The sequence below is a fragment of the Acinetobacter sp. ANC 4779 genome (assembly GCF_004331055.1).
Lineage (GTDB): Bacteria > Pseudomonadota > Gammaproteobacteria > Pseudomonadales > Moraxellaceae > Acinetobacter.
In genome coordinates this window covers 173,015-230,685 of the sequence record NZ_SJNU01000003.1, presented here as the reverse complement: position 1 = coordinate 230,685, position 57,671 = coordinate 173,015, and the positions used below count along the sequence as shown (strand labels likewise).

Annotated in this window: 55 protein-coding genes and 2 pseudogenes (1 of these 57 cut by a window edge); 19 read left to right on the top strand and 38 right to left on the bottom strand. The window is 39.9% G+C overall.

Annotated features, from left to right (window positions below; all coding sequences use genetic code 11):
• Together E0H80_RS05790 and E0H80_RS05785 are read left to right on the top strand one after the other, a co-directional pair.
• Nucleotides 1–315, top strand: the final stretch of a protein-coding gene (locus E0H80_RS05790; protein WP_131363967.1) for an ATP-binding protein. The gene continues 558 nt to the left of window position 1, outside the view; only the last 315 of its 873 coding nucleotides appear in the window; the start codon falls outside the window, past its left edge; its stop codon occupies nucleotides 313–315.
• A 314-nt stretch (nucleotides 316–629) separates the two neighbouring features.
• Nucleotides 630–1,196, top strand: a complete 567-nt coding sequence (locus E0H80_RS05785; RefSeq protein WP_131363965.1) for a DUF4385 domain-containing protein — start codon at nucleotides 630–632, stop codon at nucleotides 1,194–1,196.
• A gap of 476 nt (nucleotides 1,197–1,672) precedes the next feature.
• Here E0H80_RS05785 and E0H80_RS05780 read toward each other — a convergent pair whose 3' ends face one another.
• Both E0H80_RS05780 and tsaD read right to left on the bottom strand, forming a co-directional pair.
• Nucleotides 1,673–2,614: a sensor domain-containing diguanylate cyclase gene (locus tag E0H80_RS05780; protein ID WP_131363963.1), complete on the bottom strand. Its 942-nt coding sequence runs from the start codon at nucleotides 2,612–2,614 to the stop codon at nucleotides 1,673–1,675.
• Nucleotides 2,615–2,818: 204 nt separating this feature from the next.
• On the bottom strand, nucleotides 2,819–3,835 hold the full coding sequence (gene tsaD, locus E0H80_RS05775) for a tRNA (adenosine(37)-N6)-threonylcarbamoyltransferase complex transferase subunit TsaD (protein WP_131363961.1): 1,017 nt from the start codon (nucleotides 3,833–3,835) through the stop codon (nucleotides 2,819–2,821).
• Between the two features lie 144 nt (nucleotides 3,836–3,979).
• Here tsaD and rpsU point away from each other — a divergent pair, with 144 nt between their 5' ends.
• Nucleotides 3,980–4,195 carry a 30S ribosomal protein S21 gene (rpsU, locus tag E0H80_RS05770; protein WP_004652785.1) on the top strand — a complete coding sequence of 72 codons (216 nt, stop codon included), beginning with the start codon at nucleotides 3,980–3,982 and terminating at the stop codon, nucleotides 4,193–4,195.
• A gap of 32 nt (nucleotides 4,196–4,227) precedes the next feature.
• Nucleotides 4,228–4,674: a GatB/YqeY domain-containing protein gene (locus E0H80_RS05765; RefSeq protein WP_067864208.1), complete on the top strand. Its 447-nt coding sequence runs from the start codon at nucleotides 4,228–4,230 to the stop codon at nucleotides 4,672–4,674.
• A gap of 76 nt (nucleotides 4,675–4,750) precedes the next feature.
• Here E0H80_RS05765 and E0H80_RS05760 read toward each other — a convergent pair whose 3' ends face one another.
• From E0H80_RS05760 to E0H80_RS05695, 14 genes are all read right to left on the bottom strand, one after another.
• Nucleotides 4,751–5,110, bottom strand: a complete 360-nt coding sequence (locus E0H80_RS05760; RefSeq protein WP_131363959.1) for a hypothetical protein — start codon at nucleotides 5,108–5,110, stop codon at nucleotides 4,751–4,753.
• Between the two features lie 81 nt (nucleotides 5,111–5,191).
• Nucleotides 5,192–5,560 carry a GFA family protein gene (locus E0H80_RS05755; RefSeq protein WP_131363957.1) on the bottom strand — a complete coding sequence of 123 codons (369 nt, stop codon included), beginning with the start codon at nucleotides 5,558–5,560 and terminating at the stop codon, nucleotides 5,192–5,194.
• 49 nt (nucleotides 5,561–5,609) lie between these two features.
• Nucleotides 5,610–7,049 carry a M48 family metalloprotease gene (locus E0H80_RS05750; protein ID WP_131363955.1) on the bottom strand — a complete coding sequence of 480 codons (1,440 nt, stop codon included), beginning with the start codon at nucleotides 7,047–7,049 and terminating at the stop codon, nucleotides 5,610–5,612.
• An 86-nt stretch (nucleotides 7,050–7,135) separates the two neighbouring features.
• A complete protein-coding gene (locus tag E0H80_RS05745) occupies nucleotides 7,136–8,104 on the bottom strand; it encodes a 2-hydroxyacid dehydrogenase (protein ID WP_131363953.1) in 969 nt (322 codons plus the stop codon).
• On the bottom strand, nucleotides 8,101–8,769 hold the full coding sequence (locus tag E0H80_RS05740; protein WP_131364053.1) for a hypothetical protein: 669 nt from the start codon (nucleotides 8,767–8,769) through the stop codon (nucleotides 8,101–8,103). Before E0H80_RS05740 ends, E0H80_RS05745 begins: the two co-directional genes overlap by 4 nt.
• A gap of 114 nt (nucleotides 8,770–8,883) precedes the next feature.
• On the bottom strand, nucleotides 8,884–10,734 hold the full coding sequence (locus E0H80_RS05735) for a M48 family metalloprotease (RefSeq protein ID WP_416224574.1): 1,851 nt from the start codon (nucleotides 10,732–10,734) through the stop codon (nucleotides 8,884–8,886).
• 132 nt (nucleotides 10,735–10,866) lie between these two features.
• On the bottom strand, nucleotides 10,867–12,405 hold the full coding sequence (gene purF, locus E0H80_RS05730) for an amidophosphoribosyltransferase (RefSeq protein WP_067864228.1): 1,539 nt from the start codon (nucleotides 12,403–12,405) through the stop codon (nucleotides 10,867–10,869).
• A 24-nt stretch (nucleotides 12,406–12,429) separates the two neighbouring features.
• Nucleotides 12,430–13,017 (bottom strand): CvpA family protein, encoded by a 588-nt coding sequence (locus tag E0H80_RS05725; RefSeq protein ID WP_131363949.1) that lies wholly within the window; start codon nucleotides 13,015–13,017, stop codon nucleotides 12,430–12,432.
• Nucleotides 13,014–14,024: a quinone-dependent dihydroorotate dehydrogenase gene (locus tag E0H80_RS05720; RefSeq protein WP_067864234.1), complete on the bottom strand. Its 1,011-nt coding sequence runs from the start codon at nucleotides 14,022–14,024 to the stop codon at nucleotides 13,014–13,016. Before E0H80_RS05720 ends, E0H80_RS05725 begins: the two co-directional genes overlap by 4 nt.
• A gap of 90 nt (nucleotides 14,025–14,114) precedes the next feature.
• Nucleotides 14,115–14,594: a type II secretion system protein GspM gene (locus tag E0H80_RS05715; protein WP_131363947.1), complete on the bottom strand. Its 480-nt coding sequence runs from the start codon at nucleotides 14,592–14,594 to the stop codon at nucleotides 14,115–14,117.
• Nucleotides 14,594–15,733 carry a type II secretion system protein GspL gene (gene gspL, locus E0H80_RS05710; RefSeq protein ID WP_131363945.1) on the bottom strand — a complete coding sequence of 380 codons (1,140 nt, stop codon included), beginning with the start codon at nucleotides 15,731–15,733 and terminating at the stop codon, nucleotides 14,594–14,596. The genes E0H80_RS05715 and gspL overlap by 1 nt, the downstream gene beginning before the upstream one ends.
• Before the next feature lie 30 nt (nucleotides 15,734–15,763).
• The gene (sixA, locus tag E0H80_RS05705; protein WP_131363943.1) at nucleotides 15,764–16,219 is read right to left on the bottom strand and encodes a phosphohistidine phosphatase SixA; all 456 of its coding nucleotides are present in this window, start codon (nucleotides 16,217–16,219) and stop codon (nucleotides 15,764–15,766) included.
• 77 nt (nucleotides 16,220–16,296) lie between these two features.
• Nucleotides 16,297–17,370 (bottom strand): NAD(P)H-dependent glycerol-3-phosphate dehydrogenase, encoded by a 1,074-nt coding sequence (locus E0H80_RS05700; RefSeq protein ID WP_131363941.1) that lies wholly within the window; start codon nucleotides 17,368–17,370, stop codon nucleotides 16,297–16,299.
• A gap of 63 nt (nucleotides 17,371–17,433) precedes the next feature.
• On the bottom strand, nucleotides 17,434–18,009 hold the full coding sequence (locus tag E0H80_RS05695; RefSeq protein ID WP_131363939.1) for a nitroreductase: 576 nt from the start codon (nucleotides 18,007–18,009) through the stop codon (nucleotides 17,434–17,436).
• A gap of 225 nt (nucleotides 18,010–18,234) precedes the next feature.
• Here E0H80_RS05695 and E0H80_RS05690 point away from each other — a divergent pair, with 225 nt between their 5' ends.
• A complete protein-coding gene (locus E0H80_RS05690) occupies nucleotides 18,235–18,615 on the top strand; it encodes a hypothetical protein (RefSeq protein WP_131363937.1) in 381 nt (126 codons plus the stop codon).
• 117 nt (nucleotides 18,616–18,732) lie between these two features.
• Here E0H80_RS05690 and rhlB read toward each other — a convergent pair whose 3' ends face one another.
• Together rhlB and E0H80_RS05680 are read right to left on the bottom strand one after the other, a co-directional pair.
• On the bottom strand, nucleotides 18,733–19,884 hold the full coding sequence (gene rhlB / locus E0H80_RS05685; RefSeq protein ID WP_131363935.1) for an ATP-dependent RNA helicase RhlB: 1,152 nt from the start codon (nucleotides 19,882–19,884) through the stop codon (nucleotides 18,733–18,735).
• Nucleotides 19,885–19,982: 98 nt separating this feature from the next.
• Nucleotides 19,983–20,195 (bottom strand): cold-shock protein, encoded by a 213-nt coding sequence (locus tag E0H80_RS05680; protein WP_004648643.1) that lies wholly within the window; start codon nucleotides 20,193–20,195, stop codon nucleotides 19,983–19,985.
• Nucleotides 20,196–20,576: 381 nt separating this feature from the next.
• On the opposite strand from E0H80_RS05680, the gene E0H80_RS05675 reads away from it, so the two are divergent.
• From E0H80_RS05675 to E0H80_RS05655, 5 genes are all read left to right on the top strand, one after another.
• A complete protein-coding gene (locus tag E0H80_RS05675) occupies nucleotides 20,577–20,810 on the top strand; it encodes a sulfurtransferase TusA family protein (protein ID WP_131363933.1) in 234 nt (77 codons plus the stop codon).
• Between the two features lie 139 nt (nucleotides 20,811–20,949).
• The gene (gene rpoH, locus E0H80_RS05670) at nucleotides 20,950–21,819 is read left to right on the top strand and encodes an RNA polymerase sigma factor RpoH (protein ID WP_067864260.1); all 870 of its coding nucleotides are present in this window, start codon (nucleotides 20,950–20,952) and stop codon (nucleotides 21,817–21,819) included.
• A 148-nt stretch (nucleotides 21,820–21,967) separates the two neighbouring features.
• Entirely contained in the window at nucleotides 21,968–22,333 is a 366-nt protein-coding gene (locus E0H80_RS05665; protein WP_131363931.1) for a DUF423 domain-containing protein, read from the top strand.
• A gap of 19 nt (nucleotides 22,334–22,352) precedes the next feature.
• Nucleotides 22,353–22,550, top strand: coding sequence for a sulfur carrier protein ThiS (thiS, locus tag E0H80_RS05660; protein ID WP_067864265.1), 198 nt, complete (start codon nucleotides 22,353–22,355; stop codon nucleotides 22,548–22,550).
• Nucleotides 22,551–22,562: 12 nt separating this feature from the next.
• A complete protein-coding gene (locus E0H80_RS05655) occupies nucleotides 22,563–23,348 on the top strand; it encodes a thiazole synthase (protein ID WP_131363929.1) in 786 nt (261 codons plus the stop codon).
• Between the two features lie 55 nt (nucleotides 23,349–23,403).
• On the opposite strand, the pseudogene E0H80_RS16795 reads toward E0H80_RS05655, so the two are convergent.
• From E0H80_RS16795 to E0H80_RS05645, 3 genes and pseudogenes are all read right to left on the bottom strand, one after another.
• Nucleotides 23,404–23,616 (bottom strand): annotated as a pseudogene (locus E0H80_RS16795) (putative quinol monooxygenase); the annotation flags it as partial.
• Nucleotides 23,617–23,749: 133 nt separating this feature from the next.
• Nucleotides 23,750–23,848 (bottom strand): annotated as a pseudogene (locus E0H80_RS16790) (NADPH quinone reductase MdaB); the annotation flags it as partial.
• Between the two features lie 88 nt (nucleotides 23,849–23,936).
• Nucleotides 23,937–24,548, bottom strand: a complete 612-nt coding sequence (locus tag E0H80_RS05645; RefSeq protein ID WP_131363927.1) for a glutathione binding-like protein — start codon at nucleotides 24,546–24,548, stop codon at nucleotides 23,937–23,939.
• Between the two features lie 219 nt (nucleotides 24,549–24,767).
• On the opposite strand from E0H80_RS05645, the gene E0H80_RS05640 reads away from it, so the two are divergent.
• The 3 genes from E0H80_RS05640 to trmB all read left to right on the top strand — a co-directional run bounded on the left by E0H80_RS05640 (nucleotide 24,768) and on the right by trmB (nucleotide 27,696).
• Nucleotides 24,768–26,216 carry a SulP family inorganic anion transporter gene (locus tag E0H80_RS05640; protein WP_131364051.1) on the top strand — a complete coding sequence of 483 codons (1,449 nt, stop codon included), beginning with the start codon at nucleotides 24,768–24,770 and terminating at the stop codon, nucleotides 26,214–26,216.
• 96 nt (nucleotides 26,217–26,312) lie between these two features.
• A complete protein-coding gene (locus E0H80_RS05635; protein ID WP_067864275.1) occupies nucleotides 26,313–26,741 on the top strand; it encodes an EamA family transporter in 429 nt (142 codons plus the stop codon).
• Nucleotides 26,742–26,979: 238 nt separating this feature from the next.
• Entirely contained in the window at nucleotides 26,980–27,696 is a 717-nt protein-coding gene (trmB, locus tag E0H80_RS05630; RefSeq protein WP_067864278.1) for a tRNA (guanosine(46)-N7)-methyltransferase TrmB, read from the top strand.
• Nucleotides 27,697–27,756: 60 nt separating this feature from the next.
• Here the strand turns inward: trmB and E0H80_RS05625 are convergent, their stop codons facing one another.
• The 6 genes from E0H80_RS05625 to E0H80_RS05600 form a co-directional block, all read right to left on the bottom strand.
• Nucleotides 27,757–28,431 carry a class I SAM-dependent methyltransferase gene (locus E0H80_RS05625; protein WP_131363924.1) on the bottom strand — a complete coding sequence of 225 codons (675 nt, stop codon included), beginning with the start codon at nucleotides 28,429–28,431 and terminating at the stop codon, nucleotides 27,757–27,759.
• Between the two features lie 54 nt (nucleotides 28,432–28,485).
• Complete coding sequence (locus E0H80_RS05620; protein ID WP_131363922.1) at nucleotides 28,486–29,265, bottom strand: Rossmann-like and DUF2520 domain-containing protein; 780 nt, start codon at nucleotides 29,263–29,265, stop codon at nucleotides 28,486–28,488.
• An 84-nt stretch (nucleotides 29,266–29,349) separates the two neighbouring features.
• Nucleotides 29,350–30,822: an OmpA family protein gene (locus E0H80_RS05615; RefSeq protein ID WP_131363920.1), complete on the bottom strand. Its 1,473-nt coding sequence runs from the start codon at nucleotides 30,820–30,822 to the stop codon at nucleotides 29,350–29,352.
• Between the two features lie 165 nt (nucleotides 30,823–30,987).
• Complete coding sequence (locus E0H80_RS05610; protein WP_131363918.1) at nucleotides 30,988–32,223, bottom strand: dihydroorotase; 1,236 nt, start codon at nucleotides 32,221–32,223, stop codon at nucleotides 30,988–30,990.
• A 9-nt stretch (nucleotides 32,224–32,232) separates the two neighbouring features.
• A complete protein-coding gene (locus E0H80_RS05605; RefSeq protein WP_131363916.1) occupies nucleotides 32,233–33,249 on the bottom strand; it encodes an aspartate carbamoyltransferase catalytic subunit in 1,017 nt (338 codons plus the stop codon).
• Between the two features lie 232 nt (nucleotides 33,250–33,481).
• Nucleotides 33,482–33,832 (bottom strand): hypothetical protein, encoded by a 351-nt coding sequence (locus E0H80_RS05600; RefSeq protein WP_131363914.1) that lies wholly within the window; start codon nucleotides 33,830–33,832, stop codon nucleotides 33,482–33,484.
• A 232-nt stretch (nucleotides 33,833–34,064) separates the two neighbouring features.
• On the opposite strand from E0H80_RS05600, the gene rlmKL reads away from it, so the two are divergent.
• On the top strand, nucleotides 34,065–36,269 hold the full coding sequence (rlmKL, locus tag E0H80_RS05595) for a bifunctional 23S rRNA (guanine(2069)-N(7))-methyltransferase RlmK/23S rRNA (guanine(2445)-N(2))-methyltransferase RlmL (protein WP_131363912.1): 2,205 nt from the start codon (nucleotides 34,065–34,067) through the stop codon (nucleotides 36,267–36,269).
• Between the two features lie 546 nt (nucleotides 36,270–36,815).
• Here rlmKL and E0H80_RS05590 read toward each other — a convergent pair.
• The 5 genes from E0H80_RS05590 to E0H80_RS05570 form a co-directional block, all read right to left on the bottom strand.
• Nucleotides 36,816–37,985 (bottom strand): GNAT family protein, encoded by a 1,170-nt coding sequence (locus tag E0H80_RS05590; RefSeq protein WP_131363910.1) that lies wholly within the window; start codon nucleotides 37,983–37,985, stop codon nucleotides 36,816–36,818.
• Nucleotides 37,986–38,005: 20 nt separating this feature from the next.
• Nucleotides 38,006–39,550 (bottom strand): GH3 family domain-containing protein, encoded by a 1,545-nt coding sequence (locus E0H80_RS05585; protein ID WP_131363908.1) that lies wholly within the window; start codon nucleotides 39,548–39,550, stop codon nucleotides 38,006–38,008.
• 2 nt (nucleotides 39,551–39,552) lie between these two features.
• A complete protein-coding gene (locus tag E0H80_RS05580; protein ID WP_131363906.1) occupies nucleotides 39,553–40,374 on the bottom strand; it encodes a hypothetical protein in 822 nt (273 codons plus the stop codon).
• Between the two features lie 212 nt (nucleotides 40,375–40,586).
• Nucleotides 40,587–43,169 (bottom strand): ATP-dependent chaperone ClpB, encoded by a 2,583-nt coding sequence (gene clpB, locus E0H80_RS05575; RefSeq protein ID WP_131363904.1) that lies wholly within the window; start codon nucleotides 43,167–43,169, stop codon nucleotides 40,587–40,589.
• Between the two features lie 496 nt (nucleotides 43,170–43,665).
• Nucleotides 43,666–44,088 (bottom strand): OsmC family protein, encoded by a 423-nt coding sequence (locus E0H80_RS05570; RefSeq protein WP_131267411.1) that lies wholly within the window; start codon nucleotides 44,086–44,088, stop codon nucleotides 43,666–43,668.
• Nucleotides 44,089–44,234: 146 nt separating this feature from the next.
• Here E0H80_RS05570 and crp point away from each other — a divergent pair, with 146 nt between their 5' ends.
• Both crp and E0H80_RS05560 read left to right on the top strand, forming a co-directional pair.
• Nucleotides 44,235–44,942, top strand: coding sequence for a cAMP-activated global transcriptional regulator CRP (gene crp, locus E0H80_RS05565; protein ID WP_131363902.1), 708 nt, complete (start codon nucleotides 44,235–44,237; stop codon nucleotides 44,940–44,942).
• 194 nt (nucleotides 44,943–45,136) lie between these two features.
• Nucleotides 45,137–46,186, top strand: coding sequence for an NADP(H)-dependent aldo-keto reductase (locus tag E0H80_RS05560; RefSeq protein WP_131363900.1), 1,050 nt, complete (start codon nucleotides 45,137–45,139; stop codon nucleotides 46,184–46,186).
• 183 nt (nucleotides 46,187–46,369) lie between these two features.
• Here the strand turns inward: E0H80_RS05560 and E0H80_RS05555 are convergent, their stop codons facing one another.
• The 6 genes from E0H80_RS05555 to E0H80_RS05525 all read right to left on the bottom strand — a co-directional run bounded on the left by E0H80_RS05555 (nucleotide 46,370) and on the right by E0H80_RS05525 (nucleotide 52,660).
• Complete coding sequence (locus E0H80_RS05555) at nucleotides 46,370–47,146, bottom strand: M48 family metallopeptidase (protein ID WP_067864324.1); 777 nt, start codon at nucleotides 47,144–47,146, stop codon at nucleotides 46,370–46,372.
• A gap of 113 nt (nucleotides 47,147–47,259) precedes the next feature.
• A complete protein-coding gene (locus tag E0H80_RS05550; RefSeq protein WP_067864327.1) occupies nucleotides 47,260–47,568 on the bottom strand; it encodes a hypothetical protein in 309 nt (102 codons plus the stop codon).
• A gap of 195 nt (nucleotides 47,569–47,763) precedes the next feature.
• Nucleotides 47,764–49,083, bottom strand: a complete 1,320-nt coding sequence (locus E0H80_RS05545) for an adenylosuccinate synthase (RefSeq protein WP_131363898.1) — start codon at nucleotides 49,081–49,083, stop codon at nucleotides 47,764–47,766.
• A 68-nt stretch (nucleotides 49,084–49,151) separates the two neighbouring features.
• On the bottom strand, nucleotides 49,152–50,318 hold the full coding sequence (locus E0H80_RS05540) for an ATP phosphoribosyltransferase regulatory subunit (protein ID WP_131363896.1): 1,167 nt from the start codon (nucleotides 50,316–50,318) through the stop codon (nucleotides 49,152–49,154).
• 464 nt (nucleotides 50,319–50,782) lie between these two features.
• The gene (locus E0H80_RS05530) at nucleotides 50,783–51,100 is read right to left on the bottom strand and encodes a hypothetical protein (protein WP_165494280.1); all 318 of its coding nucleotides are present in this window, start codon (nucleotides 51,098–51,100) and stop codon (nucleotides 50,783–50,785) included.
• Between the two features lie 534 nt (nucleotides 51,101–51,634).
• Nucleotides 51,635–52,660, bottom strand: a complete 1,026-nt coding sequence (locus E0H80_RS05525) for a type I glyceraldehyde-3-phosphate dehydrogenase (protein WP_131363894.1) — start codon at nucleotides 52,658–52,660, stop codon at nucleotides 51,635–51,637.
• 428 nt (nucleotides 52,661–53,088) lie between these two features.
• Here E0H80_RS05525 and alaS point away from each other — a divergent pair, with 428 nt between their 5' ends.
• From alaS to csrA, 3 genes are all read left to right on the top strand, one after another.
• Entirely contained in the window at nucleotides 53,089–55,782 is a 2,694-nt protein-coding gene (gene alaS, locus E0H80_RS05520) for an alanine--tRNA ligase (protein WP_171457813.1), read from the top strand.
• 65 nt (nucleotides 55,783–55,847) lie between these two features.
• Complete coding sequence (locus E0H80_RS05515; protein WP_067864343.1) at nucleotides 55,848–57,128, top strand: aspartate kinase; 1,281 nt, start codon at nucleotides 55,848–55,850, stop codon at nucleotides 57,126–57,128.
• 249 nt (nucleotides 57,129–57,377) lie between these two features.
• A complete protein-coding gene (gene csrA, locus E0H80_RS05510; RefSeq protein WP_067723263.1) occupies nucleotides 57,378–57,641 on the top strand; it encodes a carbon storage regulator CsrA in 264 nt (87 codons plus the stop codon).
• The last annotated feature ends 30 nt before the right edge of the window (nucleotides 57,642–57,671 follow it).

The window sequence follows — 57,671 nt, the reverse complement described above, 5'->3', positions numbered from 1 at the left end:
GAGTTTATGCATGAAAACACCCCAATAACGCGTGTTGATGTGCCGCAATATACTGAGCTCCACCCGCAAGAAGCGATTGAAGAAAAAATTTCACTTTCTGATCGTTTTGGAATGTGGCTGTCATTTTATCCAATGGATCAAAATTTGTATTTAGAAATTGTTGAGCATTATTTATCAAAGGCCAATATGCCAATGGATGAGTTTACCCGTGCTGAAGCATTACGATGGTCTCAAGCTCGTGGACAGCGTTCGGGGCGTGCAGCCTATCAATTTTCAAAACACTGGATTGGTTCGCAAAAATTGGCATCGTTTTAAGTCATCACTATTTAGCCATTTTTAACCCCTTCATAAATACCGAAATAAAGATCTAAACTTCAGATCAAGATAACGTTTAATCTTTATTTCGGTCATTACACTTTGCAAAAAATTCTGGATTATTTATTCTTTTAGATCTTTCCTCAAAAGACTTGAATCAGTTTATTTGGACGATATAAACAACTGTTGCTATATTCATTGCAATTTTGACATATCAAAGTCCATCAAAATGCTTCAAACTCTGCAAAATCTCTTGAGAGTCACGAATACTGTTCATTATTCAGTGGACTCACACATTTTAAGGAATCTCCCCTATGACCAATAACGAACAAGATTCATTAACAGCCAAGCCTGATGGCAAACCATTTTCACGCAGCTTTGACTTTTCACTCGACTTTGAAAAAATTAATTTTAAAAAGCGTCCAGAATTATATCGAATTGGTCGTGGTGAAGACGGTGTTTTATTAGTTGAACCTTATACATCTGAAATTTCACCATTTTGGAAATTTGAAGATGAAGCTCAAGCTATTGAAAGTAGTACAAAGATTTTTGAATTATTTCAAGATTATTTAGAGAAAAATGATTTTGTTGGCGCAGACATGGCAAGAAAGTTTTTGCTGATGGGCTATACCCGTGCACGTCGCTATGCACACCATAAAAAAGGCAGCCAAAAAACTGGCCGAAAAAACAAAGGTGTTACCTCTACAGTTAAAGTAGAACTAAATGAGGCTATTACAGTCGAAAAACAGCCACGTAGCACCGAAGATCAGGTGAAAGCTGCTGTTGCGAAAATCTTTAAAGACAAGAGCGATCAAGCTAAGTTAAATCCGAAATATATCGAACTTAAAGAAAAATTCAATGAAATAATTCGCGAGGATTAATTGAGCGCCGTTATTTAACTATCAATGATGGTTAACAATTAAAGAGCAGTTTAAATTTAGAAACTGCTCTTTTTTCATTGTCTAAAATCATTTTTATCCATGTCACATTGCATGGCTTTGTTCTACAAATTAACGTTAACTGCCTATGTAACTTCTATGATTCAATCAACAAATAATTCTATCTATTTATTAGAATTGGTTATAATTCTATTCTTTTGATAGATTTTTCAAACATAAGTTTACGAAAGCATTCTGCTGTTATATTGAATTAAGCATGATGAATAAGAAGTTTTATGGATCGAAGCTTATAAATTAAAAATACTTGTTTATTGAAAATGTGCAAAGGAAACTAAAGCTGCCCCTGCTTTTTTTGAGCAAGGTACGATAAAGCCGAGATAAATAACGCCTATCTAATATTAAAAGACCAATTCAATCATTTTATGGAAAAAATAGCCAAAATTGATTTGATAAAGATTTTAGGTTTTAAACTTGATTTGATGTTTATGCTCATACATCTTTTTATCGGCCTCAACAGCCGCCTTAAAGAGTCCTTGAGAAGGATGACGCATGGCAACTCCGATCGCTGCGCATATTTTTGCTTGTGCCAAAGCGTCCATAATACGATTTAAAAGTTGGTTTGCACCCATCTCATCATTTTCTACACTTAGAATTACAAACTCATCACCCCCAAAGCGCGCCACAATATCTTTGCGGCGTACAGTGTCAAGCAATACATGGGCAGCCTGCTGAATCAAGTCATCCCCTTTATGATGTCCTAATTTATCGTTCACTTTTTTTAAATCATTCAGGTCGATAAAAAAAACTGCAGCGGGATGGCCATAACGTTTACAACGTTCTTCTTCTGCAGTAACTAACCGCTCCCAAGCTCGACGGTTATAAAGTCCTGTTAATCCATCTCTTAAAGCTTCCGCTTCTAAGCGCTCATGCTGGCGAATTTGTTCATTTTGACGCAATTCAGCTTGCAGAATATTACTTAACAAGTTACCGAATAATTCTATTAATTCGACCTCCTGAATAATGGCTTCGGATTGTATTTCCGGGTCAATGGCACAAAGCGTCCCAAACAGACTTCCATCTTCATTAAACAGAGGCTGACCAATATAGGACTTGATACTGACTTGTTCATTGATGGGCGCAGTTGCATATAAAGGAATATCTTCTGAACGAGGCGCAATTTTAGGCCCCTTGCCAGCAACCATATGAAAGCAAAAAGAATTAGCCCACTCGAATACCTGTCCAGGTTTAACGTTATAGCCGTGATCCTCACTTTGGAGCACAATCCAGTCTTTAGCTTCTACTCGGGTAATCATCCATAAGTTAAATCCAAAGCGTTGGTAGAGATACTGCAACACTGCTTTTCCCGCTTCCTGAAAACTTCCGAGATTTTTATGATCCATTAGAGTAGGCCTATTTTTACGATCGCGAAATAATAAATTTTCATGATGTAATTTGAAAAATTTTTCCAAAATTCAGTAAAACCTATCCTGAATATAATATCTGATATAGGCATGGATCTATGCAATTATTTTTTGCAAAATCAGTTCTCATTAAAATAAAAAAGAGACTTCAGCCTCTTTTTTTAAATCTTGAAATTTCACTCATTAAGCTTCATTTGGATTTGAAAGCTCTGTCATCGGCCAACGTGGGGTGGTCGTAACCGCCAAACCCTCACATTGCCCAGCTTTTAAACGCTGATAACCTGCAAAAGCGATCATTGCACCATTGTCAGTACATAAAGCAGGTTCTGCATAATAGACTTGCGCCTGAATTTTCGCTAAATCTGCTTCCAGGCGTTCACGTAAACGTTTATTCGCGCTAACACCTCCTGCGATTACCAAACGTTTTAACCCTGTCTGTTTCAGTGCTTTAACCGATTTTTTCACCAAGGTATCCACCAAGGCTTCTTGGAATGATGCTGCAATATCCGCTTCACGGTTTTGACCTTCGACTTTTTTCAATTGGATTGAAACCGCAGTTTTTAAACCACTAAAAGAAAAGTTCAGACCTTGATGCAACATTGGACGCGGGAAATCAAAGGCTGTTGCGCTACCTTGCAGTGCCAATTTTGAAATATTGGGTCCGCCCGGATAGGCCAAGCCCATCATTTTCGCGACTTTATCAAAAGCCTCACCCGCTGCATCATCAATCGATTCGCCAAGCAATTCATATTGACCAATACCGTGCGCTGCCATGAGCTGGGTATGACCACCTGAGACCAATAAAGCGACAAACGGAAATTCTGGTGGTGTAGCAGATAATAAAGGCGCAAGCATATGGCCTTCCATATGATGCACACCAATGGCCGGTTTATTTAAGGCAAATGCCAAAGTACGCCCGAATAATGCACCCGTCATTAATGCACCCATCAAGCCTGGACCACGCGTATATGCAATAGCATCAATCTCTGATTTCTCAATATTACTTTGTTCAAGCAATTGATTAATTAAAGGAATTAATTTTCGAACATGGTCACGTGAAGCCAGTTCCGGCACAACCCCACCATATTCTGCATGCAGTTTAATCTGACTATATAACACCTGTCCTATCAAGCCGACTTCACTGTCATAGAGTGCTAACCCAGTTTCATCACAAGAAGTTTCTAAGCCAAGAACGATCATTAAACTGCCTTTTACCCGTATCTAAATATTGCTAAAGCTATTATAGACTTGTGGTATGAGATGTAAATGAGTAAAATACTGTCCTTCACTTGTGATCTAAGGCAATCGTGCCTAGATCTTATCCATAACTTATGAGGATTCTTCATGCCACAAGTTAAATTGAAAGAAGGCGAACCAGTAGACGTAGCTATCCGTCGTTTCAAACGTTCATGCGAAAAAGCTGGTGTTTTAGCGGACGTTCGTAAACGCGAATTCTACGAAAAACCAACTCAAGAACGTAAACGTAAAAAAGCTGCTGCAGTTAAACGCTATCAAAAGAAATTGACGCGTGAATCTGTACGTACTACTCGCCTTTACTAATTAATTTGTGATTGACTGCCTGGACAAGATAAATGACTACTTTAAAAAACCAAATAACCGATGTTTTGAAAGCAACTATGCGTGCCAAAGAAATGTCAAAGTTAACGGTAATACGTGGTCTTCAGGCGGCAATTAAGCAAATCGAAATCGATGAGCGTAAAGAGCTTGACGATGTTCAAGTTCTTGCGGTCATTGAAAAGCAAATTAAACAACGTAAAGATTCGATTAAAGCCTTTGAAGGCGCTAATCGACAAGACTTAGCTAGTAAAGAACAAGCCGAACTTGAGATTTTATCTCAATTTCTACCAGCAGCTATGACTGAGGAAGAGCTTGATTCTATCATTGCGCAGACTATTTCTGCTCAAGAAGCTACTAGCATGAAAGATATGGGTAAGGTGATGAATTCTCTGCGTCCGCTCATAGCCGGGCGCGCCGATCCTGCACAAGTTTCTGCTAAAATTAAAGCTAAACTTGCATAATCCTACTTCTATATAATTCTTGACTTAACGTTGAACTGCCTTCATTTAAAGACAGTTCAAGCGTATCCCCTTCTTATTACAGATCACACTGAATATTATATTTTTTCAAAATCAGCATTTCTTTTGATAACATCACTTGATGAATTACATCCTGCTTGGTTATCTGTCTAAATTTACGATCTAAAGAATCCCGGTTTCGATCTGCCGCTTGATATAACTGTTCCACATAATTACCCACAATTCCGCAGAATTGAACGTGCTGTTGGGGTGTGAAACTGGTTTGCTGAGCATCTAGGCTACTGAAAAAATTTCTGGTGTCCTGCTTATACTGTTCAGAAATTTTTTCTACCGATAATACATATTGCTCAACACCTGCCAAGACAACACTTGATGCCGTGCACCCAATTAGAAAACAAGAAAATAATATTTTTTTCATCATTTAATCAATCTTGTTAATCGTTAGAAATATAAATACGGCTCAATATTATCATATGCTTAGCTTTTATAAGGGTAGATTTTATTCATCAATATGTAGAAAAGATGGCTGATATTGAATATAAGCCTGCTCAATGGGTGCCGGTAATTCACCAGTAGTGACCGTTCCCAAGCGTAAGCGGATAATTTCAGGCAAATCTACCCGATAAGAATAAATTGGACTACCGCATTCCTGGCAAAAAACACGTGCCTTATTCGGGCTATGAAAATATTCTTTTAGAAATTTAATCCCACTACTAATTTCAAATTTTGATTTTTGCAAAGCACTGTTCCAGCCAAAGATTGAACCTTGAGCCATTTGACAGTCTTTACAGTAACATATGATGGTTTTTTCAACTTCACCATGATATCGATACTTCACCATTCCACATAAACATTGACCTTCTATCACGCTTAACTCCTTATTTTTATTATTCAAAATGTAAAATAATGAATTTAATTTAAATTTTTAACTGTCGCTCTTTTTGCATTTCATTAATTCGTATTTTTAATTTTGCCGACAAGACTTCATTATTTTTAACCAAGCGCTGTGCATGCAATAACGACTTAATCGCATTTTCTTCCCAACCCGACCAATATTCTACTTCTGCGCGATAACGCAGGACATTGACCGTTCTAAATGGGGATTGCTGGTCAATATTTGCAGTTTGTTGCATCAAGCGCCAAGCCTGAATATCCCGAGGATTCTTATTGGTAAAACGCTGAACTAAGCTCTGTGCTTGAGCAGCCTGTTTTTGACGAATCAATACTTCCGCCAATTTAAAAGCCAAAGCCCGATTTTCGGGCATAATTCGTGCGGCAGACTGAATCGCTTTATAGGCTTCATCGGTTTTATTTTGCCCCAAATAGATATCAGTTTGAATGAGCACCAGCAAATTATTTAAGCGCTGCTGTGCCTTGGCCTGATCTAAAACTTGCTGGGCTAAAACATAGTCGCCTTGTTTGAGATAAAAAGCGGATAGCGCCAACTGTCCTGCAAAATTTTTACGATTGGCTAAAATTTGTAATTGTTGTTCGGTGGCTTGATTCGAAATTACCCTGCTGTACCATTTCAGTATTTCAAAATCTTCATCATGTAAACTTGATTTTACTTTTGGGAATTGATTGGCTCTTAAACGTGCTTCACTCATCCGTTCTGTACTGAGTGGGTGGGTTAACCAAAAATCCGGCAAAAAACTGACTTTACTGGTTGCCCGATCCATAACCTCAAAAAAATCAGCCATACTTTGCGGATTATATCCGGCGGTATACATGTATTGCATCCCAATACGGTCTGCTTCACGTTCCTGGTTACGACTGTAATTCAACTGCTTGTCCATTAATGCAGCTTGCGAGCCCAACATCACTGCTGTACCTACATCTCCATCCGCTTGTGAAGCCACCAACGCTCCAACCAAAAGCCCAGCAAGTGTCAGAAAACCTTGTCCCTTAAATGCCTCTTGTGAGCGACTGTAATGACGTTGTGATACATGGGCAACCTCATGCGCCATTACTCCCGCCACTTCATCCATATTTCGTGCAGAGGTCACCATCCCTGTATTAATGGCAAATAATCCACCGGGAACAGCAAAAGCGTTAATTTGAGGGTCATTGATAATGACTAAACCAATAGGTTGCCCAAACTGGGTTTGACTTAAAATATGGGAAAATACACTGACCAATTGATCTTCCAACCATGGATTTTGCAGCACAGGCATTTGTTTTTGAACTTCGCGAAATACTTTTTCGCCAATCATTTTTTCTTTTTGTTGATCAATTAAACCGACTCCAGCGCCGATTTCAGGAATATTAAACTGTGGCGTTGAATTCACATTCGCACTGTGCGTCGGCCCCATGATTGAGACTAAACCAATACTGCAAGCCAATAAAAACCGTTTCAATGTTATATTCTCAAACTGCTTTTTCTCAATTTATCCGACTATAACATTGAAAATTGGAGGGATTTGCAATGAAGTGTTATCAATTTTTAAGAAAATGAAGCATTCACCACATAAGGCGGTGTTCGCCCTTCAAGCGCATCGACCAAATTACGATAAGCCAGTTCAGCCATTTTTTTGCGTGTTTCTGCAGTCGCAGAACCGACATGTGGCAAAGTTACCACATTATCTAAATTTAAAAGCTCTGATTCCTGTAAAGGCTCTTTTGCATAAACATCTAACCCAGCAGCAAAAATCTTGCCTGCTTTTAAGGTCTCAATTAATGCCTGTTCATCTACCACAGAACCACGGGCAATATTCACAAACACAGCATGCGGCTGCATTTGATCAAACTCAGGCTGACCGATCAAGGCTTTAGATTCTGGATTTAAATCGACAGCGAGCACTACAAAATCTGATTGTTGTAACAATTCATCTAAACCGCAATATCGTGCGTTTAAAGGCTGTGCCAATTCCAACTTTTCACGGCGATTATGATAAAGAATATTCATATTAAAGCCATAAAAGCCACGACGCGCGACAGCAGCACCAATATTGCCTAAACCAATAATGCCTAAAGTTTTACCAAATATATCGCGTCCAAATTGTGCTTCAGCTGCGGTACGTTTCCATTGTCCTTGCTTGGTCCATTGATCCAAATAAGGCACTTTACGCGCAGCACTCATCAGCAAGGTAAAAGCCAAATCGGCTGTGGTTTCCGTAAGCACATGAGGCGTGTTAGATAACCAGATTTTTCTCTGATTTAAATAAGCAAGATCGTAGTTGTCATAGCCTACACTAACACTGGAAATAATTTTAAGTTGTTGTGCATTGGCCAAATTACTTTCATTCAGCAGGCGCCCTGCACCAATCATGGCATCTGCATCTTTAACCTGTTCGCGGATCTGCTGATTAACATCCCCCAGTTTTGGATTAATGACTTCCACCTGATATTGAGCTTGTAAACGCTGCAGCACATCTGCATCTAACTGACTAAAAACAACAACTTTCTTGTTCATGTAGCATCCGGGTTTTGGTTGGTTTTTTGCATAAATTGCCATAAGCGTTTTTTTAATAATGGCTGGTCCAGCATCTCTTGCAAACCAGCCAGATGAATACTTTTTGAATGATTAAAATAAGGGAATTGCCCTAAAAAAATAATATTCTTATCCGTACTAATGGCATCTATAAAACCTTGTACATAACTTTCTGCACCGCGCCCATCCTGGAAATTTATTAAAGGGAATGGCCACTGTAATTCATAATATTCCGCTTGAACGGCTTGCTGAATATTATTCCACAATTGCTGTTGTTCAGTGCTCAGTTCAGTCGCATCAATCACGATGACACAATGTGGCAAACCAAAAGCCTGCAATTGAAAAGCCGCTATGTGAAGTGCTGGTCGCTCTTCAATCACTTGAGACACAACTTCAGCTTGAACTTCTTTAACAACAAGCGGTGGCGTTGGGAGTTGTTCTGGTCGATCAAGCGTTTTAAGCAGTTCAATCTTTGGAGGTGGAGCTAGGGGGATTTGAGCTTTCGCAACCACAATTTCGGTCAGATATTCAGGTGCAGCCTGATCTCGCCAAATGGATGAGGATGGCATATTTTGGCACACAGCACCCTGAGGAACCCAGATATCGATTCCTAATGTTGCCAGTATGTCACGCTGATGCCCTATCATCTTTTTCATCACCCATTGAATGCTTGGTATTCTAACGAGATTAGTTGCCTTTTGCTGATCTTTTCTCAAAGATTAGTTTAATCATCACCCATCTATAATTTTATCTCATCCAGCTTATACAATTATTAAACTATTTTTTTTCTGCATTTGCTCAACCATTTCATTCGTTTCGAAACCCAAACGCCAATACAGCAATTGCAAAACATCCAGTTCATCTTGGGTGATAATACGATCATTCCACAAACATAATTCAGCAATGCCTAAAATACTTAAACGGTCACGCAGTAGTAAGCCTGCAATATCATTTAAGATTTCTGCCAGATCAATCGGCTCATCAGAAATCTCGGTATACATTTCTAGTTCTTTTGCGGTTAATACACGCTTGAGAATCTTTTCACGTACATCCAGCTGATTCAGGCTATTGATTTGCTGCACATGCAATAAGGCATCAATCAAACGCACAATATGCGGTTTCACTTCTTCTAATGACGTTGGTGTATGTAATGGCAGAAGATTGAGTTCAAATTTCACATATTCAAGTAGCAAGGCATCTAGCAGACCAATTTCACCATCTTCTTGAATAATACGTGCCAATTTCATTAAAAACTGCCGCGCAATGGTGGCAGGCATTGCTCCAATATTTTTACAGGCGTCATAGAAAATAGAGATATGGACTCGACCATCTAAATTCAACAATGAATCCACAATCGCCCGACTGACTTCAGCATCTGCAGGGATAAATTCACGATATTGTCGAATCATTAAAATCGACACCATCACTTCTCGCGAACCTGTCGCCGTCTGTAAGGCACGCTGGATTAACTCAGGGCGTCGTATATTATTTCGGAGTGCCGGATTTAAAGGCTTAATCGCGTCATTGATTGCAAAACTAATCGGTGATAAACGCAACAGTGGAAGCGGTTGTGGGGAACTCCACGGTGAATATATTTCACTATTCATTTCATCCAGTGACCGGAACAAACTAAACAGCGGCTGATTACGTAGTTTTTTTAAATTTTCGAGCTGTAAATCCTGCACCAATCCTGGGTTCATTTCATAAATACGCTGCTCAATGCTCGGATGGATATTCATCCAGTTTTGCGGACTTAAAGAATTAGCAAAACACATATGAGAAATGGATTCCGCATATTCACTGTGAATTTGCGAGCCGGAATGATGGACATAAATTCTTAATAAGGTTTGTACATTGGCATCGTTTTGAATCAGACGTTTGGTTTTTTGATCATTTTTATATGTTCGCCCACCCAATGAAATATATTTAATAAATCGTGCAATCAAAACACCGAGACTTCCAATCAGCCAAATTACCCCACCCATCGCAACAAAAAAAGTTGCGAATTTATGCGTATGTGCTTGACCATGCTTGGTAAAACCCAGCTTGGCAATTTTACTGCCCCACTGGCTAAAAGTGGTCAGACTACTGTAGAGAATCTTTAGACGGGTATTTTCGGCCGTTTCACCGGATAAAATTTTATTAAACTCATGACTTAACAAGCCATAAAGTTCCAGTTCATCTAAATTTTGCAATGCCCCCCAAGTCAAAATAATGACAATATCACTTGGATAAAAACCTGCCGTAAGTGCATTCACCCCCACTTCATCGGGCAGTACATAGACTGCGGGAGTATCAATTAAAAAGGTTTCGGCAAGTTGCTGGGTTATTCTTAAGGCAACACTTTCTTCAGGAATACTTTCGATTAAGCTTAATCGACGCGCACCCAACTGCTTTGTCAGCGAATGCCCCCCAGAACGAAAGACATAGAATTCATACAACACAGAAATCGTCATCAGGCTCAGCAAGAGCGCAATGAGATAAGGGCTTAATACATGCCAAAAAACAGACTGGGTAGGATCAAGATAAAATACCCACAAGCCCGTGATCGTATTTAAAATGAATAGTGTGAGCAATACCGCAAGTACACAAACACTTGCAGACCAAACCATATTTTTGTTTTGAATAAAAGAATAACCTGCACTCTTCAATGTGAAGATCCTTTATTACAGTGTATTTTGTTTAAACATCATAAATTAAAAAAGCGGGAAATTCCCGCTTTTCATAGAATTAAGAAGAATTTTTTATTCTTCTTTCACTCCAGTAAGGTCCACCGATGCAGCATCAATATTGACATCAATATAACCACTGACAGCTTTTTTTGCAGAATCATTGCGTTTACGCTCAAGCTCATCGAGATAAGCTGCATCAATTCCGCCTGCCACATACACACCATCAAAAACTGAACAATCAAATTCTTGTAATGCAGGTACTTTACTGGTGCGAACAGCACCTTTTAAATCTTCCAAATCCTGGAAAATCAAACGGTCAGCACCAATAATTTCACGAATTTCTTCAACACTACGACCGGATGCAATCAGCTCATCTTTCGCAGGCATATCAATACCGTACACGTTTGGATATTTCACCATCGGTGCAGCGGAAGCAAAGAACACTTTCTTCGCACCGGCATCGCGTGCCATTTGAATAATTTCGTTACAGGTTGTACCGCGAACAATCGAGTCATCCACCAGTAAAACATTTTTGCCTTTAAACTCAAGCTCAACCGGGTTCAATTTTTGACGAACTGATTTTTCACGTTGTTGCTGACCCGGCATAATGAAGGTACGTCCGATATAACGGTTCTTCATAAAGCCTTCACGGAATTTAACGCCCAAGATATTGGCAAGCTCTAAAGCTGAAGTACGTGATGTATCTGGAATTGGTATCACCACATCAATATCGTGTTCTTCGCCCCACTCACGTGAAATTTTATAGGCAAGTTTTTCACCCATTTTTAAACGTGCTTTATAGACTGAAATGCCATCTATGATTGCGTCTGGACGTGCAAAATACACATATTCAAAGATACAAGGACGATATTCAGGATTTTCTGCACATTGCTTGGTAAACATTTCGCCTTCTGAAGTAATGAAAATTGCTTCACCCGGCTCAATATCACGTTCAACTTTAAAGCCCAAAGCAGTAATGGCGACTGATTCAGAAGCAATAATATATTCCATGCCTTTTTCAGTTTCACGCGAACCATAAATCAGTGGACGAATACCGTTTGGATCACGGAAGCCCACCAAACCATGTCCGGTGATCATTGCCACAACGCCATAAGCACCTTTACAGCGCTCATGTACCCGTGTAACCACCTGAAAAATATCTTCTGCAGCAGGATTCAACTTGCCATTTTTTTGCATTTCATGCGCAAAAACGTTTAGAAGCACTTCAGAATCTGAATCAGTATTCATATGACGAAGATCTGTTTTAAACAAATCATCGTGAATTTCTTCAGCGTTGGTCAAGTTACCGTTATGCGCCAAGGTAATCCCATAAGGCGAATTCACATAAAACGGCTGTGCTTCTGCACTGCTTGATGAACCTGCTGTTGGATAACGCACATGACCAATACCGTAATTACCTAGCAGTGCACGCATGTGACGCGTATGAAAGACATCTCGTACCATACCGTTGTCTTTACGCAGGAACAAACGCCCTTCATGACAAGTTACTATTCCGGCTGCATCCTGACCACGATGCTGTAACATCGTTAATGCATCAAACAACATTTGGTTAACAGGTGATTTACCAGCTATACCAACTACTCCACACATAGCAACCTCGCAAACAAGCTAGGATTAATAAAAAGGATTATTCGTTGATTCATCTGTACGCGCTGCATGTTTCTGCGTTTTATCAGACGATGAGTCGGAAGATGTCGGCGCACCTTCATCGGACTTGATATGATTGAGCGCTCCATGCGCGGCTTCTTTGGAAAGCTCGGCGGCCCATGGTGCATAAGGGATAAGAAGTTGTACAAATTTAGACTGTTTCCAGTGTGGAGAACTTTCCACCCAAGGACCAATGCCCTGCATGGTAACAAGTACAATCATTAAACCCTTTAAAGAGCCAAAAGCGCCACCTGCCAGTCTGTTGAGCGGGCCCAGTTTTAGACTCTTTAATATCTTGTTGAGGAATGCAGTAATAATCCAGGTTAATACCACCATGACCAATACAATAAATGCAAAAGCTGCAATTTTTTGTACCACAGGATCTGCACTGAGTGAGACCATCGAAGGTGCCAGGATGGTTGCATATTTTGCACCGATGATGAGTGCAAAAATCCATCCTACCAAGTTCGCAAAGGCTGAAATCAATCCTTTTCGCAAACCGTTAAGCCCTCCAATGAGCAAAATAATCAGTATGAAGATATCCAGTGTATTCATGGAGTATTTAGCACATCAACACACTCTTTAACCAGTGTTGGACCTGTATATATGAGGCCGCTATAGATTTGTACAAGGCTTGCACCTGCAGCTTGTTTTGCAACTGCCTGCTCACCTGACAAAATACCGCCAACCCCAATCAATGGAATTTGACCTTTTAATGCTTTTGAAAATGCTGCAAGACAAGCGGTACTTTTTTCAAACACCGGTGCGCCCGACAAGCCACCCGCTTCATTACCGTGCTTGAGATTTTCCACGCCTTCACGTGACAAAGTCGTATTCGTCACAATCAAACCATCAATTTTAAACTGGATCAATTGCTTTGCAATAAATTCGATATCTTCGACAGTTAAATCTGGCGCAACTTTAAGCACCAAAGGAACATAATGCTGATGTTCTTCGGCCAGTTCAAGCTGACGCTTTCTTAATGTTTCCAGCAATTCTGTCAGCGCATCACCGCTTTGCAAGCTGCGTAAATTTTTGGTATTCGGCGATGAAATATTGACCGTCACATAAGAGGCATAGTTATAAACTTTTTCCAGACAAATCAGATAATCATCGACTGCATTTTCAACAGGAGTATCGGCGTTTTTACCAATATTAATCCCCAAAATGCCTTTGAATTTTGCCGCTTTGACATTTTCAATCAGTTTGTCTACGCCATCATTATTAAAACCCATTCGGTTAATAATGGCTTTGGCTTCAGGCAAACGGAATAAACGGGGATGAGGATTACCCGCCTGTGGTCGCGGGGTAATGGTTCCAATTTCAATAAAACCAAAGCCCAGTCCAGCCAGGGCATCAATATAAGCGCCATTTTTGTCTAAACCAGCAGCCAAACCTACCGGATTGGGAAATTGAATCCCCATACAAGTCACTGGTTTAGAGGCAATGCTTTGACGCATCATGCCCATGCGATGAGCTGATTTCAATAACGATAGTGTCAGCTCATGTGCACGCTCTGGTGCTAAAGAAAACAACAAAGGGCGGGCAAGAGAATACAACATATCTGTAAAAGTCTACTGCTTTTTAAGTCGCCATATTATAGGCATAGCCCATGGAAAACGCCATGCTTAGCGGATCTTTATTTTTACCTATTATTGCACTGTCGCTGTTAATTTAATCTGACCTGCCTCGGAAATGAATTCTATTTTTTCAAGACTTAGTCCCATTTGCGCGAGTTGGGTTAAAAAATTTGCCAAAATGGCATAATTTTCATGGGCTGCCACAATTTGAATTTGTTCACCCACTTGCTGTGATGCAACCGATAACCCTTGCTGCTGGGCAACACGTTGCACTTTATCTGCTGCGGTTAACTGCAAATCATCTGCAGGTTTCATGGTCACTGCATTACTTTGCATCCACACCATCATGTCTTTTAAATCATTAACTCGGTTTTGCTGCTTGTTTGCTGCTGCATGCATAAACCAAAGTGCTGAACCCATCGCTATAACAACAACAAAAATAGTGGTAAAAATTACCATATAGCGTTCACGTACAGACAGCCGGTCTAAATAATCGGTAATTCTCTCGATGGATTGATCAATCGAGCTTTGCAGTTTTTCTGATGTATTCATTATTGTATTTTCACCAATCCAATTGCACCCGTGCCATTCGGCTGAATATTGCCTAATTCAACTTTAAACCCTTGCTGATTCAGTTGTTGCGTTAAAGTTTGCAATGCCGTAGCAGAATTGGCTTTCAGTTCCATATTTAAAACTGAAGCATCGTAGTTGATACGCTTCGCCACAATTTGATTCTGCATTAAAACCGGCCCCACCCGACTGAGTAATTGCAAAGCTTGAGTATTGGCACTTTTATTCAAACGCACATGACTTTCAAACTGGCTTTTTAAATTCTGCTCGGTGACACGACTACTCTGTCCAAACCAGTATTTATATTGATCGATCGCTTGTAGCGCGGTCTGATCTGCCACTTTTCTATACTTATACCAGCGTGTTGCATCATAGCTAAACTGCACTATCAAAGCAGCGACCAACACGGCAGCACAGGCTTTCCAATACCCTGCAACACCAGTGCTGTTTTTCGCTTTCGGCAAGATATTAAAAGGATGAGCTTTGGCTTTTTTTAAGACGGGCAATACATAATGAAAAGATTCTGTCTGCTCATGCGTGACCATCGCTTCAAGGCTTTGCATTTGCTCAGCACTAAAATTACTAATTTTATAACGTTGTCCTGGCGGCTGATAATCTAAAAATAAGGCTAAGTCATCAACCGAATTTCCCAGAAATTCATTTTCACGTACTAGCAAGCGCCCAGATATATTAGCTATAACAGTTTGACCTGCTTCAGGAATAGGTAAAATCAGAAAATCAGGCAACAAGCAAATGACTTTAACCGGAATCAAGCTTAAAGCATGATTTAGCATTTCTACTGTGCTATTGGCTACACCCAAAATGAACAACTGATCTGGATTTTGAAAATGATGTAAAACTTTCATTGCATCAATGGGTAAAACCACAAACTCTTCTAAAAGATACTTGACCCCATCCACACCCAATTTTTTATATTGTGATTTGGCTAAAGTCTGATGCAGCATTTGCGTATCACGGCTTGGAAAAAACACGACGGCTTCTTCCCCATGATAAGCTTGAGTTTCTTGAATCAAATGTTCAAGACTAGAGACTGGATACCAGTTCTCTCCAGTCGACCATTGCCAAACCCCATTGGCTTCAGGCATCCATAAATACAACATTAATGTTTTTCTGCCGTTTTAATTAATATTTTATGTGTTTGGAATAAAGCTTTTTAATTGTGTTGATAAGCCAGCCGCAATCACTGCTTGCTCATATATCCGCGCCTCAGCCAGAGCATAAGGATTGAACGGCTCGGATGTCAATAGTGAGGAAATATGCGCCACCACATTCATATGACACACCACCACAATTGATTCATAAGGTAACTGGGACAACCACTCAACTGCAGATTTTGCATCATCTTCAGGTTTAATCTTATTACACACCAACACAGGCACATCATTAAAATAATGTTGCAGATAGGCTAAAGTTTCTTGAGCACGTAATAAAGGACTCACCACCAATACATCGGGTTTAATCATGTCCTTTAAATATTCTGCAGCTTGTTGTGCCTGCTTATGCCCTCGTTTAGTTAATGGACGTTTGTCATCATTTCCATTGACCGCAGCAGAAGCTTCACCATGACGGACTAAAGTGAGTTGCATAAAATTTCCTTATTCTCAATCTGCAGCAATTATAACCCAGCTTTATGACAGCGCTTATTCATTCAAATATTTTAAAATTATACTTCATGATGGGGCAAAACGAATTCCACATCACTGCGATGTCCATTTTTCATCAGTGAAAGTGCAATGCTTAAAGGTGGTGCGCCTTCAAAAATTACATCATATAAAGCACTGGTAATAGGCATGTAAACATCCAGTTCTTCTGAACGGCTGCGTACCTGAATAATAGTATTAATCCCTTCCGCCGTTTGACCCAATTCCTTGATTGCCTGATCCAAGCTCTTACCAGAACCCAATGCAAACCCGACTTGGTAGTTCCGGCTGAGTGGACTACTGCAGGTTGCAAATAAATCACCCACTCCAGACAGACCCAGAAAAGTCAGCGGATTTGCACCCAGTTTCACTGCAAAACGGCTCATTTCTGCCAATGCACGGGTCAAAATCATACTCTTGGTATTTTCACCCACGTTATAAGCGGCTGCCATCCCCATTGCGACGGCATAAATATTTTTTAAAGCACCACCAAGTTCCACACCATGCACATCGTCACTGGCAAAGACACGGAATAAAGCACTATGTAAGGCTTGCTGTACTGCATAACGCACCAGTTCAGACTCACTGGCGATCACTGTCCCTGCAGGCTGTCCTGCCATAATTTCTTTGGCCAGATTCGGCCCAGAAAGCACTCCATAAGGCACTTCAGGCAATTCTTCACGAATAATATCGCTCATAAAACTAAAGGTTTTAGCTTCAATACCTTTGGTTAAAGAGATAATGGCCTGTGAAGTAATAAAGGGTTTAATTTGTTTGAGCACATCACGAAAAGAATGGCTTGGAATCGCCACTAGAATAATGTCACGATTACAAATAGCCGTTTCTAAATCAGATACCGCTTTCAAACCGGGTTCCAAAGTAAAATCGGGTAAATATCGTTTATTGATATGGGTTTGATTAAGTTCTGCTGCAGCAACTTCATCACGAATCCAGATCATGGTCTCGCAACCATTACGTACTGCAGTATTTGCCATTGCAGTACCAAAGCTTCCCCCACCTAACACTGTTACGCGTAACGCCGTTTTTTGATTTAAGCATACAGGTTCAACTAGATCTGAAAATTTCAACTCTGACATTCTTTTTATATCTCGACTCAGTATTTAATGACTCAGTATTTAATGACTCAGTATTCTATAAAGTTATTTATTCCAATAACTCACATAATTTTGTGTATTTATTTCTGCACGTGCAGGAATTACTTTTGCTGCCGTTCCAATATAAATAATTCCAGAAATTAAATCATCTTCTGCAAGCCCTAAAGCCTGTTTAAATAAATTCGATTCAATCACGGCACCACTGCGCCACATACTTGAAAAACCCTGAACTTGTAATGACAACAAGAAATTTTGTATTGCCGCCCCGGTACTTAAGGTTTGTTCAAAATTGGGAACTTTTGGATGAGGCTGAAACTGGGTTAAGGCCAGAACCAAAAGTGGCGCACGAAATGGATGGTTTTTGACACGTTCCAACTGAACCGGATCAGTTTCACCCAAATCTGCCAAAGCTTTAGACAGCAACTCACCAAAAGCTTCACGTTGATCACCAGAAATAATCACAAAGCGAGTTGGCTTTAAACGGTGATGATCCGGTGCAGTAAGTGCCGCTTGAAAAGCTTTTTCCAACTGTGCTACATTCGGTGCAGGCTCGACTAAATGGCCAATCGACTGACGTTGATGAATATTCAAATGAACCATATCTACTGCTGAATCAGTCATTAACTTCTATATCTGTGTACTAAAATATTTCATCAAGATTAGCATATTCTTATTCAGATACTCTAGAGCAATTAGCCAATACCCTTCCCTCATTCTATCCTTGTCTATTTAGCAGTCACACTGGCACCATATAAAACTGCATATTTGATACAAGTCTTTCAAAATACATCCAAAAAGTTATGCTCAAATGTTTTTATTCTTTTTAAAACAAATCAGGGGAAAAAGATGAATAAAGTTTTTGCGCTCTCTTCCACAGTAGCGATTGCTCTTGCCTTAACCGCATGTGCATCTAATCCAACCACATCATTAGCCATTCAAAAACAAAATAACCAATATGAAGTGACCGGTGTAGGTAAGAGTAATCTCATTTCTAAAAATAATGCGATTACGGCTGCCAACAATGCTTGCGGCAAAAAAGCCACTCCAGTCGTGATGGATGAAAAAACTGAATACAACGGTGCTTTAAAAGGCGTTGTTGATGATAAAACAGGACAAATGATTCAAGCTGCAACCAGTGTTCTGGGTGCTTTAGCAGGAAAAAGTGCCAGCCTAGCTCGTGATGACGACTACCAAACAGTCCTAACATTTACTTGCCGAGCAAACTAAATTCTTAGAAAACCATTGTATTTCATCATATCCAGCAGATAATGATATTTTGAGTAACATAATAAAAAGCCGCTTTAAACAAGCGGCTTTTTATTTAACATTTTATTTAATAGCAAATTAACAATAACCTTCCATCCGGGTTAAAGGTAGTTTTTGACCAATGGCTTTTTCAATTTCTGGAAGGTAGAACGCATCATCTTCAGACAGGAAACTAATACTGACACCTTGTGCACCCGCACGACCGGTACGACCAATACGATGAACATAATCATCTGATTGTTCAGGCAAAGTAAAGTTTATAACATGTGAAACACCATCCACATGAATACCACGACCCGCAACATCGGTTGCAATCATAATATTATGTTGGCCATTTTTAAACTGATCGAGCATTTTGGTACGCTTGTCTTGTGCAATTTCACCTGACAACATCACAACCTTATAACCATCTCTTTTTAAATGATCATACAGTTTACGCACCTGGTCACGACGATTGGCAAAAATCATCACTTTTTCAATCGGTTCATCGCGTAAAATTTCTTGCAACAATTTATATTTATCTGTTTTTGCAACCATGTAAACGCGTTGCTCAACATCTGCATTGGTTTTCTTTTCTGGCTCAATCTCAACAGTCACTGGTTCAAACAACCATTGTTGTGCCAAATTTAAAACATCATAGCTAAAGGTTGCAGAGAACATAAGCGTTTGACGTTGTTCTTTACGCGGTGAATAACGCACAATTCGTTTTACAGATGGAATGAATCCCATATCCAGTAAACGGTCTGCCTCATCAATCACTAAAAATTCGATTTGATCCAGCCAAACTTCTTTTTGTTCAACAAAGTCAATTAAACGACCTGGTGTTGCCACAATAATATCGACAAACTGTTTATCGAGTTGTGCTTTTTGCTTATCAAAATCAACACCACCCAACAAGGTAACCACATGCAAATCGGTAAATTTGGTTAAGTCTTTAGCATCACTTTCAATTTGTAAAGCTAACTCACGGGTTGGAGCAAGAATGAGCGCACGTGCTTCACCACGAAAACGTTGTTCTTTAATCGGATTATTTAACAAGTCATTAATCACACTAATAAGGAAAGCGGCTGTCTTCCCCGTTCCTGTCTGTGCACGACCAATGGCATCATGTCCAGCCAAAGTAAATTTTAAAACCTTTTCCTGAATCGGTGTCATTTCTGTGAAACCTAAAGCATCAATCGCTTGTTTAAGTTTCGGATGTAAATTTAAGGTTTCAAAACCAGATGACATATAAATGTGCTCTAACTTAATAATCAGGAAAATTATAGCCTATTATAAACAAAAACGCCCCAAATTACATTGGGGCGTTCTCATGAATAATCAGGCGATTAGTCTAAAGGTTGTACTTCTTCAGCTTGGAAGCCTTTTTGACCTTTAACTACGCTGAATTCAACACGCTGGCCATCACGAAGTGAACGGTGACCGTCACCTTGGATAGCGCGGAAATGAACGAATACGTCATCGCCGCCGTTACGTTGAATAAAGCCGAAGCCTTTAGTGTCGTTGAACCATTTAACTACGCCTTGTTCACGAGCTGTCATAAGTTAATCCTCATTGTATTTAATAGAAGGACCACCCGGTGTTGCAAACAGCAGAGTAAACAAGGTTTAAAAATATTTATTATTTCTAAGCTTGTAATCATTCTGTATTACTATTAACAAAATCCCGGTTACATCCATTACTGCATTCAATTTTAAGACAAATTTAAGTGTGTCATTAATTTGAATACGCAACGAGCTTATCATGGGTTTATAACAATTCATACTGTTTTTTTTGAATAATTTTCCGTTTGATCGAGTTTTATTTTACTAATTATTTCCGTATTTATATAAGTAGTTTTTCTGTTGAAATTATATAATTTCATTTAGCTTTGGCATCAAATTTGCTAATATTTGAGAACGTTTTATCAGAAATTTAATGAGATGCATGAGCGAGCCAATTCAGCGATGATTATAGATGCGATGGGTAAACCTTGCCCTATGCCATTATTGATGCTTAAGCGAGCAATCAAGAACGAATCACACCATCATTTTTTATTGAAATCTTCAGATCCGCACAGTCAGCAAGATGTACTACGTTATTGCCAAATACATCAATTGAAGTGCAATATGACAAAAATAACTGATTTTGAATATCACTACTTAATTGAATCTTAATTATTTTCATTTAAACTAGAGCTTTTCAAATTTGCATAAAAAATTACATTTCTCTACCCAATATCCCTTAATTCAGAAAAATATTGGATTAAGATAAAATTTAAGTTGGTTATGCCACCCAATCCTTTAAGGAGAACACATGAGTGACAGCAGCAAGCAATTGATGCCCCTGTCATTATCGGCGCCAGGGGTAAATCTCGGTGCTTATATTAGTACTGTCAATCAGATTCCTATTTTAACGGCTGAACAGGAAAAAGAGTTGGCCGAACGCTATTATTACGACCAAGATTTAGATGCCGCAAAAATGCTGGTCATGTCGCATTTGCGTTTTGTCGTCCATATTGCTCGTAGTTATGCTGGCTATGGTCTACCACAAGGTGACCTGATTCAAGAAGGAAACTTAGGTCTAATGAAAGCGGTTAAACGTTTTGACCCGACTATGGGTGTACGTTTGGTCTCTTTTGCCGTGCACTGGATTAAAGCTGAAATTCATGAATATGTGATTCGTAACTGGCGTATTGTTAAAATTGCGACCACTAAAGCACAACGTAAACTGTTCTTTAACTTACGTAGCTTAAAAAAATCGACTAAGAAGCTGACCCTTGAGGAAGCAAGATCGATTGCCCATGACTTAAATGTTACAGCTGAACAAGTCTTGGAAATGGAAGGTCGTTTAACAGCTTACGATGCAGCATTTGAAGCTCAGGGTGATGACGATGATGAAGGTTCCACTCATGTAGCACCGGCTTTATATTTAGAAGATAATCGTTACGATCCAGCACGTTTAGCTGAAGAAGAGGATTACGAGCAACAAAGTACTTCTGCCCTGCATAGTGCAATGGATCTGCTTGACGATCGTTCGCGGAACATTTTGCAACGTCGCTGGCTAGATGATGAAAAATCAACACTGCATGAATTGGCGGCTGAATATAATGTCTCTGCGGAACGTATTCGCCAGTTAGAAAAAAATGCCATGGAAAAAATTAAAGTCGCCATGTCTTCTAATTAAGCTATTGGACTTATTTTATTCGTTTTTAAAGAAAGGGCTGCGTGCCCTTTTTTTCATATTTAAACATTTGTATTGTCGCATTTGGCCTTTTGTGTAAACACTAAAATATGCTAAGTTAGGCGCAAATTTACTCAGGTGATCATTGCTTATGTGGATTGCAATTTCAGCCCTTAACTTGGCATTTGCTGTCATGCTGGGTGCATTTGGCGCGCATGGCTTAAAAGCACATGCAAGCGAAGTCCAATTGACTTGGTGGCATACCGCAACTGATTATTTTTTCTATCATGCCCTGGGGCTGTTAGCACTTGCCATTCTCAGTAAAGTTATTCCTCAATTGCCTGTTAAAGCCAGTTTCATCCTGATTCAAGTCGGTATTTTATTTTTCTGTGGCTCACTCTATCTAATGGCCCTAGGTTTACCCCGGGTATTAGGTGCGATTACACCTTTTGGTGGTGCTTTAATGATTGCAGGTTGGCTGGTACTGGCGTGGAATGCATTGAAATACGCAAGGTAAGGAAATAGGGAAAATCACTATGCATATTTATTTAAATGGCGAATCAAAAAATACCTTATGTACTAATTTATTAGAATTGGTTCAAGAATTAGCCTTGGAAGGCAAACGCTTTGCTGTAGAACAGAATGAAATGATCATTTCCAAAAACAAATTGGCACAAACCCCCATTTGCGCTGAAGATCATATCGAAATTATTCATGCCGTCGGTGGCGGCTAATTCGGAGCTCCCATGGAAGATACCCCGCTTATAATTGGTTCTCGTACATTTAATTCACGCTTATTGGTCGGTACAGGTAAATATAAAGATTTAACTGAAACTGATTTAGCCATTCAAGCCAGTGGTGCAGAGATTGTTACGGTCGCAATTCGCCGTGTAAATATTGGTCAGCATCCTGATCAGCCGAATTTACTTTCTGTGATATTACCAGAAAAATATACCATCCTACCCAACACTGCCGGCTGTTTTGATTCCGACAGTGCGATCCGCACCTGTATGCTGGCCCGTGAACTGCTGGATGGTCACAATCTGGTTAAACTAGAAGTATTGGGTGATGAGAAAACGCTATATCCCAATATTACCGAAACTTTAAAAGCTGCCCGTACCTTAATTGACGATGGCTTTGAAATTATGGTCTATACCTCGGATGATCCAATTGTAGCGCAAGAGTTAGAGAGTATGGGATGTGTCGCGATTATGCCTTTAGGCAGCCTGATTGGTTCAGGTTTAGGCATTTTAAATCCGCATACCATTTCCATTATTAAGGAAAATGCCAAAGTTCCTGTGTTGGTCGATGCTGGTGTAGGTACAGCGAGTGATGCTGCTATCGCAATGGAATTGGGTTGTGACGGCGTACTGATGAATACCGCGATTGCTGCTGCACAAAACCCGATCTTGATGGCATCTGCAATGAAAAAAGCAGTCGAAGCCGGTCGCGAAGCATTTTTAGCGGGTCGCATGCCACGCAAACGTATGGCCAATGCCAGCTCGCCTGAAACAGGTTATTTCTTTAAATAAAGTTAAAGCTTAAAAAGGACTCTTTTGAGTCCTTTTTTATACTTCAATCATGTAATTAACGACTTAAACCCTTTTGCAAAATCTGGATTTTAACCTCAAGTACGTCATCTTTAACTTGCTTTTGATAAGCTCGCATAGGCAGTGTGTGTAAATGTGCATTCAAATGTTCCACACTGTTCCACTGTTCCACTATCGTAATTGTATAAGGTATTTTAGTCTGATCATTAGCATCCGATTCATGATCTATCATTAATTCATAGCTGTAACACCCATCTTCTTGCTAAACCACAGCTGTTATTTTACCAAATGTATTTAACACGTTTTCACGATGTTGGGCACCTGAGCGAAGCTGAATATCCGCGATAACAATCAACATAGTTTATTCCTTAAAAAACCATCCATTAGGCAAAAACATCCATCAGATGCTGGCGATATTTATTTTCATATTGAGTTACATTCGGCATTTTAATCACATCATTTACGATGAAGGTATTTAGACTTTAAAAATTCTCTAATTATTCAACATTTCACAATTTCAAGCTCAAAGAAAAAGCACCCTCAGGTGCTTTTTAAAATTAATGCAAATAATTAAGGAATTAGACCTTCATCACGCATCGCGATTTGTACCGACTGGCGTTCAGCCACTTTATTCCGCAAGGCAACAATATGCTTATACGGCGTAAGGTCATGCCCAATACCATTCGACCAGTTTGTTAATACAAAGAGATAGGCATCTGCGGGACCAAAATTATCATCAACCAAATAGTCGTTGTCTGATTCGCCAATGGTTTTTTCAATATAGGTAAGCAAACGATCAATTTCTGCATAGGCTTTTTCTTTCGCTTCATCTGACAAAGGCGCACCGAAAAATACCGCATAAGCATCATGTAATTCAGAGTTTAAGTAACCCAACCATTCTAGAACTTTGGCACGGCCCAAACCAGACGGCGGAATTAAATCTTGTTTGGGATCATGTTGGGCAAGAAACGGTAAAATTGCCACATTTTCAGTCAGAATCAAGCCTGGATTAATTTCTAAAGCCGGAACATAGCCCTTGGGATTAATTGCGTAATAATCAGCACCTTTTTCTGTTGTATGTGTTTTTAAATTGACACGCTCTAAATCAAAATCGACATTAATTTCATTTAAAATAATATGTGATGCTAGAGAACACGCGCCCGGGGCGTAATAAAGCTTCATATCTGATCCTTGTTATTTAACTATTAACTGTTTTAAATCTCTTCTAACAAACTTTCAAGTGATCGTACCTGTAAATTGCAAAAAAGCATCAATGCGTAAAAAACCCTTACCTTTTGAATATTGTCTAAAATGCAGTATTTTTCAAGTCAATCTGATGTGCTTTTTTCTATAAAACTGTTTTAACATACCCAGCTTTAAAGTTTGATGAAAATTAACCTAGTGATTAGCCTTAAAAAAGAAGAATGGTTTTCCAATATCCGCACCGATATATTAGCTGGACTGGTGGTGGGTTTAGCACTGATTCCCGAGTCAATTGCCTTTTCAGCCATTGCAGGTGTTGACCCACAAGTCGGTCTATATGCTTCATTTTGTATAGCCGTTACTATTGCTTTCTTTGGCGGTCGTACGGCAATGATTTCGGCGGCTACCGGCGCGATGGCTTTGCTGATGATTACCTTGGTCAAAGATCACGGTTTGCAGTATTTACTGGCAGCAACCATTTTGACCGGCATCATTCAAGTGATTGCAGGTTATTTTAAAGTCGCCAAGCTGATGCGCTTTGTTTCGCAGTCCGTGGTGTATGGTTTTTTAAATGCGTTGGCAATCTTAATCTTTGTGGCTCAACTGCCCGAATTAAGCAAGATGGATAGCTTAGGCTATTTATTTGTAGGCCTAGGTCTGGCGGTGATTTATCTTTTTCCCTATATTCCGAAAATTGGAAAAGCAATTCCCTCACCTTTAATCTGCATCGTGGTACTGAGTATTTTAGCTTTATTACTCGGCGGCGATATGCGTACCGTAAGTGATTTGGGAAAGTTCCCCGATACGCTTCCTATTTTCCTGATTCCAAAAATTCCACTGAACTTTGAAACTTTAGCCATTATTTTTCCCTACTCCATCACTTTAGCTACAGTCGGTTTATTAGAAACCATGATGACCACGACTGTTGTGAATGAAGTTACCGACACTGAAGGCGACCGTCATCAGGAATGCCGTGGTCAAGGTTATGCCAATATCGTCAGCGGTTTTATGGGCGGCATGGCGGGTTGCGCCATGATTGGTCAATCCATCATTAACGCATCATCAGGTGCACGAACGCGTTTATCCACCCTAGTTGCAGGTGTGTTTTTACTGTGCTTAGTGGTGTTTCTTAAAGACTGGCTAGCCTACATTCCGATGGCGGCTCTGGTTGCAATTATGATTATGGTGTCTTTTACCACCTTTCAATGGGGCTCTATCAAACAGTTCCGCAAGCATCCTGCTTCATTTAATGTAGTAATGATCGCTGTCGTTATTGTGGTATTGGCCACCCATAATCTTGCATTAGGGGTTTTGATTGGTGTGCTGCTGTCTGCACTGTTCATCATCAATAAGCTTGAAAGTGAAGTAAAAGTCAGCTCAGTATTACTCAATGAATCAACACGTCATTATACGATTTCAGGACAAATTTTCTTTAGTAGTTCAGAAAAATTCTTCCAGTTTTTTAACTTTAATGAAGATGTTCTTAAAGTTGAGATTGACTTAACCCATGCTCATATTTGGGATATTACTTCCGTCAATATGCTGAACAATGTGGTACAGAAATTTAAAGCTCAAAATATTGAAGTTGAAGTTAGCGGTCTGAATGAAGCCAGCAATACATTAATTGATCGCTATAATCCGCTTTAACTTTTGATTAAAATAACAGTGCGATCATGGCTGCTATCCGTTCCTAAATTTCCAATATGATGGCAGCCCAAAACTAAAAAAATTATAGGCAGTATTATGAACACGAATCACTGGTTTATGTGGGCAATCTTATCTGCCTGTTTCGCGGCCTTAACCGCTATTTTTGCTAAAGTAGGTTTGCGACAGGTCGATTCTGATTTGGCTACTCTGATTCGTACCGTTATTATTGTCTTTGTCTTAAGTTTAATGGTGTGGGGATTAGGCAAATGGCAGAATCCCCTGTTGCTTTCAGGCAAAACCTGGTTGTTTTTAACCTTGTCGGCTTTAGCGACTGGCGCATCTTGGCTGTGTTATTTTCGCGCCCTACAAATCGGTCAAGCCTCACAAGTGGCACCGATTGATAAACTCAGTGTGGTTTTAGTGACCCTATTTGCTGTGCTTTTTTTAGGTGAACGACCCAGCCTACAAGAATACTTGGGTATCGTCCTGATTGCGCTTGGCGTACTGACCATTGCCTTAAAATAATCATCACTCTATTCCATATAGTTCAAGCCTTTCTTTTACCCAACAATCATCACTATTCATTTAGTCAACTTATTTTTCTCCATCAGAAATCCTTATACCTTGTCCTTATTACGATAAATAAAGGCGCAATAGCCATATGGCTCTGCTGTCTTTATTGCTGCTTAAAAATGAAAATGTTTGACTTGTTAGGCTCAGGACTTAAAATACCGCATTCGAATTTTTTACATTTGCCAAAGTTATGTCGAACGATCAATTAGACCCGCAAGTCGTCGAGCTGGACAACTTGAATGAACATCGCGAAATTGTTACTTTTATGCGTCGTTCATCTCCGCTGAATACCTCTCAACGTACTGCGCTTGAACAATATGGTCACCTAATTTTGGAATATCCGGTGGGTGATTTACGTCAGCACTTTGAACATCCAGAACACCCTTTAACAGTTGAGATTGGTTTTGGTATGGGCCGTTCGCTGGTGCTTATGGCAAAAGCCAATCCTGAACGTAACTATGTCGGTATTGAAGTGCATGTTCCCGGTATCGCACAATGTGTATATGAAGCCGGCATGGCGGGCGTAACCAATCTGCGTTTACTCGATGCCGATGCGATTCAAGTACTTCGGGAAATGCCGGACAACAGCATTAATGCAGTACAGCTTTATTTCCCCGATCCTTGGCAAAAGAAACGTCATTTCAAACGTCGTTTCGTATCGCATGACCGTATGCCGCTGGTTGAGCAAAAACTGGAAATGGGCGGTACCTTCCACTCGGCTACAGATTGGGTACCTTATGCAGAATGGATGTTGGATGTATTAGATAACCGTCCAAATCTTGAAAATATGGCGGGTAAAGGCAACAGCTACCCTCGCCCTGACTGGCGTCCACAAACCAAGTTTGAACGTCGCGGGATTGAGGAAGGTCATACCATTAATGACTTCCTGTTCAAGAAAATTAAATGAACTGAGTAAAGATTTAAAAAAATGGCTCATATAAATATGAGCCATTTTTATGCCTAGACTTTAAGCTTTTATCGCCAGATAACCTTGATAGGATAAAATTTGGGTAAAGCGTTCTACCGAATCAAATCCACTCAATTTCAATTGTTCAAATGTTTCTTGCTCCGACAATGGATAAAAATCATCTTCCAAACGATCAATCATTGCAGCAGCTTGCGAAGTCGTTAAGCCATTTGCTTCACCGATATATTTCAGTATTTCCAGCTCCTGATCGGATTTGATTCGGGTCAAATCAAAAGTAATGAATAGTCCTTGATGTTTTAAACGTGAGTAAATGGCTTTAAAGAACTTGGGCTTATCTGAATAATCTACAAAATGCGTGACCAGAATAGAAAGCGCCGCATCGTATCTTTGACCTGTTTTTAACCGGTCTACATCTCCCAATACAAACTCCACCCGATGCGATGCATTTAAAGAATGGATATGCTGTTTGGCTTTATCCAGCATAGCGGCTGATAACTCTGTTGCAGTAAACGTCCAGTTGGGAAACAATCGTACCAGATGACCCAGTTCATAACCGGTACCACAACCTACAATTAGCACATGTGCATATTCATCAGCATAGGTCTTTAACAAGGCTTGAATTTGTTGATGTACTACTCCATAGCCGGGAATTAATTTACGGATATGTTCATCATAACCATCGACTACATATTGGCTATTAAAATCCTTTGCCATAAATACATCCTTATTTTATTCATTCTTCAAGTATATTGAATTAATTTTAAACGATTATTTTTGCTGATGCGATTGCAAAATCTGCTGGCTCATCAAACTATAAATATTTTTCAAATCATCCCGATTTGCATCTTGTAACATCTGTTGATGCATATTCAAGATATTTTGATCCCCTCGCATTGCAGGTCCCGTCTGCATCTGTTTAGGATCATGCTGTACAGCTTTATGGGTTGTTTCTAATATCAGTGGATAAAGCAATGAGAAATCTACCTGCTGTGCATCAACAATCTGCTTCGCCATGTCATAACAATAATTGCTAAAATTACAGGCAAACACTGCAGCCAAATGCAAGCTTAAGCGCTGTGCCGATGTGTATTGATAAACGCGACTACTCAATTGATTGGCCACTTGGCTTAATAAAACCAGATCCTTTTCAAACTTAGCTTCTATAAATAATGGCGTATCGGCCCAAGTAATTTCCCGATCCAGACTAAAGGTCTGTAAAGGATAAAAAACTCCAGCACGTGCATGAACTTTTGCCAAAACTTCAATATCGGTACTGCCTGAAGTATGCACAATCAAAACATCTGCTAAGTATTGATCAGCCTCTGCAATAAGGGACGCAATCGCCTGATCACTCACCGCAATGATCACCAAATCAATTTTAGGATTTATTTCGGAGATGTGCACCGTTGCAGTTGCACCGACTTGTGCAGCTAAAGTTTGTGCAGGCTCAAGACTGCGGCTATAGATTTGCATGATTTGATGATGCTGGCTTAAAACACGAGCCAAATGATGTGCAACGCGTCCAGCGCCAATAAAACTAATACGCATAATATGTTCACGTTTTATAATTCACTACAGCATGCCAATAAAAAAAGGACGAATCAATTCGTCCTTTTAGTTAGTGCTCATTATTTACTGTTTATTAATCCCTTGCTCATCGACTTCACGAACTACACCTGTTTCGGTATTTAACACTTCAAACTCAATACGGCGATTTTTAAATTGACCTTCAGGCGTTGCATTATCCGCTATAGGCTGTTCCGAACCATAACCGACTGCCTGTAACTGAGCTGGATCAACACCTTGTTGCACCAGGTAATCGACAACGGCTTGTGCTCGTTTTTGTGATAATGCTTTATTTGCTGCAGCATCCCCCACAGCATCGGTATGACCTTTAACCGTTAAATGCACTTGTGATGCACGTTTAATCAGCGCAGCTGCTTGATCTAAAATTGATTTATTGGCATCAGGAATAGTGCTACTTGCTGTATCAAAATTGATAATTTGCATATTTAGTGCTGTTGCAATATCTAAGGCGCGAATGTGATCTGGATTAATTTCCGCCAAAGCTTTTTCCGCATTGATATTACCTTCACTAATTGCGGTACTGGTATCAACCGGTGTAGAAGCAGTCGTTGCTTGCGTCATTACTGTCATGTTTTTAACCAGTGGCTTAATTTTAGTCGCCAATTGCTCTGCATCAGTCGGATTGGCAGTCTGAATAGAAAGCTGATCTCCCATCCAGATTATGGATGCATTTGGAACCCCTTTAACCAATTTCAATACACTTGGAATAGCATCTTGGTCAATAAATTCGGTATGGTAACTTACATTTGTTTCTACACCACAACCAATATTGTGATTAAAAATTTGTTTAATTTCTTTCTGCAGAATATCGAGATAACTCGCATTGCCAGAATATAACTGACATGTCGTTAAATCTCCTGTCGAACCCGTGCTGAGTTGTAATTTTGCTGGCTCACTGGTGGCAGTCTGTGCAGGCACACCGACAGACTCAGTTTCCTTTCTATCAGAACAAGCCCTAAACATTAAGGCAAGTAGTACAGCCAAAATAATAAAACCAATCAGCGGCAATAAAAAACTCGATTTCTTTTTTTCTTCTACCACCACATGTGTTTCAGGGGCCTGATGTAAGGAATGTTCAGAGGCAAGTCCTACGCCTAAAGCACTTAAAAGCACTGGTGCCCAATGTGGCAAAGCACTCGATACAGCAGGCCAGTGCGTCTCGATAAGATGTGCAATCGCACTTGGTTCAGAGGAACCGGCTTCATTTTCTAAAAAGCCAAGTGTTGGAGCAATTGAGCGATTTAAGGTAGATTCAATTGCGCCAGTTGGAACTGTGCCGGAAATCTGTTCTAAAAAGTCCCGCTTTAAATTGGGATTTGTTTCAAACAGATCGGTCAATCTCGGATTTAATTGACTCTGCAAATTTCCAATAAGTTCTGGTTTAGATTTGAAAATTGCCAATAGAATAGGGAAAAAATTACTTAATGCTTGACTTTTCTCGCTTAGATATTCCGTTTCACCTTCAAGAACAATTGCAGATACTTTCTGCTTCAATAAATCAATCAAATTAATATTCATCCATTATTCCTTTTATTTTAGTCTTATCATATGTATTTTTATTTTATCTGCTCATTTCTCAGACAGTGTAATTAATTGTATTATTTGAATACTCTTATTTTTTTCAACAATAAAAAAGTCAGCCGAAGCTGACTTTTATAAATTATAAAAAAAATATTAAATCAATTAAGCCACAAAAGTTCGAACCACTTTACCCACTACTTTTTGATTAATAAGCGGTGTATTTTTACCTTGCGAAAGAATGGAATCTTTAGCAACCATCCATTCAAGTTTAGGATCAACCAAGGCCCAACCTGATTCTTCAGTCCAGCGATCCACCATATTCGCCACTTTTGCCGGAGCCAAGGTGACTTTTTCCACCCATTCTAAAGGCTCGAACAGTCCTTCATTGATTAACTGAATACCAAACGCCACATAAGTATCAAAAGCCGTTATACCCGGTTGTGTTTCCGCAAATGGTGCTAATTTTGCAGAGCTGCTAAGCGGTTCATGGTGGGTACAAATCGCATCAATCACGCCATCTTTTACACCCTGACGGAGTAGCAATTTATCCTTTTCAGCCCGTAATGGCGGGCGTACATGTGCCAAAGAATTAAAACCGTCAGTTAAGCTTTCGGTTAAATGCAGTTGATGCATCGCCACGTCAGCAGTGACAGGCAAGCCCTTATCTTTTGCAATCTTGATCAATTCCACAGATGCCCCACAAGATAACAATCCGAAATGTGCACGCACTTTGGTTGCTTCGATGATAAGCAAATATTTAGCAATCGCAACAGTTTCAGCCAATGCCGGAATCATCGGCAAACCCTGGCGTGAAGCAATAAAGCCTTCATGTGCACAACCGTCTTTGGCAATTTGATGTTCCTCTGCATAGAACACCACCGTCATGCCTAGACCTGCAGCATATTCAAGGGTACGAATCACCACATCATCATCCGCAAACGGTGCATTAGCATTCGAAACAGCAGTACAACCGCCTTTTTTCAAACCTGCCATATTTGCAGGTTGTCTGCCTTGTAAGCCCTGAGTTTGCGCACCAATCACTTGCAGATAAATACCGCCATCCAGCATGGCTTTTTCAACCAAGCCATGAATCAGTGCACCATTGTCTTGTACGATTGGTTTTGAGTCTGGCGGAGTAAAGACATGTAAAATACCGTTTTCACGCGCGGCTTTTCCTTCAGATTTCAAAGTACCGTGTTGTTGCTGACCGGGCTCACGTAAACGTGCACACAAATCGACCATGGTTGGCATCAGCCATTGACCTTGACCATCAATGCTTTCACTAATCTGATCCGTTTCCGCAACCAGTTTTCCGTTTTCGATAAATACCGTTTGTACGCTATCCGTTTTTTGAATGGGGTCTAAGACACGGACATTTTCAATTTTTACAATACTCATGACTTTACCTTATCCCGCAATCGCTTCAATTAAACCTTTTTCTTGCAACTGACCTTGCATAGACAGTGCCAATACTGCCATTCGCACCGCAATACCATTGGTCACCTGATGCAAAATGACCGCTTGCGGACCATCAGCAATACTGGAATCAATTTCGACCCCACGGTTCATTGGCCCCGGATGCATCACGATGCAATCAGGTTTCGCCATCGCCAAACGCTCTTTGTTCAAACCATACATCTTGTAAAATTCAGCTTGTGACGCCAGCGCTGGAGAATCAATACGTTCATTTTGAATACGTAAAGTAATAATCACGTCGCAATCTTTAATTCCGGCTTCCATGTTATTGAACATACGAACATCTTCGCCATATTCTTCAAAGCCATATGGCAGCAAGGTATTCGGTGCAATCACACGAATGTCTTTACAGCCTAAAGTTTGCAATGCCGCCACATCAGAACGGGCTACACGCGAATGTTTGATATCACCAATAATGGCCACACTTAAAGCTTCGAATGGCTTTTTAGTTTCACGGCGAATAGTTAACATATCCAGCATGGCTTGAGTCGGATGCGCATGACGACCATCACCGGCATTAATAATTGCAACATCCGGGCAAACGGTTTGGGCAATAAAATGTGCTGCCCCTGAAGATGAATGACGAACCACGAAAATATCCGCTGCCATGGCTTCAAGATTCCACAAGGTATCTCGTAATGTTTCACCTTTTGAAGTACTTGAGCGTGCAATATCAATATTCAGTACATTGGCTGACAAGCGTTTTGCCGCTGCTTCAAAAGTGGTACGCGTACGGGTCGAGTTTTCAAAGAACAAATTCATCACTGTACGGCCTTCTAATAAAGGCGTCGTGATCAATTGATTTTGATCATTAAAAAAGGAATTGGCTGTATCAAGAATTTTGGTCAGGGTTTCTTTAGAAAGACCGTCAATGGTCAAGAAATGTTTGAGATTACCCTGTTGATTGAGTTGAATCTGGCTCGGAGTATGCAATGCCGCCAAGTGCATGAGAGATTCCCGTTCAGTTAAGTTGAACTATTATACAGATATTCCCCCGTGGTTGGCAGTTGAAGTTTTCAGCATTCAGTGACTATTTACGTGTCATGTCAATTTATTAATTAAAAGTAAGGGATTAGTTTTACCCATTTATCTATCCCGACACCTTATTTACGAGGTTTAATTTAGGGATCATTTGTTAAAGTCAGGCTCTAAATCAAAGCAATATTTAGAGCCTAAAAAATCAACGTAATGCACCAATATAGTGATGGGATACTTGTGCTTTATAAATTTCTTCTTCTGTTAATTCCGTTTCATAAATTTCTGTAATTTCTTCCTTAATCTCAATTTGAATTTGATGAGGTTCAGCATCGAAGACCATTAAGGAACGTAGACGCTCTGCTTGTCGCTGCAACTCGTAATCATCCACAGCCAAAGCAAGATCAATCACATATTTGGCGTAAGCTTGATTTTTTACCAGATACATAACATCTATTACCCGCCCACTCACACGCCTTAATCGGGTATACAACAGTGTCGCAACAGAAAAAGCTTCAGAGCGGTTCAAAAAAATATTTCTAGTTGTATCTTCCATTCAGTACCCCTTTAAAATCAAAAATGATTACAAATAGCAGTTAGGGTCAGCATCACGTGACTTATAACCAATAAGCAGGGTTATCAGCAAAATACATACCAGTTATGTAAGCTTAATAGATAAAAATCATATATTTCCCCTATCAAGCTTAGGCTTTGCCCTAATTTAAAAACTTTTCAGGACTAAAATACGTTAAAATAATAGATTGCTTAGCTGCTTTTGGAAAATTTGCATGAATTCGAAACTACGTCTTTCTACATACTGGGTCACCTGTGCAGATGGGCTTGAAACCTTACTCCAAGAAGAATTGGAAGGTTTAGGTGTTCAAAATATTGAACGCTTTCCAGGACGTTTAGTTTTTCAAGGCACGCTAGAAAATGCATACCGTATTTGTTTGTGGTCACGTTTAGCTTCTCGTGTACTGACGCCTATTCATACGCATGAATTGGACTTCACGCATGATGCACGTGATGTGGCTGAAGAATTGTACGAAGGTGCAATGAACTTTGACTGGTCACTTATTTTTGCTACACAAAGTACATTTGCCATTCGTTTACATGTCGAACGTGACATCAAAGTAAATACTCAGTTCGCGACTCTACGTGTAAAAGATGGTGTGGTCGATTCCTTCATGGAAGCGGTAGGCAAACGCCCAAGCATCGACATTAAACAACCTGAAATTACTTTATACGTACTTGCTGGTAAAACTCAGCATACATATTGCCTAGATTTATCAGGTGACTCTTTACATAAACGCGGCTATCGTCATTTCATGACCGATGCCCCAATTAAAGAAAATCTTGCAGCAGCAATTCTGCAGAAAGCTAAATTAATCGAACGAAATCCTGACATTATTTTAGATCCAATGTGTGGTTCAGGGACATTCATCATTGAATCTCTCATGATGCTGACCGATCGTGCACCAGGTTTAGTCCGCCGCTTTGGTTTCAGTGGCTGGAATGGCCATGACCATGATTTATGGATGTCGATTAAAGCTGAAGCAGCTGAACGCCATCAAGCAGGATTAGAAAAACAACTCCCTCAGTTTTATGCCTATGATGCTGACTGGGAGGCTGTAAAAGCCACCAAGCAAAATATTATTGCAGCCGGCTTTGAATCGATACTCGATCAAATCAAAATTGAAGAACGTACCCTTGCAGATTGGCCAGATTTCCAAGCTGAAGGAAAAACTTCATTTATCGTTACCAACCCACCCTATGGTGAGCGTTTGGGTGAAAAATCATCAAACCGTGCTTTGTATTTAGGCTTATCAGGTCTTTTGCAAAAGAACTTCCCGAATCAATATGCTGCAGTGATTGCTGCACAAGTTGAGCAGGCCGATGTACTCGCGTTCAATGATCCGCAGATCTTGCGTTTGATGAATGGTAAGCTTCCTATTTATGTACGTTTCGGTACGATCAAACCTGCAGCTGCAAGCCAGCCTTTCCTGGCGACTTGGCAACCGCAACAATTTGAGCCAATTGAGGGTGCTGAGGACTTTACCAACCGTTTGCAAAAAAATATTCAAGCCTTGAAAAAATGGGCGGTTAAAGAAAATATTTATTGCTTGCGTTTGTACGATGCAGATTTACCTGACTTTAATGTCGCAGTAGATCTATATGGTGATCGTCTGCATGTGCAAGAATATGCACCACCAAAAACCATTGATCCTGAAAAAGCAAAAAAACGCTTTAATCTTGCATTGGCTTCTATTCGTGCAGTGACTGGTTTAGGTCGCGATGCGATTTTTATTAAAACACGTGCCCGTCAGGAAGGTAAAACTCAGTACGAAAAACAAAGTACTGCTTCTAAGCGTTTTATCGTTCAAGAAGGCAAAGCCAAACTTCTAATCAACTTGACCGATTATCTAGATACCGGTTTATTCCTCGATCATCGCCAAATGCGTCTACGTATTGCTGCGGAAGCAAAAGGTAAACACTTCTTAAACTTGTACAGTTACACCTCTACTGCCAGTGTTCATGCAGCTTTAGGTGGCGCAGCAAGTACTACAAGTGTCGATTTATCCAATACCTATTTGAATTGGTCTAAAGAAAACTTTGTCCTTAATGGCTTGACGGTAGATCATCCAGATCAACAACATCAGTTCTTCTCGAGTGACTGTTTTGAATGGTTAAAAGAAGGTCATGAACAATATGACCTGATCTTTATTGATCCGCCCACCTTCTCAAATTCGAAAAAATTCTACGGCACTTTCGACGTACAACGTGACCACAACTCTTTGCTTAAACGTGCCATGAACCGTTTAACCACTGAAGGCACTTTGTACTTCTCGAATAACTACCGTGGTTTTGAGATGGATGAAGAAGTTCAAGCCATGTTTGATGTGCAAGATATTACCAGTGAAACCATTGGGCCAGATTTCAAGCGCAATACCAAAATCCATAAAGCCTGGATAATTAAGCACCACCCAATCTAATGACGCCTGGCATGAAATAATATCAATTGAGATGGAGCGCGATTTAGCGTTTCATCTCAATGGTAATCCCATCATAATAATTCATTCGCAAATTATCTGATTGATTTGCTCTCTCAAACAAGCGAATGGTTACTGGCTTGCTTTTCATTCAACATTCATTTTTCAGCCGCTTTTTTCTTCTGCATCTCATAATCCGTTAATGCCGTTTCTTCAATATTCTGCTTTTGAATATGTTGATTGTTTTGATCAGTTAAAATTTTACTTTCTTTTTTAGCTTATCTACCGATTGCTTAATACTATTAAGTACACGTTAAACGCTTTCAACATCAAGATGCTTGGAATCACTCATTTTTCTGGAAATTTATAATCAATGAGATGAAACTTTGCAATTGATGAACAAAGTTCACTTTAGCATACTCTTGGCCTAAATTAGGCTTACTTATTTTGCGAAAAAAAATATAACTTAAAAATGAAAATTAATATAATTTTTTCAAACAACTTGCTACTCCCAATCACATTGCATGATTGGGTCATACCAAATACTAATTAAATACGTCCTACCTCAAAATAACTAATTTTATTACGATCTAAGATCGTATAGGGATTAGCTTTAAAACTATGAAAATAATGCTTGGCTTGAATCACATGAGCGCTGGTATTGTTCATCCAATGAATACGTGGGTCATTATTTGCCAAAGTAATACAAAAGGCTTGTTTACGACGCAGTTTAGTCTGTTGCTTAGCATGAAAAATCAGACTGGCAAATACATCTTGTTGCTCGGGATGACATAAAGCACTATGAATCATCAAATATTCAAAGGCATCATTTTTTTTCGGTAAAGACAAAACCCCTCGAATGCCAGCATAGATATTATAAAAAGGCTTAATAAATTTTAAGGGCAAAGAGTAATCGACAACACGGGTTTGTTTAAAAGTTTTTTGATTCCACAAACCATACAAACCGACAATTTGATTATTCTGGTCATACATAAGATAAAAATCATTGATATTCATGCCCAACCAAAAAGGATGATTCGATTCCGCCAAACCTGAAAAATCATAATTTGGTAAAAAATTATAATGCTGTTTCATCGTCAAGATAAATGCATTGGCTTCGCTTATATGGCTCGCATCCATTTGCTGAAAACGATACTGTGCAAATTGCGCTGGTTTTTTCGCTTGTGACACCGTAAAGGTACGAATATCATCATAATGAAACGGTTTGGGAAAGCCTTTACGCTCATTGTGCAAAATATTGCATGCGACAGTGTTATCTTCTAAAACCACACTTTCAAAAATAGTATCCAAGGGAATTTCGTCATAGACATAGTCCATCAGTAGACGTAGGACTTTATTACCGCGGTGCATCGGATGCATGCGCAAATCCGCAACATAACGTAATATCTCTGCTTGACCATTGATAAAACAGTAGCGCCAACCTAGATTCATCATCCCCACTACTTGTGCCGGATTTTCCTCCAGCACCACCAACTTGATATCTGGACAATTATACTGGGCATGACTGGCACTGAGATAACTTGGAGAGCGCTCAAAAGCCCAAGTCATACCATTGCTTGGCATGGTTTCCGCAATCAATTGAACCAGTTGCTCGTCATCTGCTACAGTTGCGGAACGTACTAGAAAATCCGGTTCATTTTTGGAGCGATAAATTTGGTTGTCATTGTCATCTTGTGCATACAATACGTTTAAGCTCATATAGTTTTACTCAAATATACTTAAATTATTTTTGTTTTCATTTTTTTCAGAGGTTCAGGTTTAATATTCCCTTCGATCATTCCATTATGCATTGCTAAGGTTTTATAATAATGCCAAGCATCATCTACATGTTTCACCTCAGGTTCATCTAACTGACCTAAATTTCGAGCCAATTCATAATGAAAATTTTCTTTTAATAATTCATCTAATTCTACTGCTGAAGGTTGCTTAGATAAATTACCTTCACTTAATAAAATATAGTGAGGCTTTTTAATCTCACAAAACTCAATCCCTAACAAACTTACTGGAACATAATCGTCTTGTTGAAATGTGGCTAATACTTTTTGTGCGGTTATCTGATCAATTTTCTCCCCGACTAAATCGACCGTCATTTTTCGCCCCAAAAACAAAAAGCATGGAATTTTCTCATAAAAACAGGTCACTTCAAGTTCATCATCAATCACATACCGGATCAGTCCAGAACCCGTAGTAATAACAGGACTTACAATATCACCCGCTTTAAGCCCCCATGAAGGTAAGATTTGACCACTTTCTAAATTCAAAAATTCGTAAAAGTGTGACTGATAGCTGAGCGGATAACAATTATTGAAAGGAATTGTGACTACGCCTTCTGTTGCCCATAAGCCCTTACCCTCAAAAGCAACATTCGCCACACGATCTTGTAAATTTTTGGCCCAGCGTTCAGCACTTGCTGTATCCCAACTGGAAATTAAGGTCAATTTAGACCAAAGGTTTTTCCAGGCAGTGGGGTCTGTTAAATCTAAACGTTGTAATTTATAACTTTGCTCTGAAGATTGTGGTGCTTTTAAATAATCCAGACTGTGACGTTTCCATTGCCCTGTTCTCAGCACTTCCACAATTTCATTTTGATTCTGTTCAATTACGTCCAATAATTGCAGTGCAAAAGTCGGACTCCACACTGAAATCATACCTAGATTTTTATCTGCAACCAAAAACACGGCGGTTGCAAACATGGCATCTTCTGCTGATTTGGCCAGGGCAATGTCGGTTGGGACAGATTGAGTAATTTTACTCAAAAACCGTTTTGAAACATTGAGTAATGCACTGTCATCATTGAGATTACTGTTTTCTAAAAGTTTACGCTGGCTTTCCGGCAACCATGACACCGACCAATAATGGGTTGAATTTTTTAATTGTGGATATTCACGATATAAATTCGTTAGCCATAAACCAATAGCTTCATCTAATTCATTTAAAAAACTTTGCGTATAGGGAATAAATTTCAGTGCTTCACTTGAGCCACTGGTGGGTTGAAAGCGAATAATTTTCCCCGATCCTAAACAGTTTTTGCCACTTTGGCGAGACTGTTCAATTTTTTCCTTCCAATGGCTATAACGGGTAAGTGGATATTTTTTAATAAATTGTTCATAACTCAAACTTTGCGAAGTATGCTGCTTTAAGAACAGATTCAACTTTTGACGTTGCACCCCTTCTAAATCATTCGCTTGCTGCCGATAACGTTGAAATGCTTTACGGCAGGCGAATTCCAGTATTTGATGTGAAGCTGAGAGCAGCAATCCCATGGTTACGCCACCTTAGAATCCGAAGCAATATGTAATGGACGCTTTTGTTGTATTTGGCTGTCTACTTTGCCAACACTCATATTTTTGGTCATAAAGCGGCTAATAAAGCGGTATAAATCACTCCAGCGTAATTCACCGATACAGGGTAATTCTGTCCCTTCCACCCATGTCGGATTTTTATCTTCAAAGAACGCAATTTTGGTATTTTTCTCGCGCAATTCTTTGGTAATCGGTGCAACATCTGCTTTCAAAGGCTGATAATCTTCACCGAAATTCAGCAATCCCGAGGATTTATCATAATATTCGGCAAAATATTGTCGGCAATAGGAATCGACATAATCTTGTAAATGCGAATTTTTTTCCCCATAGTGCGGATAATAACTGTAATAGTTATTTGCGAGCAATAAATAGGTTTTAAAGCCTTTAGAAATCAAGATCCAGTAAATCGGCGTAAGTGGGTAGCGCATTTTAAAACTGACGATATAACGGTACATGGCACGCGTTAACGCCCGATTTCCCCAATAAGCCTGCTCAATAATAGTGTCACCGCTAAAAAAAGCATGGCGAGCTTTACCATTGACCACGAAATCACGTTCCATAACTGTAGAAAAGCCGACGATTTGTTTGTTTTTAGGTTCGATAATAAAGAAAACACCTGTTTTTTCTAAGAAATCATGTTCAAAAATTTCATAACGGGTGTTGGCATAATATTTTTGATAAATATCATACATACGCTTGAGTTCTTGAACCGTCACATCGCCCGTATGTTTATACTGACTATACGGCTCTTTTTTCAATTGTCGTAAAAGTTTAAATTCCATCATACTTTTTATTCCTTTTCGCACGCTGCACGGCGGCATTTTTTGTTTTTTTATGGCACTGATCTACACATCCAAGTTGTAGATTCGGATGCAATTTTAACCATCGATTAATAAATTGCAATCAGCTTTACGTATAAAAACAAAAAATGCGACAAGCGTAAAATAAAAAACCCAGCCAAGGCCAGGTTTTTTTATCTTTTGGTTTAATCAAATACTTAACTTAATTTCATTTTTTCAAACTCAAGATGACCATTCTCAGCTTTAATCAAAATCGTATCGCCAGGTAGAAACTCTCCGCTTAAGATTTTTTGAGCCAATGAATTTTCAACTCGCTGTTGAATTGCACGTTTCAATGGTCGAGCACCATATACAGGATCAAAACCAGCATCGATCAATTGATCAAACGCACTATCATCGACAGAAAGACGCATGTCTTTTTCACTTAAACGAGAACGCAAACGATTCAGCTGAATATCTGCAATACCGCGAATTTGTGCTTTTTTCAGTGAATGGAATACCACCAGCTCATCAATACGGTTAATGAATTCTGGACGGAAGTGTTGTGATACGGCTTCCATCACCACTGTGCGGACTTCATCATCGGTTGCATTTTCACCTAATTCACGCACATCCTGCGAACCCAAGTTAGAGGTCATGACTATAACGGTATTTTTAAAATCGACCACACGGCCTTGAGAGTCAGTCAAGCGTCCATCATCAAGCACTTGCAGCAAGATGTTAAACACATCCGGATGCGCTTTTTCGACTTCATCAAACAACACGACACTATAAGGTTTACGACGCACCGCTTCAGTTAATACACCACCTTCTTCATAGCCAACATATCCTGGAGGTGCACCGACCAAACGGCTGACAGAATGTTTCTCCATGAATTCACTCATGTCGATACGAACCATGGCATCATCACTGTCGAACAGGAAGTTTGCCAAGGCTTTGGTCAATTCAGTTTTACCCACTCCTGTTGGGCCCAGGAACATGAATGAACCGCTTGGACGATTCGGATCAGACAATCCTGCACGTGAACGGCGTACCGCATTCGACACTGCAACTACCGCTTCATCTTGTCCAATTACACGGTTATGTAAGAAATCTTCCATTTGAAGCAGTTTTTCACGTTCGCCTTGCAACATTTTCGCCACTGGAATACCGGTTGCCGCACTCACCACTTCTGCAATTTCATTCTCAGTCACTTTGGTACGGATTAACTTCGGTTCTTCATTGTTTTCTTCGGCAACTTCTTCGGTTTCCAGACGTTTTTGCAATTCTGGAATCACTCCATATTGCAGACGGCTGGCTTCCGCCAAGTCACCTTCACGTTGTGCTTTTTCAAATGCGGTACGCGCTTTATCCAGCTCAACTTGTGCCTGATTGGTACCTTCAACCAATCTTTTCTCAGCGATCCATTGTTCTTCCAAATCGCTATATTCACGCTGCACTTCTTCGATTTGTTTTTCCAAATGTGATACTTCAGCTTTACTGACTGAATCTGCATCCTGTTTTACCGCTTCCAGTTGCATTTTCAACTGGATTAAACGACGGTCCAAACGGTCAAGTGGCTCGGGTTTTGAGTCAATTTCCATTTTGATTCGTGAAGCTGCTTCATCAATCAAATCAATGGCTTTATCCGGTAATTGACGATCGGTAATATATCGGTGCGACATTTTTGCAGCAGCAATAATGGCTGAATCCAGAATCTGTACACCATGATGCGTTGCATATTTCTCTTTCAGTCCACGTAAAATTGCAATGGTATCTTCAACACTTGGCTCATCTACCAAGACTTTCTGGAAACGGCGTTCTAGCGCAGCATCTTTTTCGATGAATTGACGATATTCATCTAGAGTGGTTGCACCGACACAATGCAGTTCACCACGTGCCAATGCAGGTTTCAGCATATTGCCTGCATCCATGGCACCCTCACCCTTACCGGCACCGACAAGGGTATGCAATTCATCAATAAAGAGAATGACTTCCCCTTCATACTTGGCCAGATCTTTCAGAACCGCTTTTAAACGCTCTTCAAACTCGCCACGATATTTCGCGCCTGCCAGCAATGAACCCAAATCTAAAGATAAAACCCGTTTACTTTTTAAGCCTTCAGGGACTTCACCATTGACGATCCGTTGTGCCAAACCTTCGACAATCGCAGTTTTACCTACTCCCGGTTCGCCAATCAATACCGGATTATTTTTAGTACGACGTGAAAGTACCTGAATTGTGCGACGAATTTCTTCATCACGTCCAATCACTGGATCGAGCTTGCCGGACATCGCACGTTCAGTTAAATCAATGGTGTATTTATTCAGTGAATCACGCTGATCTTCGTGGTTATTACTCATGACTTGTTCACCACCTCGAATATTCTCAATTGCTTTACGTAAACCTTCGGAGGTTACGCCTACACGATTCAGTAAAGTTTTAGTTGCACCAGTTTCAGCTAAACTAAGCAATACCCAGTCGGTCGATAAAAATTCATCTCCGGCTTTTTGTGCATAGCTGTCTGCCAAATTTAGGGCGCGTACCGCTTCAGGATTAAGATTGATATCTCCGGTTGGATTAGCAATGGTCGCTGCATCATTCAATGCTTGTTGTAGCGTGGTCTGAAGATCGCGCAGATTTGCCCCGGCCTGTTGTAACAAGCTTATATTGGCAGGCTCTTGCAATAGCACGGATAAAATATGAATACCTTCGATTGAGGTATTGTCTTTACCCATGGCTAAAGATTGAGCATCTGATAAAGCTTGCTGCAGCCGATTTGTAAATTTTTCAAAACGCATTCTTATTTTCCTCACAACAAATTTTGTACTTGGACAATAGATGGGAATGGTTTGATATTTTTCAACACAATTTATTAAAAAATATTTTAATTTTCAAAGACTAAAGAAATAAAAATAAAATATGAAACTGAGTTTTAATATGGGGATTTAGCTCAATTTTTTCAAGCTTAATTTAATATCTTCTGTATCAAATTCTATTTAGAACATATTTCATCACGATGTTGGATTCACCCAGTTGAAAACTCAATATTTGCAGTTGAGAATTTTGAAAAAATTATATATTTATTTATAGTATATAGACGAAGTTCACTAGATTGATCTAAGTTGTGATTTAACAAAAATTTAGAGATTGAAATTGAATAAAAAAAGAAGTGAAGGAATGAAAATTAGTTTTTTAAATTGTGCATTAAGATGGCACTGATTATATTTTATAGAATAATTCTAAGTTTAATGATTCATAAAAAAAGGCAATTCATTTGGAATTGCCTTTTTTTTATTACACAGCTTCAATAATTTCAAAATCGTGGGTAATTTCAACACCACCATCAGATAACATTTTGCTTGCGGAACAATATTTTTCAGCAGAAAGCTCAACTGCTTTAGCCACCTGTTTTTCTTTTACCGCTTTACCCGTCACGACAAAGTGTAAATGAATTTTGGTAAACACTGCAGGAATCGTATCCGCACGATCCGCTTTTAGCTGACATACAACCCCTGTCACATCTTGGCGTGATTTCTTTAAAATAGTCACAATATCAAAGGAAGCACAGCCACCAAGTCCCATTAATATCAGCTCCATGGGACGTGGACCACGGTTTTCACCACCATATGCCTCAGCGCCATCCATGACAATGTGGTGACCACTTTCTGATTTTGCTTCAAAAGCAACATTCTCTAGCCAATGTACGCTTGTTTGCATTGCAACTACCTGAAAAAAGCTATAAATTTACGAAGTACCCGTACACTAACATAAATTGAGTTGATAAGGAATTTCATCTCTTCTATGTGACAAGTTCATTTTAGGTCTGTGCGATCTATTACTTATCCATATTCGGAACCGTTAGCATGACTGCAAGCTTTTCACAACTAAGCACCGATGCCCTTTCTCCTGGTCAACTACCAGAGTCAGTCAAAGCATTATTAAAACGTGCATACATAAATCGCTATCCAAAACGTACTGCAATTATTGATGCAGGCACTGAATCAAAATCACTTTATTTAATTTTAAAAGGTTCAGTATCCATTATTTTACGTGAAGATGATGAACGTGAAATTGTGGTTGCGTATTTGAATGCAGGAGACTTTTTTGGGGAAATGGGTCTCTTTGAAGCAAATCCACAACGTACTGCGGAAGTCCGTACTCGTGATGTCTGTGAAATTGCCGAAATCACCTATGATAACTTTCACGAGTTAAGCAAACAGTATCCAGATCTGAGCTATGCTGTATTTGCCCAACTTGTTCGTCGCTTAAAAAATACCACTCGTAAAGTGACTGACCTGGCATTTATTGATGTATCTGGTCGTATTGCGCGCTGTTTAATCGACCTTTCTTCGCAACCAGAAGCCATGATTTTACCAAATGGCCGACAAATCCGTATTACACGTCAAGAAATTGGCCGTATTGTCGGTTGTTCTCGTGAAATGGTGGGACGCGTTTTAAAAACGCTTGAAGAACAAGGCATGATCGAAACTGAGGGGAAAGCCATTCTTATTTTTGATGTTTCAACTGAAGATGCAAATGTCACTGTAGATGAGCTGGATGAGGAAGAATAAGTTCTTTATCCTTTAGCACGCACGAAAAAAAGCAAATCTTAGGGTTTGCTTTTTTTATGGCTTGATTTTTCCTCCTATCCTTTTGTAAATTTTATGACAACATTAAAACTATTGATGATTTAACGCTGATCAAAAAATCAGTTAGCCTTAAGTCATTTAAAATTTCATTGATAAAAACTCAAGGATCAAGCTCTATGCAATTCAAACCTTTAGCCAATACAGGAATACTTGTTCCTGAAATCTGTTTAGGCACAATGACTTTTGGTGAGCAAAATACCCAAGCAGAGGCCTTTCAACAACTTGAATATGCTTTAGACCAGGGTTTGTTCTTCTGGGACACTGCTGAAATGTATCCTGTGCCACCAAAGCCTGAAACCCAAGGGGCAACTGAAACCATCTTGGGTCATTGGATTGCTGAACGAGGACATCGTGACCAGCTGTTTATTGCTTCAAAAATTGCAGGTCCCTCACAAGGCGGCAGTCACATCCGTGATGGACAAACTCGCTTCACAGCAACAGAGATTAGCTCAGCTATAGATGGCTCCTTAAAACGCTTACAAAGCGATTATATCGACCTATATCAGCTGCATTGGCCACAACGTCCAGCCAATTTCTTTGGCAAGCTCGGCTATGGCAATACTGAAGCTCAGCAGGATGCAGAAATCACTGCTTTGGAAGAAACCTTAAGTGCTTTAAGTGATGAAGTCAAAAAAGGACGTATTCGATATATTGGTCTATCCAATGAAACCCCGTGGGGCACTTTGAAGTTTTTACATTTGGCTGAAAAGTTAGGTTTAGAAAAAATGGTGAGTGTACAAAACCCATATAGTCTCTTAAACCGGACTTATGAAATCGGCATGTCAGAAATTGCCCATTATGAAAATGTGGGACTACTTGCTTACTCCCCTTTAGCTTTTGGTTATTTGACCGGAAAATTCCGTAATGGTGCACGCCCTGCAAATGCACGTGTCACCCTATTTTCTCGTTTTAGCCGCTATAGCAATCCTGAAAGCGAATGGGCAACCGAACAATATGCTCAACTCGCGGAAAGACATGACTTAACCCTGACCCAACTGTCATTGGCATTTATTAAACAGCAGTTCTTTGTGACCAGTACCATTATTGGTGCAACCAACCTGAATCAACTCAAAGAAAATATCCAAGCCTTTGAAATTGACTTATCAGCAGAAGTTTTACAAGGTATTGAGGATATTCACCGTCAGCAGCCCAACCCTGCGCCATAATTTCATTTTAAGCAGTGCTTAAAAATTAAATTAGACAGATTTATACTGCTTTATATTCGATCACCTCGAAATAAATTAACATCCTTACCCCTTGCGCAGCAGTGCTGCTCATCCCATAAGGATAAGCAAGTAAAACTAAAAAAGGATGCACGAAGCATCCTTTTTTTATGAATTAAACAATAATTAACGTTTGTTATAAATCGCTTGAGCGGCTGGCAAGTTTTTACGCATTGCTTCAATACGCTGGCTATTTGAAGGGTGAGTCGACAAGAATGAAGTACCGCCCGCACCTTCCAGTTTGTTCATTTTTTCCCAAAGGGTAATGGCTGCTTGCGGGTTATAACCGGCACGCGCCATCAGCATTAGACCGCCTTGGTCAGCGCGACTTTCCAGACTACGAGAATAAGGTAAACCTACACCCACTTGTGCACCCAACTGGGCAGCAGCAGAACCCAACTGCCCTACATTACTTCCCGCAGCACTTAGACCGATGCTTAAAGCCAAATCAGTTAATGCTTGTTGACCAATTTTATTTTTAGAGTGTTCCTCTAAAGCATGCACCATTTCATGACCCATAACTGCTGCAATTTCTGCATCAGTCAGGTTTAATTTATTCACGATACCGGTATAGAACACAACTTTACCACCCGGTGCTACATACGCATTAATCTGGTCCGATTTTAGCACAGCCAGTTTCCAATCAAACTTTTGACCCGTTTGATTGATTTGATCGCCATAAGGTTTTAAACGCATAAATACGGCATTAATGCGTTTATAAGTCGCTGAAGAAGTATCTAAGGTTTTATTTGCACTTGCTTCCTGAACTGTTTTATTAAAACCTTGTGCTGCTGTTACATTTAATGTTGATGAATCTGCCCCTGCCATTTCCGCTACAGTGGTACAACCAGAAATAGTGATCATACTAGCCGCACACAAACTTAAAACGAGTTTGCTATTCATTATAATAATCTCCACCTTGAATACAGATATCAGTTTTAAACAGATTATAGGGAATCGTGGATAAGCTTTGAATTATTATTCCATCCATATTCATATTATTTATGTAACTGTGCTTATTTAAGAAACTGAAAACTAAGCCAATAAATAAGACATAAAGCATTCAAAACCAAATACACTTGGCAAAATGGTTTGATTTTCTGCTCCAGCTGTTCATTTTTTCTTTTAAAAAATAAAATGCCATTTTGAATAAGAATTAATGGAACTAAAATGCAGGCAATAATGACACTTAAACCAATAAATGCCGTATAGATAATATTGGGATCTTGGGTTTGTGCCTGAATAATCAGCATTGCAATGGTGGGTGCACCACCCATGGCAAAGAGTAAGGAATAAAAAATCGTTCCTGAAATATTCTTATGCATCCCGCACAACCTTTCATTTATCTTATGTTTTGTATTCTAGCAAGTGTCAGTTATTTAAACAGTATTCTCGGATGCAACTTTAGTCTCGCTAAAATTTTACCCAATATATTCTTTTAGTACATTTTCAAAATAGTGAATACAAAAAAAGCCCCGCAAATTGCGAGGCTTTTTTAATCATCGTCGTATTAGCTTAAATTAAGCATCAAACGGATGACGAAGGACAATTGTTTCTGCACGGTCAGGACCGGTCGAAATAATGTCAATTGGACATTCAATCAACTGTTCAATACGTTTTACATAAGCAATCGCATTTGCAGGTAATTGAGCAACATCAGTTGCACCCACTGTAGACTCAGACCAACCTGGCATAGACTCATAAATTGGTTTTAAAGCTTCAAATGCAAGCGCATCAGAAGAACCGACACAACCAGAATCTGCCGCTTCGTAACCCACACAGATTTTTACTTCTTCCAAACCATCAAGAACGTCAAGTTTAGTTAAGCAAATACCTGAAAGTGAGTTTACATCGACTGAACGACGTAAAATTTCAGCATCGAACCAACCACAACGACGCTGACGACCAGTTGATGCACCAAACTCATGACCAATCGTACCCAAATGTTTACCAATTTGGTCGCCTGTGTCATTTGCAGCATCGTAAACCAATTCCGTTGGGAATGGACCTGCACCTACACGTGTCGTATAAGCTTTGGTAATACCTAGTACATAATCAAGGTGCAATGGACCAAGACCTGAACCTGAGCTTACGCCACCAGCAGTTGTGTTTGAAGATGTTACATACGGGTATGTACCGTGATCTACGTCAAGGAGCGAACCTTGCGCGCCTTCAAACATGATGTTGTCACCGTTTTTACGGAAATTGTGCAATTCCGTAGTAACGTCCACAACCAGTGGAGTAACGACTTCACGCCATTGATCGCAAAGTGCCAGCACATCTTCTAATTTAACCGCTTCAACACCGTAGTATTGAGTTAACTGGAAGTTATGGTAATCCAGAAGCTCAGTAAGCTGGGCTTTAAGATGCTCACCACCACGAACAAGATCAGCAACACGGATTGCACGGCGTGCAACTTTGTCTTCATATGCTGGACCAATACCACGACCAGTGGTACCGATTTTCGCATTGCCACGTTTCTTCTCACGCGCTTGGTCAAGTGCAATGTGATTCGGCAAAATTAATGGACAATTTGGAGAGATTCGTAGACGTTCTTTAACTGGAACACCTTCTTTTTCAAGAATATCCATCTCTTTGATGAGCGCTTCAGGAGAAAGAACCACACCATTACCAATTAAGCACAATACGTTTTCACGTAAAATACCAGATGGAATGAGGTGTAATACAGTTTTCTTACCACCAACCACAAGTGTATGACCTGCGTTGTGTCCGCCTTGGTAACGAACTACCGCAGCCGCTTGATCTGTGAGCAGGTCAACGATTTTACCTTTACCTTCGTCGCCCCATTGGGTACCAAGTACCACAACATTCTTGCCCATAATAGCCTCATTGCATCATGCTGTTAAAATTGAAAACTTGAATTAGTTCATCAAACCAATTCACATCATTAAATCTTTTCGACTGTCCACTCACCCGCCACATTCATCAATTGATGCGTTGCATGCGGTACCGAGTCTAAACTGTCCTTACCAAGTAATTGAATTACCCCAAAGCCTTGTGTACGCGTATTTGAAATTGCCTTAAGCAAATCAGCGTCTGTACCCTTCGGTGCAACAACTACATTTAAATCTTTAAATTGACCTGCACTTAAGGCATATAAGTCGCACGAAAAACCTGTTGCAGGACGTGCACGACCAAAATGTTCGCCAATGCCATCATAACGTCCACCTTGAGCCAGTGGTGCTGCACGGTTTGGTGCATATACTGCATACATTAAACCCGTGTGATAATGGTATGAACGCAGCTCTACAACATCTATACCAATATGCAGATTTGGCCAACGTAACTGAATTTCGACTTGCGTCGTTTTCAAAGCATCAAATGCGTGCCTGAACGCTTCATCAGCGAAAATTTCAGCACTTAAATTGGCTTGTAACGCATCTAGGTCACTTGAATAACGACCTAGGGTATAAAAATCTGCACCAAATTTTAATTCTTGGGTAAATTCTGCAAGCTCAGGTAATGCTTTACGTTGATAAAGATCCGAAAGATGACTTTCAACAGCTTTGGTCAAACCCGCATGTTTCACTAAACTACGAAATAGACCGACATGACCCAAATCTAGATGGATCCCGCCTGCCAAGCCCGCGGTTTCGATCAGACTCAGCATCACGTCAATCATTTCAACGTCTGCATCAATACTGTCTGAGCCGAAAAGCTCCGCACCTAATTGCAGGGGTGCACGTGTGGTATTAAACCCTTGAGGTTTGGTGTGTAAAACCGTGCCAGCGTAGCAATAACGCGCAACACCTTCCACTGGATGTACATGCGCATCAATACGAGCCACTTGTGGTGTCATATCGGCACGCACACCAAGTAAACGACCTGATAACTGGTCGATCACTTTAAAAGTGGCTAAGTCTAAATCTTGATTCGATTCTGAAAGAGAAGATAGAGATTCGATGTATTCAATAAATGGCGTGTACACCAATTGATAACCCCGAGATGCGAGGAAATCTAGGGCGTTACGACGCAAAGTTTCAATCACTTGCGCCTGTTCTGGTAATACATCAGCTACACCATCAGGTAATAACCATGTCTCTGAAATGGGCATGTTGTAAACCTAAATTCTGTCAGAGCGGAAGTTATCCGCATAAAAAAATCGGGAGCACACCCGATTTCTCCTAGTCTAGCACGATAGTTTTAGCTGTGCATCTGACTTTTTCACAAAAAATAGCGGAATACTTATTGTTTAATCAGACAAAACACTCCAATTCATTTAAAGCGGCTATAGCGCTCAAAGATGACGCTAAAAATGTTTATTATTTTATTATCACATGAAGTGCAATTCAGTGGTGTGTTTAAACTTTTGTAATGGAATTTCAGTTTTTACATTTTGTAGCTGCTTTCTTTTTAACAGCAGATGAATAATGATTCACTCCGCAATGCTGCTTTCAATTATGATTACTTTATTTAATAGCGGCTTCACGTTTTTCATTACTGCCTACGGTTTTGATGAGCATGACATCGGCCGCTATTTTAAGGTTTGTTATTCTTTACATCGCAACGAGGATAAACTTATACCGAGGGTCTGTCCGAGGAATTGACTGCCCTTGTCAACAATCCAACCAATTCGGCATTTTGCAACTCGACCTGACTAAGTTTAGCGCTGGTTTTATCAAGCACTTCCTGCTGTATATGCATTTTTTTGGCCAAGTCCTGCATAATTTCCAAGGTTTTCTTTAGGTTCTGTTCCAAATGAATCACTTTTTCTTCGAGTTGCAGGTTCATTTGAATGTCATTGACCGCATCATTTTGATTGGTAAATTGTGCCCAAATCAGAAAAATCACTGCTATGGCTAATAGCAGAATAAAACCCCATATAAATATCAACATAGGTAAATGCTCTTATTTTATTTAGTTATTATTCAACATCATGGCGAATTAATGAAGTGAATTTTTTAAAAGCCTAATTTAAGCAATTTATTTCATATATAAAAAATTACTGTAAACAAGCTCAGCCTTTTCCCAAACCTATCAAAAATTATTTCAATTTGCTTTTTAGATTATATTTTTAGCAAGTTAAATTTTATATGTATTGATCTATCAAAAGTGATTAAAACATCATTTTATCGTTGTTTATATGATCAATTTATTAAGATTTGTTTTATTTCTAGAACCACATCACCATCTAAAAATCAAATGCTTTAAGCATAAAGTAATGAATCAATGAAATGCCTTTTCTAGCCATTTCATGATACTAAAAAATATTCAAACGAGCTGCTGTTGCCATTCCTCTTATCCAAGCTAACCCGTTGCTTACGCCTTAGCCAATCAAGACAAGCTCATGCAATGATGTGACCCGATAATAAAAAACAAGAAATTACTTCTCAAAATCAAGACACACCAGATATCTAATGCACATCAGTTTTATGATGTAAATGACTCGCATAAATCCAGCAAGCGATTGGCATAACCCCACTCGTTATCATACCAGGCAAATACTTTTGCTTGATGTCCAACCACCATGGTTTGGCTTAAATCCACAATTAAAGAATAGGGTGAATGATTAAAATCAGATGACACCAAAGCTTCATCTGTCACATCCATAATTTCCGCATAGCCATGCCGTGCCGACTTGAGCAGGACTTCATTAATTTTATGCACGGTGACATGTGATTGAGCAACAAAAGTTAAATCAATGGCAGCGACATTAATGGTCGGTACACGAATGGAATAACCATCAATCCGGTCTTCCATTTTTGGCATTACACGTTTTAACGCCGCCAATGCTGAAGATGTGGTGGGAATAATATTTTGCCCCGAAGCTCGTGCACGACGTAAATCACGATGTGCATGATCCAGTACCGACTGATCAGCTGTGACCGCATGAATTTCTGTCATAAGGGCGGTATCAATGCCAAAAGCATCATCAATGATTTTAACCAGTGGCACCAAAGCCTGCGTGGTACACGATACGCTGGAAATAATTTGATCCGTTGCTTTAACTTCATGATGGTTGACACCATACACAATAGCCGCATCCACACTGTCAAAAGGTGCAGCCCCAATAATGACCCGTTTCGCCCCTGCGGTAACATGTCTGGTTGCCGCTTCACGTGAACGGAATAAGCCAGTACATTCAAGCACCACATCAATATTTAAATCATTCCACGGCAAAATTTCAGGCTGTTCCTGACAAAACACCTGTACTTTTAATTGCGCCAAACCTGCTGAAATATGCAAAAAAATCTGTTCATATTCCAGCAACACTTCGACTTTGCCTTTAAAGCGTCCGTGGGTAGTATCGTACTTAAACAAATGAACTAAAGTCTCTACATCTGCAACATCATTAATCGCAACAATATCAAAATGAAAATCCTTGGGATTTTCAAACCAAGCACGTAATACATTGCGACCAATTCGCCCGAAACCATTAATGGCTACTCGTTGCATCAGATATCCTTAATTCTTGGGTGGATGTAAACACTGGTGTATGTTAATGGATTTCAACCAAAAACCGATACCATTTCTTCACTTCTATTTATTAAATAAAGTGCGGCAGAAACGTCCTCTCCACTTTATAAAGCGCTTTAATCACCGATCAGCATCAGAAAAAGCCAGCTAAAAATACTCACTCAAGCATTCATTAAACTTTAATGGCAGTTTGATGATATAAATTAACACGTGGATTTACCTCAAGATGCCTATATCGCGAATACATAGAATTGTCATGAATTCGCCTTAAAGTGATTGGTGCATGCAGCTTTTTCCGTTATAATTTGGCGTTTTAAAATTTTAAGCCCGGTGTACTCAGGCAGTTCATCTTCTATGAAAATGCTCGGTATACTTCTAGCCAATACGAAATATGGAGTGACTTGGTTGTGAGTACTCGTTTTATGACATCAGCTGAAATTCGTGAAGCATTTTTGCGTTACTTTGAATCGCAAGGGCATACACGTGTCGCGTCGAGTTCACTAGTACCCGCCAATGACCCGACTTTATTGTTTACCAATGCCGGGATGAACCAGTTTAAAGACTGCTTCCTGGGTTTGGAAAAGCGTGATTATGTTCGCGCAACATCGTCACAAAAATGTGTACGTGCCGGTGGTAAACATAACGACTTAGACAATGTCGGTTATACAGCACGTCACCACACTTTCTTTGAAATGTTGGGTAACTTCTCCTTTGGTGATTACTTTAAACGTGATGCCATTAAATTTGCCTGGGAATTTCTGACTGGCGATGAATGGTTAGCACTGCCTAAAGATAAACTCTATGCCACTGTTTATCATACTGATGATGAAGCATTTGACATCTGGAACAAAGGAATTGGTTTAGATGCCAGCCGTATCATCCGTATTGGCGACAACAAGGGTGAAAAATACGCATCAGACAACTTCTGGGCAATGGGCGATACCGGTCCTTGTGGTCCTTGTTCTGAAATTTTCTTTGACCATGGCGACCATATCTGGGGTGGCTTACCAGGCACACCGGAAGAAGATGGCGACCGTTTTATCGAAATCTGGAACAACGTATTCATGCAGTTCAATCGTACTGCGGATGGCGTGTTACATGAGTTACCTGCTCCGTCTGTAGATACCGGTATGGGCTTGGAACGTATTTCTGCAGTTTTACAACATGTAAATTCAAACTACGAAATCGACTTATTCCAAAACTTACTCAAATCAGCTGCAGAAATCATTGGCATGGATACTACTGCTCTTGAAGCTGAAGCTGCTGCAAATAACAAACCTGTTGAATACCCTGCATCTTTAAAAGTGGTTGCGGACCATGCACGTTCATGCTGCTTCCTGATTGCTGACGGTGTAAACCCTTCTAACGAAGGTCGTGGTTATGTACTGCGTCGTATTATCCGCCGTGCTGTTCGTCACGGTAATAAATTAGGTGCGACAGGTTCATTCTTCCATAAAATGCTACAGCCTTTAATTGCTGTAATGGGTGAAGCCTACCCTGAACTGGAAGTTAATAAAGCACGTATCGAAGCACAGCTTTTAAAAGAAGAAGAACAATTCGCGAAAACTTTAGAGCAAGGTTTAAAATTGCTTGAAGGTGAATTGACTCAACTTAAAGGCAACGTGATTCCGGGTGAGACAGTATTTAAACTCTATGATACTTACGGCTTCCCTGCTGACTTAACAGCTGATATTGCACGCGAACGTGATTTAACGATTGACGAAGCTGGCTTTGAAGTTGAAATGGCAGCACAACGTCAACGTGCACGTGATGCAGGTAAATTTGCGATTGATTATAACTCGATTGTAAATGTCGACAGCGAAACTCAATTCGAAGGCTATGAAGCAACTCAAGGCCAAGGTCAAATTGTTGCGATCTATAAAGATGGCGAACAGGTTGAAGAAGTGGTTGAAGGCGATGAAGCGTTAATCGTATTAAACCAAACGCCTTTCTATGCAGAAAGCGGTGGTCAGATCGGTGATACCGGAATCTTCAAAAACGATACCGGTATTTTCGAAGTTCAAGATACCAAAAAATCTGGTGCTGCATTTGTACACCAGGGTATCGTGACCATGGGTAGCCTAAAAGCATCACAAAGCGTTGAAGCTACTGTTAAAGCGGACATTCGTGCTGCAACTGCACGTAACCATTCTGCGACTCACCTTTTACATGCTGCCCTACGTCAAGTTTTGGGTTCTCATGTTCAACAAAAAGGTTCATTGGTTGCAAGCGATATCCTGCGTTTTGACTTTGCCAACGATCAACCGGTTACTTTCGAACAACTTCAGCACGTAGAACGCTTGGTAAATGCAGAAGTGATTGCCAATACTGCGGTATCCACTGAACTTTTAGACATCGAATCCGCCAAAGAAAAAGGCGCAATGATGTTGTTCGGTGAAAAATATGGCGATGAAGTACGTGTACTATCTATGGGTTCAATCATTGAAGAGAAAAACTTCTCGATCGAACTGTGTGGTGGTATCCATGTGAAACGCACTGGTGATATCGGTCTGTTCAAAATCACTTCTGAAGGTGGTGTTGCAGCGGGTGTGCGTCGTATTGAAGCCGTGACTGGAACTAAAGCAGTTGAAATCGTGCAAAAAACTGATCGTGATGTTCAATACATCAACGGTTTGTTAAAAGCACAGAATCATCAAACGGTAGAAAAAGTTGAAGCTATAGTAGACACTGCACATCAACTGCAAAAACAAATTGAGCAATTGAATCAAAAACTTGCAAATCTGCAAGCTGGCGAACTTTTAAGCCAAGTTCAAACTGTTGCAGGTCGTCCGACACTGATTACCACTGTACAAAACATGGATGCGAAATCACTTCGCAACCTGCATGACGGTGTAAAATCTAAATTAGACAATGCAGTGATCGTACTTGCGGGTGTAGAAGGCGACAAAGTTAGCCTTATTGCCTCCGTTGCAAAAGATTTTACTGCCAACATTAAAGCAGGTGACATCATCAAACACTTGGTTACCGAACTCGGTGGTAAAGGTGGTGGTAAGCCTGACTTGGCACAAGGTGGCGCGCCACTTAACGAGAAGTTTGCAACAGTGATGGCAGATTTAACTGCCTGGCTTGAGGCAAAATAACACTTCACTTTTTGTGTAACGGACCCTGATAGCGATATCAGGGTCATGGCTTTTATGGAACAACTATGGCATTAATCGTTCAAAAATATGGCGGTACCTCTATGGGTACTCCCGAGCGCATTTTAAATGTTGCTCGTCGTGTAAAGCGCTGGCATGACCACGGCCACAAGGTAGTGGTCGTAGTTTCAGCAATGAGTGGCGAAACCAATCGCCTGCTTGCTTTAGCGAAGGCCATTACCGAAACCCCTGATCCGCGTGAACTTGACCAAATGGTCTCTACGGGTGAACAGGTTACGATTTCTATGTTAGCGATGGCACTTAACTCTATTGGGGTTGAAGCAAAGTCGCTCACTGGTCGCCAGGTTGGCATTAAAACGGACAGTGCATTCAATAAGGCGCGTATTGAAGCGATTGATACTGATGTTTTAACTGCAAATTTAGACGCAGGCCGTGTGCTGGTTGTTGCAGGCTTTCAAGGCTTTGACGAACAAGGCAATACCACTACTTTAGGTCGTGGCGGTTCAGACACTTCTGGTGTTGCAATTGCTGCTGCACTCAAAGCGGACGAATGCCAAATTTACACAGACGTTGATGGTGTTTATACCACCGACCCGCGTGTTGCACCTAAAGCAAAAAAAGTTGATCGTATTTCTTTTGAAGAAATGCTGGAAATGGCATCTTTGGGTTCTAAAGTTCTTCAAATTCGTTCAGTTGAATTTGCTGGTAAATACCAAGTGCCTTTACGTGTATTATCAAGTTTTGATAATGACAATGATGGCGCATTTGACGAAGACTTTAAACAAAACGTCGGCACTCTTATTACTACTGAATTGGAAGACAACATGGAACAGCCAATTATCTCTGGTATCGCATTTAACCGTGACGAAGCAAAATTAACGATTCTAGGTGTGCCTGATGAACCAGGTATTGCAGCTAAAATCTTATGTCCAATTGGCGATGCGAACGTTGAAGTGGATATGATTATCCAGAACGTTGAAGAAGACGGTACAACTGATTTCACCTTTACGGTTAACCGTGGTGAATTGGCTAAAGCCAAAACAATTCTTGAAGATACGGCGAAAAAAATTGGTGCCCGTGAAGTTGCAACACGCTCAGACATCGTAAAAGTATCTATTGTGGGCGTAGGTATGCGTTCACATGCTGGCGTGGCAAGTAAAATGTTCACTGCTTTAGCTGAGGAAGGGATCAATATTTTGATGATCTCTACCTCAGAAATTAAGATTTCCGTGATCATTGAAGAAAACTATTTAGAACTTGCTGTGCGTACACTTCACACTGCTTTCGGTTTAGACCGTGAGCATGGCGAATCTAGCGTACGTGCCTAATATCGGAAAATATGACAAAAATTGTCATTGTTAGACAGTTTTTAAAATAGTAGAAAAAAACAGAGCCACTATAGTTTTTCTTATAGTGGCTCTGTTATATTAACCATGTGCTTTTAAGAAAATTTTAGCAAAATGCGATATAGGACGAAGTTTGTCACATTGCTTTGTTAAAATTTTCTTTGATATTTAAGGTTGTGTTTTTTACATTTTAGATCAATTGCAGGTTTAGCATTTTGCAAGGAGATAAACATGCTGATTCTGACTAGACGTGTCGGAGAAACATTAATGATTGGGGACCAAGTCAGTGTAACTGTGCTTGGGGTTAAAGGAAATCAAGTTCGAATTGGCGTTAATGCTCCAAAAGAAGTATCCGTTCATCGTGAAGAAATTTACCAACGTATTCAACATGAACGCGCTATGCACGAACATCTTCAACATCTCGATCAAGATTATCAACCTTCTTTTGAAGAAGATAATTTTCCACAAAATACCCAGAATGACTTTAATCGTTAAACATTAAAAGTTTTTCTCCTAAAGCGGCTT

Coding starts and splice junctions, on each gene's coding strand:
- E0H80_RS05580 (WP_131363906.1), bottom strand. CDS start 40,374: ATGATGGAATTTAAACTTTTACGACAATTGAAAAAAGAGCCGTATAGT.
- E0H80_RS05675 (WP_131363933.1), top strand. CDS start 20,577: ATGCATGAGCGAGCCAATTCAGCGATGATTATAGATGCGATGGGTAAA.
- gspL (WP_131363945.1), bottom strand. CDS start 15,733: ATGTTGTATTTATGGATGCCTGAAGCCAATGGGGTTTGGCAATGGTCG.
- E0H80_RS05745 (WP_131363953.1), bottom strand. CDS start 8,104: ATGAACAAGAAAGTTGTTGTTTTTAGTCAGTTAGATGCAGATGTGCTG.
- E0H80_RS05600 (WP_131363914.1), bottom strand. CDS start 33,832: ATGGAAGATACAACTAGAAATATTTTTTTGAACCGCTCTGAAGCTTTT.
- rlmKL (WP_131363912.1), top strand. CDS start 34,065: ATGAATTCGAAACTACGTCTTTCTACATACTGGGTCACCTGTGCAGAT.
- E0H80_RS05760 (WP_131363959.1), bottom strand. CDS start 5,110: ATGAAAAAAATATTATTTTCTTGTTTTCTAATTGGGTGCACGGCATCA.
- E0H80_RS05545 (WP_131363898.1), bottom strand. CDS start 49,083: ATGGGCAAGAATGTTGTGGTACTTGGTACCCAATGGGGCGACGAAGGT.
- E0H80_RS05645 (WP_131363927.1), bottom strand. CDS start 24,548: ATGAAGCTTTATTACGCCCCGGGCGCGTGTTCTCTAGCATCACATATT.
- clpB (WP_131363904.1), bottom strand. CDS start 43,169: ATGCGTTTTGAAAAATTTACAAATCGGCTGCAGCAAGCTTTATCAGAT.
- E0H80_RS05620 (WP_131363922.1), bottom strand. CDS start 29,265: ATGCGTATTAGTTTTATTGGCGCTGGACGCGTTGCACATCATTTGGCT.
- E0H80_RS05625 (WP_131363924.1), bottom strand. CDS start 28,431: ATGGCAAAGGATTTTAATAGCCAATATGTAGTCGATGGTTATGATGAA.
- E0H80_RS05740 (WP_131364053.1), bottom strand. CDS start 8,769: ATGATAGGGCATCAGCGTGACATACTGGCAACATTAGGAATCGATATC.
- E0H80_RS05555 (WP_067864324.1), bottom strand. CDS start 47,146: ATGAATAGCAAACTCGTTTTAAGTTTGTGTGCGGCTAGTATGATCACT.
- E0H80_RS05570 (WP_131267411.1), bottom strand. CDS start 44,088: ATGCAAACAAGCGTACATTGGCTAGAGAATGTTGCTTTTGAAGCAAAA.
- E0H80_RS05700 (WP_131363941.1), bottom strand. CDS start 17,370: ATGTCAGAGTTGAAATTTTCAGATCTAGTTGAACCTGTATGCTTAAAT.
- E0H80_RS05785 (WP_131363965.1), top strand. CDS start 630: ATGACCAATAACGAACAAGATTCATTAACAGCCAAGCCTGATGGCAAA.
- E0H80_RS05765 (WP_067864208.1), top strand. CDS start 4,228: ATGACTACTTTAAAAAACCAAATAACCGATGTTTTGAAAGCAACTATG.
- E0H80_RS05530 (WP_165494280.1), bottom strand. CDS start 51,100: ATGTTGATATTTATATGGGGTTTTATTCTGCTATTAGCCATAGCAGTG.
- E0H80_RS05715 (WP_131363947.1), bottom strand. CDS start 14,594: ATGAATACATCAGAAAAACTGCAAAGCTCGATTGATCAATCCATCGAG.
- E0H80_RS05680 (WP_004648643.1), bottom strand. CDS start 20,195: ATGACAGCTCGTGAACAAGGCGTAGTTAAATGGTTCAACGACACTAAA.
- E0H80_RS05655 (WP_131363929.1), top strand. CDS start 22,563: ATGGAAGATACCCCGCTTATAATTGGTTCTCGTACATTTAATTCACGC.
- E0H80_RS05665 (WP_131363931.1), top strand. CDS start 21,968: ATGTGGATTGCAATTTCAGCCCTTAACTTGGCATTTGCTGTCATGCTG.
- E0H80_RS05515 (WP_067864343.1), top strand. CDS start 55,848: ATGGCATTAATCGTTCAAAAATATGGCGGTACCTCTATGGGTACTCCC.
- E0H80_RS05690 (WP_131363937.1), top strand. CDS start 18,235: ATGAATAAAGTTTTTGCGCTCTCTTCCACAGTAGCGATTGCTCTTGCC.
- sixA (WP_131363943.1), bottom strand. CDS start 16,219: ATGCAACTCACTTTAGTCCGTCATGGTGAAGCTTCTGCTGCGGTCAAT.
- E0H80_RS05695 (WP_131363939.1), bottom strand. CDS start 18,009: ATGACTGATTCAGCAGTAGATATGGTTCATTTGAATATTCATCAACGT.
- csrA (WP_067723263.1), top strand. CDS start 57,378: ATGCTGATTCTGACTAGACGTGTCGGAGAAACATTAATGATTGGGGAC.
- trmB (WP_067864278.1), top strand. CDS start 26,980: ATGTCGAACGATCAATTAGACCCGCAAGTCGTCGAGCTGGACAACTTG.
- E0H80_RS05525 (WP_131363894.1), bottom strand. CDS start 52,660: ATGCAACGAGTAGCCATTAATGGTTTCGGGCGAATTGGTCGCAATGTA.
- E0H80_RS05635 (WP_067864275.1), top strand. CDS start 26,313: ATGAACACGAATCACTGGTTTATGTGGGCAATCTTATCTGCCTGTTTC.
- E0H80_RS05610 (WP_131363918.1), bottom strand. CDS start 32,223: ATGAGTATTGTAAAAATTGAAAATGTCCGTGTCTTAGACCCCATTCAA.
- E0H80_RS05560 (WP_131363900.1), top strand. CDS start 45,137: ATGCAATTCAAACCTTTAGCCAATACAGGAATACTTGTTCCTGAAATC.
- E0H80_RS05540 (WP_131363896.1), bottom strand. CDS start 50,318: ATGCCCATTTCAGAGACATGGTTATTACCTGATGGTGTAGCTGATGTA.
- E0H80_RS05615 (WP_131363920.1), bottom strand. CDS start 30,822: ATGAATATTAATTTGATTGATTTATTGAAGCAGAAAGTATCTGCAATT.
- rpsU (WP_004652785.1), top strand. CDS start 3,980: ATGCCACAAGTTAAATTGAAAGAAGGCGAACCAGTAGACGTAGCTATC.
- rpoH (WP_067864260.1), top strand. CDS start 20,950: ATGAGTGACAGCAGCAAGCAATTGATGCCCCTGTCATTATCGGCGCCA.
- E0H80_RS05590 (WP_131363910.1), bottom strand. CDS start 37,985: ATGAGCTTAAACGTATTGTATGCACAAGATGACAATGACAACCAAATT.
- E0H80_RS05605 (WP_131363916.1), bottom strand. CDS start 33,249: ATGCACTTGGCGGCATTGCATACTCCGAGCCAGATTCAACTCAATCAA.
- E0H80_RS05725 (WP_131363949.1), bottom strand. CDS start 13,017: ATGAATACACTGGATATCTTCATACTGATTATTTTGCTCATTGGAGGG.
- thiS (WP_067864265.1), top strand. CDS start 22,353: ATGCATATTTATTTAAATGGCGAATCAAAAAATACCTTATGTACTAAT.
- E0H80_RS05780 (WP_131363963.1), bottom strand. CDS start 2,614: ATGGATCATAAAAATCTCGGAAGTTTTCAGGAAGCGGGAAAAGCAGTG.
- E0H80_RS05585 (WP_131363908.1), bottom strand. CDS start 39,550: ATGGGATTGCTGCTCTCAGCTTCACATCAAATACTGGAATTCGCCTGC.
- E0H80_RS05735 (WP_416224574.1), bottom strand. CDS start 10,734: ATGGTTTGGTCTGCAAGTGTTTGTGTACTTGCGGTATTGCTCACACTA.
- E0H80_RS05550 (WP_067864327.1), bottom strand. CDS start 47,568: ATGCATAAGAATATTTCAGGAACGATTTTTTATTCCTTACTCTTTGCC.
- crp (WP_131363902.1), top strand. CDS start 44,235: ATGACTGCAAGCTTTTCACAACTAAGCACCGATGCCCTTTCTCCTGGT.
- tsaD (WP_131363961.1), bottom strand. CDS start 3,835: ATGATCGTTCTTGGCTTAGAAACTTCTTGTGATGAAACTGGGTTAGCA.
- purF (WP_067864228.1), bottom strand. CDS start 12,405: ATGTGTGGAGTAGTTGGTATAGCTGGTAAATCACCTGTTAACCAAATG.
- rhlB (WP_131363935.1), bottom strand. CDS start 19,884: ATGTCATCTGGTTTTGAAACCTTAAATTTACATCCGAAACTTAAACAA.
- E0H80_RS05720 (WP_067864234.1), bottom strand. CDS start 14,024: ATGTTGTATTCTCTTGCCCGCCCTTTGTTGTTTTCTTTAGCACCAGAG.